Annotated in this window: 44 protein-coding genes (1 of these 44 running past the window's edge); 27 read left to right on the forward strand and 17 right to left on the reverse strand. The window is 40.3% G+C overall.

Annotation, left to right across the window (positions count from 1 at the left end; genetic code table 11):
• The first annotated feature begins 172 nt into the window (after nucleotides 1-172).
• Nucleotides 173-580 (forward strand): MauE/DoxX family redox-associated membrane protein, encoded by a 408-nt coding sequence (locus AACZ73_RS19910; protein WP_339880591.1) that lies wholly within the window; start codon nucleotides 173-175, stop codon nucleotides 578-580.
• 1,247 nt (nucleotides 581-1,827) lie between these two features.
• Entirely contained in the window at nucleotides 1,828-2,082 is a 255-nt protein-coding gene (locus tag AACZ73_RS19915) for a DUF6520 family protein (protein WP_339880592.1), read from the forward strand.
• A gap of 35 nt (nucleotides 2,083-2,117) precedes the next feature.
• Here the strand turns inward: AACZ73_RS19915 and AACZ73_RS19920 are convergent, their stop codons facing one another.
• The 4 genes from AACZ73_RS19920 to AACZ73_RS19935 all read right to left on the reverse strand — a co-directional run bounded on the left by AACZ73_RS19920 (nucleotide 2,118) and on the right by AACZ73_RS19935 (nucleotide 9,308).
• Nucleotides 2,118-3,467 (reverse strand): RagB/SusD family nutrient uptake outer membrane protein, encoded by a 1,350-nt coding sequence (locus AACZ73_RS19920; RefSeq protein WP_339880593.1) that lies wholly within the window; start codon nucleotides 3,465-3,467, stop codon nucleotides 2,118-2,120.
• A gap of 131 nt (nucleotides 3,468-3,598) precedes the next feature.
• Nucleotides 3,599-6,805 (reverse strand): SusC/RagA family TonB-linked outer membrane protein, encoded by a 3,207-nt coding sequence (locus AACZ73_RS19925; protein WP_339880594.1) that lies wholly within the window; start codon nucleotides 6,803-6,805, stop codon nucleotides 3,599-3,601.
• A 24-nt stretch (nucleotides 6,806-6,829) separates the two neighbouring features.
• Nucleotides 6,830-8,452 (reverse strand): thioredoxin family protein, encoded by a 1,623-nt coding sequence (locus AACZ73_RS19930; protein WP_339880595.1) that lies wholly within the window; start codon nucleotides 8,450-8,452, stop codon nucleotides 6,830-6,832.
• A 661-nt stretch (nucleotides 8,453-9,113) separates the two neighbouring features.
• Nucleotides 9,114-9,308 carry a hypothetical protein gene (locus AACZ73_RS19935; protein WP_339880596.1) on the reverse strand — a complete coding sequence of 65 codons (195 nt, stop codon included), beginning with the start codon at nucleotides 9,306-9,308 and terminating at the stop codon, nucleotides 9,114-9,116.
• Nucleotides 9,309-9,421: 113 nt separating this feature from the next.
• On the opposite strand from AACZ73_RS19935, the gene AACZ73_RS19940 reads away from it, so the two are divergent.
• From AACZ73_RS19940 to AACZ73_RS20015, 16 genes are all read left to right on the forward strand, one after another.
• Complete coding sequence (locus tag AACZ73_RS19940) at nucleotides 9,422-9,628, forward strand: helix-turn-helix transcriptional regulator (protein ID WP_339880597.1); 207 nt, start codon at nucleotides 9,422-9,424, stop codon at nucleotides 9,626-9,628.
• A gap of 239 nt (nucleotides 9,629-9,867) precedes the next feature.
• Nucleotides 9,868-11,349, forward strand: coding sequence for an N-6 DNA methylase (locus AACZ73_RS19945; RefSeq protein ID WP_339880598.1), 1,482 nt, complete (start codon nucleotides 9,868-9,870; stop codon nucleotides 11,347-11,349).
• Nucleotides 11,346-12,092: a hypothetical protein gene (locus AACZ73_RS19950; RefSeq protein ID WP_339880599.1), complete on the forward strand. Its 747-nt coding sequence runs from the start codon at nucleotides 11,346-11,348 to the stop codon at nucleotides 12,090-12,092. The genes AACZ73_RS19945 and AACZ73_RS19950 overlap by 4 nt, the downstream gene beginning before the upstream one ends.
• Nucleotides 12,089-13,543: a class I SAM-dependent DNA methyltransferase gene (locus AACZ73_RS19955; RefSeq protein WP_339880600.1), complete on the forward strand. Its 1,455-nt coding sequence runs from the start codon at nucleotides 12,089-12,091 to the stop codon at nucleotides 13,541-13,543. Before AACZ73_RS19950 ends, AACZ73_RS19955 begins: the two co-directional genes overlap by 4 nt.
• On the forward strand, nucleotides 13,540-14,760 hold the full coding sequence (locus AACZ73_RS19960; RefSeq protein WP_339880601.1) for a restriction endonuclease subunit S: 1,221 nt from the start codon (nucleotides 13,540-13,542) through the stop codon (nucleotides 14,758-14,760). The genes AACZ73_RS19955 and AACZ73_RS19960 overlap by 4 nt, the downstream gene beginning before the upstream one ends.
• Nucleotides 14,760-15,476, forward strand: a complete 717-nt coding sequence (locus tag AACZ73_RS19965) for a hypothetical protein (protein ID WP_339880602.1) — start codon at nucleotides 14,760-14,762, stop codon at nucleotides 15,474-15,476. The genes AACZ73_RS19960 and AACZ73_RS19965 overlap by 1 nt, the downstream gene beginning before the upstream one ends.
• Before the next feature lie 28 nt (nucleotides 15,477-15,504).
• A complete protein-coding gene (locus tag AACZ73_RS19970; RefSeq protein ID WP_339880603.1) occupies nucleotides 15,505-15,699 on the forward strand; it encodes a hypothetical protein in 195 nt (64 codons plus the stop codon).
• 6 nt (nucleotides 15,700-15,705) lie between these two features.
• Complete coding sequence (locus AACZ73_RS19975; protein ID WP_339880604.1) at nucleotides 15,706-15,873, forward strand: hypothetical protein; 168 nt, start codon at nucleotides 15,706-15,708, stop codon at nucleotides 15,871-15,873.
• Between the two features lie 129 nt (nucleotides 15,874-16,002).
• Nucleotides 16,003-16,506, forward strand: a complete 504-nt coding sequence (locus AACZ73_RS19980; protein ID WP_339880605.1) for a hypothetical protein — start codon at nucleotides 16,003-16,005, stop codon at nucleotides 16,504-16,506.
• A gap of 52 nt (nucleotides 16,507-16,558) precedes the next feature.
• The gene (locus tag AACZ73_RS19985; protein ID WP_339880606.1) at nucleotides 16,559-19,363 is read left to right on the forward strand and encodes a hypothetical protein; all 2,805 of its coding nucleotides are present in this window, start codon (nucleotides 16,559-16,561) and stop codon (nucleotides 19,361-19,363) included.
• 330 nt (nucleotides 19,364-19,693) lie between these two features.
• Nucleotides 19,694-20,395: an ATP-binding protein gene (locus AACZ73_RS19990; protein WP_339880607.1), complete on the forward strand. Its 702-nt coding sequence runs from the start codon at nucleotides 19,694-19,696 to the stop codon at nucleotides 20,393-20,395.
• 3 nt (nucleotides 20,396-20,398) lie between these two features.
• Nucleotides 20,399-22,921 (forward strand): S8 family peptidase, encoded by a 2,523-nt coding sequence (locus AACZ73_RS19995; protein WP_339880608.1) that lies wholly within the window; start codon nucleotides 20,399-20,401, stop codon nucleotides 22,919-22,921.
• A gap of 45 nt (nucleotides 22,922-22,966) precedes the next feature.
• On the forward strand, nucleotides 22,967-25,951 hold the full coding sequence (locus AACZ73_RS20000; protein ID WP_339880609.1) for an HsdR family type I site-specific deoxyribonuclease: 2,985 nt from the start codon (nucleotides 22,967-22,969) through the stop codon (nucleotides 25,949-25,951).
• Between the two features lie 7 nt (nucleotides 25,952-25,958).
• Nucleotides 25,959-26,510, forward strand: coding sequence for a hypothetical protein (locus tag AACZ73_RS20005; RefSeq protein WP_339880610.1), 552 nt, complete (start codon nucleotides 25,959-25,961; stop codon nucleotides 26,508-26,510).
• Complete coding sequence (locus tag AACZ73_RS20010) at nucleotides 26,510-27,388, forward strand: HNH endonuclease (RefSeq protein ID WP_339880611.1); 879 nt, start codon at nucleotides 26,510-26,512, stop codon at nucleotides 27,386-27,388. The genes AACZ73_RS20005 and AACZ73_RS20010 overlap by 1 nt, the downstream gene beginning before the upstream one ends.
• Before the next feature lie 13 nt (nucleotides 27,389-27,401).
• Nucleotides 27,402-28,082: a hypothetical protein gene (locus AACZ73_RS20015; RefSeq protein ID WP_339880612.1), complete on the forward strand. Its 681-nt coding sequence runs from the start codon at nucleotides 27,402-27,404 to the stop codon at nucleotides 28,080-28,082.
• Between the two features lie 21 nt (nucleotides 28,083-28,103).
• Here the strand turns inward: AACZ73_RS20015 and AACZ73_RS20020 are convergent, their stop codons facing one another.
• Both AACZ73_RS20020 and AACZ73_RS20025 read right to left on the reverse strand, forming a co-directional pair.
• Nucleotides 28,104-29,084 carry an HNH endonuclease signature motif containing protein gene (locus tag AACZ73_RS20020; RefSeq protein WP_339880613.1) on the reverse strand — a complete coding sequence of 327 codons (981 nt, stop codon included), beginning with the start codon at nucleotides 29,082-29,084 and terminating at the stop codon, nucleotides 28,104-28,106.
• 180 nt (nucleotides 29,085-29,264) lie between these two features.
• Nucleotides 29,265-30,215 carry an HNH endonuclease gene (locus AACZ73_RS20025; protein ID WP_339880614.1) on the reverse strand — a complete coding sequence of 317 codons (951 nt, stop codon included), beginning with the start codon at nucleotides 30,213-30,215 and terminating at the stop codon, nucleotides 29,265-29,267.
• A gap of 163 nt (nucleotides 30,216-30,378) precedes the next feature.
• Between AACZ73_RS20025 and AACZ73_RS20030 the strand changes: the two genes are divergently transcribed.
• Complete coding sequence (locus AACZ73_RS20030) at nucleotides 30,379-33,531, forward strand: DUF3427 domain-containing protein (protein ID WP_339880615.1); 3,153 nt, start codon at nucleotides 30,379-30,381, stop codon at nucleotides 33,529-33,531.
• 171 nt (nucleotides 33,532-33,702) lie between these two features.
• Here the strand turns inward: AACZ73_RS20030 and AACZ73_RS20035 are convergent, their stop codons facing one another.
• Entirely contained in the window at nucleotides 33,703-33,957 is a 255-nt protein-coding gene (locus AACZ73_RS20035) for a hypothetical protein (RefSeq protein WP_339880616.1), read from the reverse strand.
• 171 nt (nucleotides 33,958-34,128) lie between these two features.
• Between AACZ73_RS20035 and AACZ73_RS20040 the strand changes: the two genes are divergently transcribed.
• Nucleotides 34,129-34,317 carry a hypothetical protein gene (locus AACZ73_RS20040; RefSeq protein ID WP_339880617.1) on the forward strand — a complete coding sequence of 63 codons (189 nt, stop codon included), beginning with the start codon at nucleotides 34,129-34,131 and terminating at the stop codon, nucleotides 34,315-34,317.
• Between the two features lie 280 nt (nucleotides 34,318-34,597).
• On the forward strand, nucleotides 34,598-35,317 hold the full coding sequence (locus AACZ73_RS20045) for a hypothetical protein (protein ID WP_339880618.1): 720 nt from the start codon (nucleotides 34,598-34,600) through the stop codon (nucleotides 35,315-35,317).
• 227 nt (nucleotides 35,318-35,544) lie between these two features.
• Here AACZ73_RS20045 and AACZ73_RS20050 read toward each other — a convergent pair whose 3' ends face one another.
• A complete protein-coding gene (locus AACZ73_RS20050; protein WP_339880619.1) occupies nucleotides 35,545-36,456 on the reverse strand; it encodes an NAD(P)-dependent oxidoreductase in 912 nt (303 codons plus the stop codon).
• Nucleotides 36,457-36,828: 372 nt separating this feature from the next.
• Between AACZ73_RS20050 and AACZ73_RS20055 the strand changes: the two genes are divergently transcribed.
• From AACZ73_RS20055 to AACZ73_RS20070, 4 genes are all read left to right on the forward strand, one after another.
• A complete protein-coding gene (locus AACZ73_RS20055) occupies nucleotides 36,829-37,881 on the forward strand; it encodes a nucleoside hydrolase (protein WP_339880620.1) in 1,053 nt (350 codons plus the stop codon).
• Between the two features lie 83 nt (nucleotides 37,882-37,964).
• Nucleotides 37,965-38,672 (forward strand): DUF2064 domain-containing protein, encoded by a 708-nt coding sequence (locus AACZ73_RS20060; protein ID WP_339880621.1) that lies wholly within the window; start codon nucleotides 37,965-37,967, stop codon nucleotides 38,670-38,672.
• Nucleotides 38,673-38,784: 112 nt separating this feature from the next.
• A complete protein-coding gene (locus AACZ73_RS20065) occupies nucleotides 38,785-42,006 on the forward strand; it encodes a SusC/RagA family TonB-linked outer membrane protein (protein ID WP_339880622.1) in 3,222 nt (1,073 codons plus the stop codon).
• 2 nt (nucleotides 42,007-42,008) lie between these two features.
• A complete protein-coding gene (locus AACZ73_RS20070; RefSeq protein ID WP_339880623.1) occupies nucleotides 42,009-43,457 on the forward strand; it encodes a SusD/RagB family nutrient-binding outer membrane lipoprotein in 1,449 nt (482 codons plus the stop codon).
• Nucleotides 43,458-43,734: 277 nt separating this feature from the next.
• Here AACZ73_RS20070 and AACZ73_RS20075 read toward each other — a convergent pair whose 3' ends face one another.
• From AACZ73_RS20075 to AACZ73_RS20085, 3 genes are all read right to left on the reverse strand, one after another.
• Nucleotides 43,735-45,495, reverse strand: a complete 1,761-nt coding sequence (locus tag AACZ73_RS20075; RefSeq protein ID WP_339880624.1) for a RagB/SusD family nutrient uptake outer membrane protein — start codon at nucleotides 45,493-45,495, stop codon at nucleotides 43,735-43,737.
• Between the two features lie 10 nt (nucleotides 45,496-45,505).
• Entirely contained in the window at nucleotides 45,506-49,018 is a 3,513-nt protein-coding gene (locus AACZ73_RS20080; RefSeq protein ID WP_339880625.1) for a SusC/RagA family TonB-linked outer membrane protein, read from the reverse strand.
• A 138-nt stretch (nucleotides 49,019-49,156) separates the two neighbouring features.
• Nucleotides 49,157-50,209, reverse strand: a complete 1,053-nt coding sequence (locus tag AACZ73_RS20085; protein WP_339880626.1) for a FecR domain-containing protein — start codon at nucleotides 50,207-50,209, stop codon at nucleotides 49,157-49,159.
• A 214-nt stretch (nucleotides 50,210-50,423) separates the two neighbouring features.
• On the opposite strand from AACZ73_RS20085, the gene AACZ73_RS20090 reads away from it, so the two are divergent.
• Nucleotides 50,424-50,996: an RNA polymerase sigma-70 factor gene (locus AACZ73_RS20090; protein WP_339880627.1), complete on the forward strand. Its 573-nt coding sequence runs from the start codon at nucleotides 50,424-50,426 to the stop codon at nucleotides 50,994-50,996.
• 197 nt (nucleotides 50,997-51,193) lie between these two features.
• Nucleotides 51,194-51,958, forward strand: a complete 765-nt coding sequence (locus tag AACZ73_RS20095) for a ThuA domain-containing protein (RefSeq protein ID WP_339880628.1) — start codon at nucleotides 51,194-51,196, stop codon at nucleotides 51,956-51,958.
• Nucleotides 51,959-52,052: 94 nt separating this feature from the next.
• Here the strand turns inward: AACZ73_RS20095 and AACZ73_RS20100 are convergent, their stop codons facing one another.
• The 6 genes from AACZ73_RS20100 to AACZ73_RS20125 form a co-directional block, all read right to left on the reverse strand.
• Nucleotides 52,053-52,973 (reverse strand): alpha/beta hydrolase, encoded by a 921-nt coding sequence (locus tag AACZ73_RS20100; protein ID WP_339880629.1) that lies wholly within the window; start codon nucleotides 52,971-52,973, stop codon nucleotides 52,053-52,055.
• A 153-nt stretch (nucleotides 52,974-53,126) separates the two neighbouring features.
• A complete protein-coding gene (locus AACZ73_RS20105; protein WP_339880630.1) occupies nucleotides 53,127-53,426 on the reverse strand; it encodes a hypothetical protein in 300 nt (99 codons plus the stop codon).
• Nucleotides 53,426-54,766, reverse strand: coding sequence for an acyclic terpene utilization AtuA family protein (locus AACZ73_RS20110; RefSeq protein WP_339880631.1), 1,341 nt, complete (start codon nucleotides 54,764-54,766; stop codon nucleotides 53,426-53,428). Before AACZ73_RS20110 ends, AACZ73_RS20105 begins: the two co-directional genes overlap by 1 nt.
• Before the next feature lie 17 nt (nucleotides 54,767-54,783).
• On the reverse strand, nucleotides 54,784-56,064 hold the full coding sequence (locus tag AACZ73_RS20115) for a citrate:proton symporter (protein ID WP_339880632.1): 1,281 nt from the start codon (nucleotides 56,062-56,064) through the stop codon (nucleotides 54,784-54,786).
• A 30-nt stretch (nucleotides 56,065-56,094) separates the two neighbouring features.
• Complete coding sequence (locus AACZ73_RS20120) at nucleotides 56,095-57,117, reverse strand: alpha/beta hydrolase-fold protein (protein ID WP_339880633.1); 1,023 nt, start codon at nucleotides 57,115-57,117, stop codon at nucleotides 56,095-56,097.
• Between the two features lie 169 nt (nucleotides 57,118-57,286).
• Nucleotides 57,287-57,671 carry the 3' portion of an alpha/beta hydrolase-fold protein gene (locus AACZ73_RS20125; RefSeq protein ID WP_339880634.1) on the reverse strand. It continues 1,538 nt past the right edge of the window, so 385 of the gene's 1,923 nt are visible here — the last part of the coding sequence; the start codon falls outside the window, past its right edge; it ends in the stop codon at nucleotides 57,287-57,289.

Consider the following 57,671-nt stretch of genomic DNA (forward strand, 5'->3'; position numbering starts at 1 on the left):
ATCATATCAATCAAAAGCAGCTTAATCTATTGTCCAGTTTTTTGTTGCAAATCCAGAAGTCGAACTACTCATTCTATTCTGTATTACCTCAACCGGGCTAAGGAAAAGATTTGTAATGAATAGGATTTACTTTAAGAGGGGTTGGTCAGTGCTAACTAAACCACTATGATTTATGAATAAGGTCTGCTGTACACTTCTGATTCTTCTTTGGACCTATACTGGATCTGATAAAATCCTTCGCTATGAATACAGTAGAAAGGCTTTCCATAATCAAACGTTTCCTGCTGAGCTAGCAGAAATATTGTCCTTTGCTGTGCCAATTTCAGAGTTGCTACTTGCCCTACTCCTACTCTTTTCTGTCACGCGCTGGTGGGGATATCTGGGAAGCTTACTGCTTCTGTCGGTATTTACCACTTATGTGGGATTGATCTGGGTGGGAGCCTTTCCCAGGGTGCCGTGTAACTGTGCAGGGATTTTGGAGTCGTTAGGTTGGGCGGAGCATTTCTTCTTAAACCTAGGGTTTATTGGAGTCGGGATTTGGGGACTTTATAGTGTAAAATGGAGGGAAGATGGAGGTTAGGAGGTTAGGAGGTTGGGGGTGGGAAGTTGGGGAGTTGTTGGTTGTTGGTTGTTGGTTATCTAAAATTTAAAATGAAAGAATTGGGAATTTAAAATGAGCGGAAGTTGGAAGTTTGGAGTTATTGGTTGTTGATTGTTTTTGTGAGGCTGACACTTCGACTTCGCTCAGTGTGACTGGAATTTAAAATGAGGGAATTGGGAATTTAAAATGGAGAGAGATTAGGGATTAGGAGAGCATGCCGTAGGTATGCAAGATGGGTAGCACCGGGTTTTAACCCGGTGTTGAGGAATATAAAAGTTGACCGGCGCTGGCCCACGATCTTCATTCGGAGACGGAATCTTACCGCCAGCAAGATGGAAATGAATCCATTGGGAAGTTGGAAGTTGGGAGTTGTTGGTTGTTGATTGTTTTTGTGAGGCTGACACTTCGACTTCGCTCAGTGTGACTGAAATTTAAAATGGGTGGAAGTTGGGAGGCTTGTTGCATGAAATTTAAAATGAAGGAATTGGGAATTTAAAATGGGGGAAGTTGGAGGTTGGGAAGTGGGAAGCTGGAGGTTAATTAGTTGTTTGTTGTTGGTTGTTTTTGTCAGGCTGACACTTCGACTTCGCTCAGTGTGACTGGAGAAGAAGGTTATTAGGTGGCCTGGAGAGCATGCCGTAGGTATGCAATGTGTGTAGCCCAGGGTTTCAACCCTGGGTATAGGAAAATAATATATCACCGGCGATGGCCCGGGATCGTCTAGCGAAGAGATATAAGAAATAAAAACCTTCGAGGTTTCGCAAACCTCAAAGGTTATAAATAAAGGGGCGGTGGCTGTGACACCGCCCCACAGTCCTAAAACATGCAAGGGACTGCAAAAAATGTCTCGATAAGCGTATCAACCATGATTCGACTGGCTGAGGTAAAAGGCATATAAGACTCTCGTTAAATGAGCCGTTCGTGGAGACACGAACAGCGGAAAAAACAGAGACTTTAAAGGCGGAAAAAACAAAATTCAATGCAATGCGGATTGTGAAATCTTTAGGAATACAACCTTCGAGGTCTAAAACACCTCAAAGGTTAGGTATAATAAAAGAGACTCATTTCTCTTAATAGCCTGGGGTAAGAGACTGGCTAAAACCCAATGAGCCTCCCAAAGGGAGAAGCCGAAAACCCTTTTCAGAGTAGGCATTTCAACCCCGTCTGTCCTGGACAGACACAAACGGTTTTCCTGTTTTTGATTTGTTAAAAAACGGGACATAACGATGAATAAATTAGCTAAACTACTACCTGCATTGGCTATGGTGCTGGGAGCAACTTTCGCATTTGGTTTTTCTCCGGCAACTCCCCAAACTTCCGAGTATGGGCTTTCCGGATCAAATTGGATTAATGTTACCGGATTGACTCCCGGTCCATCTACCTACCAGTGCAATTCAGCCTCCCAGGTTTGTACCAGACAAACTCCCAACTCATCCGGTAACCCGGTCAAATCAGGGATTTTTGTAAACAACATGGATTAATCCATGGGGCGGGAAGTTTTTCTTCCCGCCTTTTTTTATTTTAATTCCGGATTATTGAGTCGCTCACGGGTTGGTATGGGCACTGTATAGCCCTCGCCTCCCGGTAACAATGTTTTTTCCTCTCCCTGCACAGTCCGCGTTATGGTGATGGCAAACTCAGGATCCTGATTCAGCCTACGGAGGTCCATCCATCGTATGCCTCTAAAGAGCAGTTCCTTTCTGCGCTCCTCCAAAATCTTTTCTAGAAGAGCTCTTCCTGTCAATCCCTCCAACACCAATCCTTCTTCATATCTATTGGCAAGCAAATACCTGAGGTCCTCCAAGGCTTGGGACTCATTACCCATCCTGGCAGAAGCCTCTGCCCTATCCAACAGCACCTCGTCTACAGCCAATCCGCCCCAATCAAAATAATCACCTGAATACCTGGACACAAAATTGAACCTACCGGGAATCCTGCTTTCCTGAAAGAATACTCTTTTCCTAATATCAGCTGAATCGTACAGGGCATATAAGGAAGGATCCACCCATTGTTCCCTGTAAAAGGTAAAACCCGTAGAGGCCTGGTTGGCATGGAAGATCACCTCCTGATTGAAGCGCGGAAAGAAATATGCCCCCTGGGAAACGGTGTTTCTGAAATCAACCAATTCATTTCCAAGCAAAAGGGCAGCCGAAGAAGCCTCCATGGCTTTGGAATAGACCTGCATCTGCAAATAAATTCTACTCCGAAGTGCATCCACCGCCCACTTTGATGGTCTGGTCTTCAGCTCGGGTAAATCAGGCAATCCTTCGTAGGCCAAGGCAAGATCTTCCAATATAAACCCATATACCTCCTGCTGATTGGAAAGCCCTGTAGCTACGTTAATATCTGCGGTGCGGCGGATGGGTATGCCCGGCAACGTATTGTTTTCAGGATTATAGGGAGGCGCATACACCTGTAATAACTGGAAATGATGCCAAGCACGGTAAAACCGGGCAGCGGATTCCAGTCTTTTGGCCATACTTCTCTCATTATCATTGGCAGGAGTAAAATTCTCCAGTCCATCCAATACCACATTGGCATAATAGATAGGCTGATATCCAAAGGTCCAGTCCACACCATAATCATCAATGGTGTAAAAATCACTCTCCCATCTATATGCTGAAAGCTCCTCCTGCGTCATGCGAGGGATGGCAGCATCGCCCAGCAGCATTTCATCTGCTGAGATCAATGGTAGCTTCGGGGCATAATTCATTTGTCTAGGCTCAGCATCGAGGATTGACTGATATTCGTTGAGTTCTTCAGGGATCACAAGTGCCAGCTCAGGCTTGGCATCCAGGAAATCCCCACATGCCGATTGCAGAATCACACAGGATACTGCAATCGAGTAATTAACTATCTTTTTCATATTTATATAAGGTTTAATTGGGAGAGGGTGGTAGTAACCAGCTACCGGAAAGCATGCATAGGGTTTATATTCCCTGACCTTATCAAGAAAGCAGTTTAAATAGCATGCTTTCTTTTACCCTCTCCCAACTGTTAAAATTGCATGTTTACACCAAGTGAATAAGTAGTGAGGGATTGGATGGTCCGGTAATCCGGATCTGCTACATCCTTGGCTGCTTTCCATAGGATTCCCAGATTATTTGCGTAGCCATAAATCCTCAGGGACTTAAATGGAAACCCCCGATGGGCTGACTGCCGGAAAGTATAGGCAACCTGGACATCCTGAAACCTTACATGGTCCCCTTTCCTCACCTGGCTGGAATTTACCTGCTCAAAGGTGGTCCTGATTTCATTAACTTCCTGAGGATCTGAAGGAATGGAAGTGTAAAGTTCATCACCGGGATTCTGCCATCTCTGAGCATAATCCGAATGGGTTATATTCCCACGGTTTAAACTGGTATAATTGACCGTTTCCCTTCTGAAATAATAGCCTAGTCTATAAGTGAGATTCAGCGATAATTCGAAATCCTTGTATGCAAACTGGTTTCTCCATGCCCCAAAACTTGTAGGGATTGCAGATCCATGAAATATCAACTGGTCCAGCGTAGTCCCGTTTAGGATGGATCCATAGTCCGTGCTGGGTTCCCCATCGAGTAATCCCCTTGGGCTTCCGTCATTGGGATCCAGACCTGCAAATTGAAAACTGACTATACTATACAATGGAGCTCCTTCCATAGGCTCAGGGAGTGTTCCCGCCCTGCCGGAAGAATAGGAAGCTACATTCAATGGGGTCGGTAGGATACTATAGTGTGTCACCTCTTCTTTGACCAAGGAATGGAACCAGGTGCCGGTCCAGGAAAATTCACCCTCTATAATTTTTCCTGAGATGTCCAGATCAAACCCATGGGTGAGCGTACTGGCATAATTGCGGGTGACCGTATTATTTCCGGAGGAGGGAAAATAAGGTTGCACTCCATATAGGTCCTCCCCTTCTTTTCGGTATGCTTCCAGCGATCCTGTAAGCCTACCTGCGAACAGCTCCCATTCCATTCCCATATTGACTATTTTGATCTTCTCCCAGCGAAGTTGTGGATTGGGAGGATTCAGCAGACTCATCCAGGGTGTCCCCACCCATGGATTGCTGTTGGAGCCATAAAGCATCCCTGTGGTATAGGCTGTGGCCGAAGGGTTGGTATTGCCATTGTATCCATAGCTGGCTTTAAGTTTTAAATAATCCACCCAGGACGCAGACAGCCAACTTTCTCCGGAAATTATCCAACCCATTCCGGCAGACCATAAAGGTACCCGCTTCTGGTTGGTATCCACTCCATACAGATTGGATGCATCCGAACGTGCCGAACCTGTGATCAGAAGTTTACCCTTATAGGTATACCCCAGATTGGCAAACAGGGAAGAATACCTGTTAATGGTACCCGAAGCGGTCTGCCCAAAAGGAACCTGTGCCCCCCATCCGGTATTGAGCTGGGGAAAGAAACCAAGGTAATCCACTGCCTGGGAAATCCCTGTTTCCGGATCATAGCCATAGGATCTGTGTTGGTTTGCCCTATGCTGTAAATCCCTCAGTTCAAATCCTGCTAATCCGCTCCACTCATGATCCTCGCCTGACTTCCTGTTGATAGTAAGCTGGGTTCTCCAGGTATGGCTGAATCCCGTAAATGTGGATAAATCCAGTATTCCTCCTACCGGAATCCCATAGACCGGTGCATCTTCCCCTGAAAACTGGGTGTACAGATTGGTTAAGTTTCTGGCATAATAAGATTCCTTTCCATAGACCTGCCTTTGCTCCCCGTCCTGATGCCAGTACTGGTAGCTACTCTCCAATTTTATCCCCTCCAGTAAATTGACAGCAGCTCTCAAATTCAGCCTTGTCTCGCTATCCTTATTTGTCAGTGGGGACAGTCCAAATTCTGCCACCGGATAGTAATTCCAATCCAATGCGCCTAAAGCCATGGCCTCGGATTTGAAACGTGGATTATAATCCCTGATCACTGGCAAGGCATTACCCTGATCATCCAGCAATTTATCGTAGGGTCGTATGCCCCGTAGTTCCGGTGAACCATCGGATTCCCGGTTTAGAATGGAATAGGTGCCAAGCTCCAGTTCCACTTTGTTATCCAGCAGATTCCACTGTTGCCGGGTATTCAGGGTAAGTCTGTTTCTATTATGTTCTTTATCGGTGTACTCATTCCCATCATAGCCCAGGGATACCAGATATGAATAGTCCTGTATTCCTCCGCTTAAGTTTACCGCATACTGCTGGCTGATACTGGGGCGGTAAAAATAATCCTGAAGCTCATTTCTTACATCGGTAGACCTATAGTGCTGAAGCCTTGCCTGAAGCTCATCTTCTGAGATCTCCCCACTCCTAGCGGCATAGAGGCTTTCCACCACAGGAGATACATCCTGCTGGTCATAGCTATCATAGAGGTATTCGTAATATCCCTGGTCAAACAACCTTTGCTCCACTTCCACGAACTCATCGATCCGCATCTGGGGATTATAAAAAGGGTCAAAAGCCTCCCCTATTGTCACATTGGAATTGACAGATACCTGAAGCGGGCGGGAAAAGCTCCCACTCTTTGTTTTGATTACAATCACGCCATTCCCTGCCCGTGCACCCCAGATGGAAGCAGCCGCGGCATCCCGCAGGACGGTAATACTTTCCACATCATTCGGGTTGAGGCTTTCCACCGGACCGTCGTAAATCATATTGTCCACTACCACCAGGGGGCTCCGGTTGGCCAGCAGGGTGGAATTTCCCCGTATGCTGATGCTTTCACCGTTCGAAAGATCCGTCCTGTCCCGGTTGAAAATCAAGCCGGGGGTTACATCTTCCAGTCTGTCCAGAATATTGGTACTTACCTTTCTGTTGACTAGCTGCTGATCCAGCTGCACAAAGGATCCTGTGGTACGCTCCAGAGGCAGCTCCTGAAAACCGGTGGATACCACCGTCACTTCAGCCAGGCTTTGGAAATCTTCCTGCATATATACTTCCAAGGTTTGTCCAAAGGGAATATCCACAGAGATCTCCCTGGCTTGGTACCCGATAAAGCTGAAGGTAAGTACCTTAGTGCCTTGCTGCAGGTTCAGTTCAAATGCTCCTTCCGTGTCGGAGACTGTACCTACAGAGGTGCCTTTCACCAGCACATTCACCCCCGGCAGGAAGGTGCCGTCTGCAGTATCGATCACTTTCCCCTTCAGGATAAATGTATCGGACTGCCTAGCTGATAGGCTACTTGCGGAGAGCAGGAAAACCAGGATTAGTAATAAGTTTTTCATAGATTTAATAGGTTAGGAAATGGTTTAATTTTGATGATGTAATTCACTGTATAGCAGGGAAAGGATGTTGTCCTTATACTCGCGATAGTCCTTGCCGCCCAATGAAAATGCCAGCGTCCTCCCTGTACTGTCCAACAGCATGGCACGGGGAAAAGCGGTGATGCGGTATAGACTTAGCCAGTCTGCCGCTTTATCGGTAGGCAGATTGAGATTGGTCACCTCCATGCTGGAATACTCCGAAAGCTGTGCCTTCCAAACCTCAGGATCCTGATCCACCGAGACGGCGATCACCTGTAGGCCCAATGATGCAGCGGACTGCTGATAAAAGGGCTGTAGGTAATTGCGGAAATAATTTGCACTGTGGGTACAGCCTGAGTAATAGAAATACAGCAATGTTGGACTTCCCCGGAATTCCAAAAGGTTCACTTCCCTGCCATCCAAGCCGTAAAATGTAGCCGGGGATAAAAAAGAATCGGTCTGGAAGGTGTTTTTCAGTGATTCAAACTCCTGCTCCAGCTGGGTGCCTGTCAGTAATTTGCCATAGGTTTCCCATTGCTCAGGATAAACTTCTCCGATTTCCACATCTTTCATCAGCAGGGACAGGAGAATTTTATCCCTCACCTCGCCCTGATAGGTGTTAGCCACCAGAAGTTCCAGAGGTTCGTTTTTTAGGATTTTCTCTGTGCTGATCCATTCCTTGGCCAGGTCCAGCGTTGCGGGAGCTATGCCCATTTCCAGCAATGGCAGCAGGTCTTTCTTTACTTTAGTAAGAATCTCAGGAAGTAGCTCCCTGGCCCGCTGGGCGGAGGCACTGTCCCCCAATGCCAGAGGCATCCCGAAGTGGTATCTTCTCAGCGTACTTAAATGCTCTGCATAAAAGGCTCCCAACAGCTGGGACTTCAATAAGTCGATTCTGTTTTTGGGGAGCTGATCTTGGAATCGCTGCAAAGCATGCCAGCCCGGGATATCGGCAGGGGAAGTATCCATCAGGATGGACCGCTCTTGATCCAGTCCGTCCCTGCCAAACTCATAGATGGCTATCCTGGCTCCGAACACAGAATCCTGAGCTAGCAGTTGGGCCCGGAAATCCTGCTGATCCAGTAAGGCTTCCCGGTCTATTTCTAGCAGGTTCCTGTCTCCGGCAAACCTGGCAGTTGCCCTTTCCCGCTGTATGGCGTACTGGGCTTCGAACCAAGGTGATTGGGGACCTGAGAATACGATCCTGAACTCCTGCAGATCCATGCCCACTTGGATGCTATCGCCCGGAAAAGCAAAGAAGCTATCGAGTAACTTGCGATCCCCTATGGTAAGATTTAAGCGTATGTATTCCTCCCGTATGGGAACCCGAACCTGAAACTTCTGTACCCTGGGATCCAACACTCCGTCAAAGAATGTCCCATGCTCCAGCTGTATTATCAAGGAGGAATCAAGCAAAGCAGTACCATTTGGCAGGAAATCTTCACTATATGACAAACGAAGCTGACCCAGGGAATCAGGATTGATAATCTCCCCATAGATCAACACCTCCCGAAGGGCGGAAGAACTTGCGCCCTCCTGCCCTATGGGTGAATCAGCAACCTGTGCTGTGAGTGTGCTTCCGAATAGGCATGGCGATGCCAAGAAGCAGATGAGTAGTGTTTTTTTCATGCTTTAAATTTTTAAGCTGGAAGACGGGAGACAGAAGACGGAAGTGAGTCCACAGTCCACAGACCACGGTCAACAGCAGTCAGTGGGCAGAGAGCAGTGAGCAGTCGCAGTATTCAGAAGTGAGAAGATCAATGTGTGTCAGGCTGACACTTCGACGTCGCTCAGTGTGACTGGAGTCGAAGCCTCTTTTCCCTTACCTCCTATCTCAAGCTACTTGGTACTTGGTACTTTGTACTTGATACTTGGTACTTAATACTTAATACTTTGTACTCAAAAACAGACACACCTCTCCCACTCTGCCTTTCTCAGGCAACCAGCACTAATGAATAAGAAATAAACTGAAGTAATGGAGCTGATGACCTGCTGCAGCAGATGATCTCCATCATCGTGTAACGTCCTTCCCTGATCTGTGTGGGTAGTCCCGCAACGGCGGGCAGGCCCGACAAACATACAAAGCCCAATCGGAAGCAATCAGAGAGAAAAAGTGCCCTGATCCTTAGATCGGATTCTTGGGCTTTAGAGGATACAGGCGATCTACCGCGGTGATGCCAGATAATGCTCTAATTAATTCTTTTAAGTTCATGAGCTGTAGACTTGATTCTTCTCTTCCTACAAATAGGATTTTCTTAGATACTGAAGAAAAATGTGCGGTGTTCATGACTTATTCTTTAAATGAAAAATACTCCAACAGCTTGTAGATATTCTTGATATCAGTTTGCTGTACCTTATTGCAATTCTCAAGCTCTAACTTTTCTAAAACCCTTAAAATGGACTCTTTGAAATGGCTCGCCTCATCTTTTGGAATCAGGACTGACTTTTCTAAATCCTGAGTATCCCCTTTGTTTCTCTCAAGCATTTAACATGTATTTCTGTAAATATATCACGTTATTCTTGATATTCAAAAACATTTTATCATGTTTTTCTTGTTATTTTTAAAGAAATATTACTTTTAAGTAAAGAATAAATTTAATGACTAGACTTGGAGAAATTTTCAGTAGGAAATCGATTAATAAATCAGATGTCGCCAGAAAAACAGGATTAACACCTCAAAGGATTGGTGTACTTACGTTAGATCAAAAAGCAAAACTTAGTGCTGCTGAACTCTATATAATAGCTAAAGCTATCGATGAAGATCCTTGTAAGCTTTTGGACTATGTTTGTCAGGATTTGAAGTGAATAACGGAAATTAATTAACTCTCACTTCTTTCAGTATTTTGAACAAATAATACCACGCTGCAATTATAATTTCTGCTGTTCTGAAGTGGTAAGTATTTTTTGTTTGGGCAGCATTTCCACTCTATCTGAATTGCTTTTTTAGTCAAAAAAAATGCATCTTGTTATCAGTTTTTTACTCGAGATGTACAGTCATAGTGATTTTGCCTTGAGAACCAAAGTCTAAGTACTAACAAAATCAAATGATTAAAGAAAAACTAACCCTTTCACAGCTGGAACAATACCTATCTAGAGCTGCATGGATTTTAAAGGGACCTGTTGACGCTTCCGACTTCAAAGTTTACATCTTCCCTCTGCTATTTTTCAAGAGAATATCGGATGTCTACGATGAGGAATTTAGGATTGCGCTTCAAGAATCTGAAGGTGATTCAGAATATGCAAACCTGCCTGAATTCCACCGATTCTTAATTCCAGAAGGTTGTCACTGGAAAGATGTAAGAGAGAAGACAATCAATGTGGGCCTCGCTATCGAAAAAGCCCTTCGTGGAATTGAGCAGGCAAATCAAGAATTCCTGTACGGTATTTTTGGTGATGCCCAGTGGAGTAATAAAAACAAGCTATCTGATCGCTTGCTAATTGATTTAATTGAGCATTTCTCACAATACGATCTATGTAATAGCAATGTAGATTCGGATCTTTTAGGGAATTCATATGAATACCTGATCAAGCACTTTGCAGATCTCACAAATAAGAAAGCAGGAGAATTCTATACGCCTCGATCGGTGGTACATCTACTGGGATTGATACTAGATCCTCATGAAGGTGAAACTATCTATGATCCTGCTTGTGGTACAGGAGGAATGCTTTTAGAATGCGTGGATCATTTGAAACACAATAAGGAGGATTACAGAACACTAAAACTCTTTGGTCAGGAAAAAAACCTAACCTCCAGCTCCATTGCCAGAATGAATATGTTCTTGCATGGCATTGAGGACTTTCAGATTTACCGAGGCGATACCCTTCGCAATCCAGCATTCTTTGAAGCTGATGGTTTAAAAACCTTTGATTGTGTCATTGCAAACCCTCCTTTTTCTTTAAAGGAATGGGGAGCAGAGAATTGGGCAAATGACCCTTACGGGAGAAACATTGCTGGGGTGCCCCCTCAAGGAAACGGCGATATGGCCTGGGTGCAGCATATGATTAAATCCATGAATAGCACAGGTCGAATGACTGTCGTACTTCCACATGGTGCATTGTTTAGAAAGGGTGCTGAAGGTAGAATCCGGGAAGCTTTGCTAAAATTAGATCTACTGGAAGCTGTCATAGGATTGGGTTCGAATATCTTTTATGGAACTCAGCTAGCGGCATGTGTTCTGGTTTTCAAGCAAATCAAATCCGAAGAAAGAAAGGGTAAGGTGCTCTTTATTGATGGATCAGAGCAAGTACGTGTGGGAAGAGCACAGAACTTCTTAGAGCCTCAAAATGTGCAGCAACTTTTTTACTGGTATGGTGAATATTCCGATGTAGAAAACTTCGTCAAAGTGAGCAGCCTGGAGGAAATCGCAGAAAACGATTTCAACATAAATATCCCACTCTATGTGGAGAAAATTATTGAAGACAATCTTCCTTCGATGGAAGAAGCTTTAGCTGATTTGAAAAAAGCTTGGCAGGCAAGTCAACAAGCCGAAGAAAAGTTTAAATCTATTTTGAATAAATTCCTATGATTTTTTTTAGCGACACTACAGTGGTGGAAATGAATGATTCTTATAAGGATTCAAACGCCCTAATAACACTACTTAAGGAAGAAAATGATCATTTAAATAATGTTTGGTATGATAACAACATCATTTCAAGTGTAATTTTCCCAATAATTGTAGCTGTCATCACAGCATACATATTAAATAAGATTAACGCTAAAAAGAATAATGCAGAACTGAAAAAACTAATAACCGAAACAGAACATCTCCAAAAATCTTTTCAACCAATCGTGTTTTCGGCTATCCATTCAATTCAGGAAAAATTATTAGATAACCGCCTGATGGCTCTTAAAGCCATCATTGATATACTTAATAAGATAAATTCATATGACCCAATATATGATCAGGAGGATGGAGAACCATATTACCCAAAAGATCAGGAATTATTGGAAATTATATTCAAGAAATTTTCTAACAAATACTTCGAAGACTTCAATAAATTTCATTCCGAACATTCCTATCTATTTCCAAAATCTTTGCTGGAAAGAAATTCATTAATACTAATACGTTTCAGAAAAATAGTTGATGATAATAATAGATTTTGGGATGTTTTTGATGGAAATCCTAAGGTTACAGTAGGTAAGGAAACAACTGATTATTTATCTGATACAATAGAAATGATTGAACAGTCAATAACTCAAATTAGATTGGAATGCCACTTAGATTCAACATTTGTGTGGGACTTTATTGAGCAAAGCAAAACAAAATGACCCAACAACAACTCGAAAAATATCTCTGGGGAGCAGCCACGCAATTGCGAGGAACCATCGATGCCGGAGATTACAAACAATATATTTTCCCTCTGCTCTTCTTCAAGCGCATCTGTGATGTGTACGATGAGGAGTTTGAAAGTGCCTTGGCTGAAAGTGATGGCGACATGGAATATGCTGCGTTTGCGGAGCATCATCACTTTATCGTTCCGGAAGGAGCGCATTGGAATGATGTGCGAGAAACCACTACCAATGTGGGCATGGCTTTGCAAGATGCCATGCGCCAGATAGAAAAAGCCAATCCAGATACGCTCTATGGGATTTTTGGCGATGCCAGCTGGACGAACAAAGATAGACTCAGTGATGAGACACTAACGAATCTAATCGAGCATTACTCGCAGCATAAACTGAGTCTTAGTAATATTCCTGATGATAAACTGGGGAATGCCTACGAATACCTGATCAAGGAATTTGCTGACGATAGTGGCCATACGGCTGCGGAGTTTTATACCAATCGAACGGTAGTCAAACTCATGACCATGATTATGGATCCACAACCTGGAGAATCGGTTTACGATCCTACCTGTGGTTCCGGAGGCTTACTGCTCAACTGTGCTTTGCACCTGAAAGAAGAAGGTAAAGAGTATCGAACGCTGAAACTCTATGGACAGGAGATTAATCTGATCACTTCGGCCATCGCACGGATGAACATGTTTATGCATGGCATTGAGGAGTTCAGTATCGTGCGGGGAGATACGCTTGCCAATCCTGCATTTCTACATCATGATGAACTGAAGAAGTTCAATGTGATCCTTGCCAATCCACCCTACTCTATCAAAACTTGGGATCAAAAGGGATTTGCCAATGATCCTTACGGAAGAAATCTCTGGGGCGTACCACCTCAAGGCTGTGCCGACTATGCTTTTCAGCAGCATATACAAAAAAGCTTAGACTCAACTAATGGTCGCTCTTGTGTTCTTTGGCCTTATGGAGTTTTGTTTCGAGACTCTGAACGTGAAATGCGTAAGAAAATGATTGAGGAAGATTTGGTAGAATGTGTAATTGCCCTTGGTAAAAACTTGTTTTACAACTCCATCATGGAATCATGTCTTTTGATTACTAACAATAATAAACCTGAAGATCGAAAAGATAAAGTTCTGTTTATTGATGCAAGAGAAGAGCTGAAGAAAGAAAAGACAATCAGTTATTTAATGCCAGAGCACATTGCAAAAATTCATAGCATGTACTTGAATTTCGAAACAAAAGAAGGATTCTCTTATGTAGCAGGCAGAAAAGAAATAAGCGAAAAAGAAGGTAGCTTAAATGTCCCTCTATATGTCGAATTAGCTGATGATGACTCGATTTTAGAACCTTCAGTTGCGTACAATCAATGGATTAGCTCAAGTAATGAATTAAAAAAATCTATGACTCAGTTATTTGATATCCTATGAGTGGAATAAAAGAAATTAATATAACTGAAGCCTTAGAAAATAAGATTGACAGATCTAATTGGGTGAAATGGAAATTCTCAGATCTTGTTGAAAATATCGTAGAAAAGGTGACCCCAAAAGATTCCGGTCTTGATCATTACATAGGATTGGAACATTTAGATTCAGGTTCGCTAAAAATCAGAAGATTTGGAGAGACGGCTTCTTTGATTGGTGATAAATTAAAAATTTACAAAGGGGATCTAATTTTTGCCAAGAGAAATTCATATTTGAAAAGAGTAGCAATCGCGGATTTTGATGCTGTTGCTTCAGCTCACTCAATGGTTTTAAGACCAAAACCTGAAAATGTAAATCCGGATTTCTTACCATTTTTTATGATGTCCGAAGTGTTTTGGAAACGTGCGATTGAAATTTCAGTAGGTTCTTTATCTCCAACTATTAATTGGAAAGTAATTGCAAAGCAAGAATTCTTCCTTCCCCCAAAAGACCAGCAAGCGGAACTGGCTGAATTGCTTTGGGCTTTGGATGAGGTGATTGAGAATACAGATTCAATAAAACACAGACTAAATCTAACCAAAAGAGGGATTCTTAAGGATCTATTTAATTTGAATTGGTCTTCAAAAACCCCTTTCCTTAATTCGCTTTCATATAATAAATTTGAATTAAAGAAATTTTCGGAAATATGCTCGGAAAGCATGTTTGGTCCTCGGTTTAGTTCGAAGCAATATGATGAAAACGGAAGTATTGCCTGTTTGCGGACTACAGATATGGACTTAGAAGGAAATATAAACCTTGAAACTATGCCTCGAGCTACTTTACCGAAAGGGAAATTCAGAGAGCATTATTTAAAAGTAAATGACATCCTTATTTCAAGAAGTGGCACATGCGGATTAACTGGAGTTTTTAAGGGGTTTGAAATACCTGTTCTTCCAGCAGCTTTCATTATTCGATTCCGAATGAAAGAAGACATAAACTCTGATTACATTAGAATATTTTTCAACTCTGAATATGGAAAAACTATTACAAGTGGTCTTGCTAGTGGGGCAGTTCAAAAAAATTTAACAAGCAAAGCACTCTTAAATGTAAGAATACCTATTCCTGAAAAGTCTATCCAGGATAGTATTATAGATATGCTTAATAATCTTGGTTTAGAGAATTGTAAAAGTAAAATAGACAGTTCCAAATCCCTACAAAAAAGTTTAATCAATCAGATTTTTTAATGGAAGCGGGAAAATACAGTGAGTACCTAAAAATAGATGATCGTTGGGCTATTTTTTCGACTAATTCTATGGAGGAACATATTCAAAAGAATGTGATACAAGGTGTGTTTGATAAGGCTGTTCCAAAAGATATTATTGGGGATTTCAAGATTATAGAATACCAGCAAGTATATGCCTATTATCATTGGCCATTGATGGATGAAGCCTTGAGTAAGGGACTTCGGCTTTTAGAAATGGCCATTAAACTGAAAGCAAAAGAACTGAGTATTTCTTTAAAAACACAAGACTCGAGACCGCGAGACAAAAACTTCAACCAGCTCATCAATGAAGTTTGCAAAGGTGAACCTCTGATACAGTTAAAAGAAACTATTCACTTCTTGAGAGGCCTACGAAACATAACCACACATAAAGAATCTGATAGTTACTTGGGAGGAACTGGAGGTATGGTAAAGCGGCAGTTGATGCGTTTGGTCAACCTTATAAATGATCTCTTTTTAAATCCAGATGAATTGAAAGTTAAACTCGTTTCAAAAAAAGCCGAAAGAGAATTATTTGTGAAGAATTATTTAGAGAGCCTTATCATTTCTCCACCTGCTACCAAAGATCTTTTCGCTAATGAAGCAGAATGGGGATATGAGGAAAATAAGTATATGAATAAACTTTGGCTAAGCATGACGCAAGGACTGCCAATTATCTCATTGAAAATTGATAAATAATGGAGGTGAATGTTAGAAAAAATGCCCTATGAAAAAGCAACAGCTTATTGATCGTATAAATACTCAGTTTAATGGGAATTTGAATTCCCTCAATACGAGCTATGCAAGTTTCAATAAGGCCAAAGCCGTGTGGTGGTTTAATATTGCAGTTTCCAAGTTTGAGCAGGAAGTACATCTTATATTGGACGCATCGGACCATGCCATTTGGATAGTATTGCCATAAGGCTTTGTGAGCAATCTCGATAGCACTTTTAGAATCCGAGAAGATAAAAATGCCGTTGATTTGGAGATTTCGACAGATAGAAATGGCCTGTATCTGAAAGATGTAAAATCCGGTGGAAACGGTTTTGATTTCAATCCCTTGATGAAAGAGAAAGTAACTTATGACATAAAGTAATTTGGAGGATTACTCTTCCAAATCAGGTAGATGCTATTTACAATGGACTTTCAGACTAGGAACGATAATGAATAACAAATAGAGATAAGAAAAAGGAAAATGAGTGATTTTTGGGTTAGCCGATATGCAATGTCTATTGTTAAGGATGAAGGGCAATACGATATAATTAAAACGCTTGACCTAGAACCGTTCCTAAAAGAAGAAGATCGATACCTGATTAACATTTCAAGTTCGAAAGAAGAAAACCATAGTTCAGGTCTAGAGTCAGGACAGCCTAAGATTTTTGTAATTAAATCAGAAAAAGAATTTTCATATGTGGGCTATGCTTCTGAGTCAATGTTTCCTCGTATTACAAAAGGTTTAGCAGCTTCACTTGCAAAAGCATACATGAAGGATAGAGAATTAGAAACAAAGGAACTGGATCTGTATATTTTTGAATTTATGCTTTTCGCTGATTTTTCTAAAACAGAAACACGACAATATTATCAAAGTATCCAGTCCGAATTGATTTATCTGATCAAGGCAGAAACTGGAACTTGGCCTATCCTACAGAAACAGATCAACCTATGGAATGAAAATCAGGAGGAGGCTAAAGAAATAGCATATGAGATGATTTTAATTTTAAAATCTTAAAACCAAAGTCTTTTAATTGATAAATATTTTTTCAGAAAATTATAAAAGTAAAATGGAAATCAAACTAGAAAAAGTCAAAGAAATATTTGAAGCCTTGAAGTTAACACAAGAGGATACAAGAGTGCATGGTCAACTAGCAAATTATGCCCAAGATAAAATTTTTAAAAGTTTTGAAAATGCTACTTCTCAAGATCATTATAATAGAAGATGGCTTTATGAATTACTTCAAAATGCAGTAGACTGTACCGAGGATACCGGATTAACAATCGATATTTCTTTGTTTGAAGAGGAAGGACAATCGTATTTAAAGTTTGAACATAATGGCGGATACTTTAATCCTCCTAAAGACTGGAACAAAGATCATGATTTCAAAAACTTCATATTAGCACAAACTGGCAAAACTCCTACTGATGAAAGTACAGGGAAATTTGGAACTGGATTTTTAGCTACTCATTGTTTAGCTAACAAAATTAAAGTTGAAGGAATATGTAAGGATGAAGGAGAAGGTCTCTCATACAGAACCGTAGTATTAGATAGAGAAGAGTTTAAGTATGAGGATGACGAATCAATTCAAATAAGAACATTAAAGATAATAAAAGCATTAAAAGATTATGACAACTTAAAGGAAAACAATATAGAAGGAAAGCCTTCAGCTAGATTTACCTATTATTTGACAAGTGATGGATTAGATAAGGTAAAAGAAGGGTTTAAAGAATTTAAACATACTGTTCAATTTGTTTTTTCCTGCAACCCGAAATTAAGTAAAATAACTATAAGTGAAGAAGCTACTAAATTTACCTATTTGAATAGTAATTATTCAAAGTATGGATCAATGATTGTTCATAAAACTTTGGTTAATGAAGTAATTGAATTACATACTTTAACCAAAGAGGAAGAATTTCAATTAGGTGATATTAAGGTCTCGGTGAGTCTATTAAAACCTTTGAAGGAAACTGCTGAAGGATTTGAAATTATTAATCAAAATTTGCTATATCAAAATGAATTTGGTAAATCCATGCCAAGCCTATTTTGTTCCTACCCTTTAATCGGTAGTGAGGACTTTCAATTTCCTGTAATTATCAACTCGAAGCAGTTTAAACCAAATACAGAACGAAATGGTATAAAGAATAACAAAAGCTCGGAAATAAATGATCTTATAATTGTCAAAGCTGTTGAGCTTTACAGTCAAATGCTAACCGAAACTTTAGAATTGTATACTGGGCAAATAAACCATTTAGTATTAACACCAAACAAATTTGATTTTGGGGAAAGTTCTTGGATAAATAAGGATTGGTATAAGGACACAATTACTAGTATACGAAGCTATATTCTTAAAGCACCTTTAATCAAGACTTATAGCTCTCCTTTAAAACGAATAAGCATTATAGATGAAAGTAATACAACTCAAATTTATTTTTTCTCAAACAGGTTATTGGAGAAATTAGAAAAAAAAGAAGGTTTTATTTACGATGTTTCCAAATTATTAAAAGGTAAAATCCCAGTAATCGAGGAACTTTCTGATTGGCAGTCGATCCTATGGGAGGATAGTTCCATTGTGACACTTGATTTAAAGGCCATTATTGAGAAAGTTTCAAACCATAGAAAACTTAAAGATTTTGCTCTTTCGCTACGTTCTGAAACTACTCCTGAGCCAGAAGAAAATTTAATTAATCAAGCATTAGTTTTGATTAATAATCTATGTGACTATGTGAGAATTACAGATCCGGACAATAGAGGTTCTTATTATTCTCATTCAAAAAATGGACTTTTATTTCCATTTATCCCGTCTCGTTCGTATCAATTTAAGGTTTTTAGCGGATTGAAAAAAGACATTGGACAAATATCCAATACAATTAATGATCAGTTATTAGATATCCGTCAAGCTTTTTTCCCTCATTTAGATGATTTACGAGATTCTTTAATTCATAATGAAATTTCGATCAAAATTGAACTAGTTCCTGAGCTTAAGGAAGAATCTGTCATTGATGAAGTCATTAAAGGGGTTGATGAATCTTTAAAACTTCACTCTGAAATTATAAAGGAAATGGAATCTGGAAATCAAATGAGAAAAGTTCTTCGGGACCAAATTGAGACAAAATTGAGCGATTTTTGGGAATGGTCGACTATACATGATCCTGAGGAAAAGTTCGTTAAGGATAGCTATAGGAGAAAAATTCTACAATCTATTATTGATCCTAAAAAGAGCCAATTTCTGACTGCAAACTTAGCTCTAGATAGATCTGGGAAAATGTCTCTGGAGCGTCAACACGAAATTTTGCATGACGAAGAATTGGATGAAAAGCTTGCTGCTGGAGAAAAACTTTTGAGTGCTCAGAAAGATGAAGCCGAGAGGTTTGAGAGAAATAAAAAAATAGGGAAATATTTTGAGGGTTTAATGTACACTTTATTAGTAGAGGAATTTGGAACCGATATGGTAGGCCACGTAGATGGTGATCAAGATTTTGTTGTGGGGAAATACCATCTAGAATTAAAATCTATCAAGGGAGCTAATTCTGTAAAGATGCACCCACGTCAAGCGGAAAAAGCGCAGGAAATAAAATCAAATTACTATTTATGTGTTTTTGAATACCATAAGTCTCATGAAGAGGTTACCATAGAAGAGTTTAAATCTGGACTTAGATTGACTAATGAAATTGGTGATAAGTTGGATCAAGTTGTTATAAATATGGCCTCTTATGAAGTAGGTGATGACAATTTGGAAATTGAATTTCCTTCATTATACAAGTCCTTTGATGGTGTAACTCCTTATAAGTATATCATTAAAAAGCCCATATGGGGAGAAAAAGTTTTTGAAGAAGTAACCTCATTTATTGGCGGATCATTAAGTAGTAATTAAAAGTGGTTTGTTTTTTGAATGGTAATGAGAATTAAGTAAAACGTTTATTTTTGTGATATGGGAGCTTCTGAGCAGGTAAAAAGTTTAATAAAGCATTTTGGAGAGGGGGATGATGAGCGATTCATTTCATCCGCCTTGCAGATTGCTGCGGCTGAAGCTCAAAAAGGTCATACCAATTTGGCTCAAGAATTAAAGTCCTTAATTGACAAAGCAAGGATTAAAAGAAGCCAGTCATTTTTAGATAGAAGTAAAACAATCCCCATACTTCCAAGCCAGCGAGATTTAAAGGAATTATTGGATGTATTCCAGCCTGTCATTAAGCTTAGAGACATGGTCTTGGATAATTCAACAAAATCTTCTCTTGAAAATTTGATCGAAGAGCAAAAGAAATGGCAACTCCTTCGGCAGTATAACCTTCAACCAAAGCGGAAATTACTTCTAAAAGGGCCTCCGGGCTGTGGAAAGACCATGACTGCACAGGCTTTAGCTGGAGAGCTAGGTATTCCTGTATTTATTGTCCGGTTGGATGGTTTGGTTTCCAAATTTATGGGAGAATCCATTGCAAAACTTCGAGTTATATTTGATACTATGGTTAACCATAGAGGTGTTTATCTTTTTGATGAGTTTGACTCAATTGGTAGTCACCGGAACACAGGGCAAGATGTCGGCGAAATCAAACGAGTGCTCAATTCTTTTTTGATAAATATTGAAAAAGATCAAAGTAACAGTATAATAATTTGTGCTACTAATCTACCTGAAATGCTAGATAAAGCACTTTTCAGAAGATTTGATGAAGTAATTGAATTTCCATTACCATCATCAAAGGAAATGATTGCAATGATCAAGAAGCAGCTTCAATCTTTTGAGTTTGAAAGCCCATTAGATCAAAAATATATTTCAAAACAATTTTTAGGACTTAATTTTTCAGACATTGTTCGTGCTTGTGAAGAAACCATTAAAGCCATGATTTTAGGTGGCAAAAACAAACTTAGCCCACAAGTTCTGATCGATGCCCTTTCCAAAAGGAAGTAATCGATGGCTCAAGAACCCAAAAAACATTTAATCGGGATTGAAAGGTATGCCACTGGGCAAGACTACACTTATCCACGAAGAGTTGCACCTCCATTTTCAATTGCCCCACGTAATAGAGCAATTCATGGAAATAGGATACAAAGGCAAATCGAAGCTATTCGAGATCAGTTTGAACTAAATCAAGAGCAGGAAATCCCTGAAGGATTGGTGAGAGAAGATGTCATTTATGTGGAATTTTATACTGCTTGGGGATTTGACCTAAAATTTGAACAACTCCACTCAGATGCTAATGGACAGTATCAAATTCTTAAAGTTTCGAAAGAAACCCAGGAGAATCAAGATCAAGAAGAAAAGCGGTTTAAAGTTTTGGTTATGCTATCAAAGCGCGGAGTTTCACATTTCCTGAAAAGAGTTGAAGATTTCTTAACTAGAAATACTCAATATAGAGGTGTTGATACAGGTAATCCTCAAGCTCAATCTCTAATTGCAAACTTAGAAGAAGTTAGATTGGCCACTTTAGAAGCTTTTTGGACTGATATAGATTCTCATTCATTTCCAGAAGAAAACGAAGATGTTTGGTGGGAAGTATGGTTTAGAAGATCCTCTTTCGATAGAGATAAAGTTAATCAACAATTAGAAGCTGCCAGTCTCAGGTATAGCTCAAAGGAATTACAATTTCCTGAACATGTAATTCGGATGGTCAAGGGAACATCTGAACAGTTATCATCATCGGTTTACCTCTTAAATTCTTTAGCTGAATTAAGAAGACCGCAGGAAATCAATGATTTCATCACATCGGATGATATCTCCTATGAGGACGAACAGAATTGGTTGCAAGATTTAATTTCGAGAACAGAGATAATTAAGTCTAACGAGGCTCGTGAAAATGTATTTGTTTGCTTGTTTGATTCAGGATTGAACCACAGACATCCCTTATTAGAACCCATAATCGATGAAACAAATCTGCATTCTTGGAATTCAGATTGGGGCATAGACGATTCCGGAAACGACGGAGGACATGGAACTGGAATGGCTGCCATGGTCCTATTCGGAGATTTAACAGATGCTTTGGCTAGCCCCGCTCCTATAAGGATACTTCACGGAATAGAATCATTTAAAATTGTTCAACCAAGTGTTGCCACTGACAAAGAATTACATGGAGTAATTTATCTTGATGGAGTTGCCACAGTTTCGATATCAAATGGAGGTGTAAAAAGGGTTTTTTGCCTTTCAGTTACTAATGACGGAGTAATTAAATCAGGTAGACCTAGTTCCGCTTCAAGTACTTTGGATCGCATTGCTTATGGAAATGCTTTTGATGGAGCCGAATCTCAATTAATCCTGGTCAGCGGTGGGAATGTAATTTTAAATCATCACGGTGAATACCCAAGTCAAAATTTCATTGAAAGTATCCATGATCCTGGTCAAGCATACAATGTTTTAACTATTGGAGCATTTACTGCTAAAGACCGACTGTCGGTACCAAGTACATATAGACCAATCGTAGGACTAGGAGAAATGTCTCCAAGGAATTCTACCTCAAGATTGTGGGAAACTCAATGGCCAAATAAGCCAGATTTGGTTTTGGAAGGAGGCAACATGGTAACAGATGGACACTTCCTCTCTTCTCATAACGAATTAGATCCACTATCAATAGATAAAAATTTTTCGACTAGATTATTTAGGCCTTTTGGCGGTACAAGCTCTGCAGTAGCCTTTGCTTCAAAAATGGCGGCGGAGATACAAAGTGCCTATCCAAATTTTTGGTCAGAAACCATAAGAGGATTGATGGTACATTCTGCGGACTGGACCCCACAAATGCTAACTGGGAAAAACATCAATATTGAGGGCGAAAGACGGGCCCTTCTACGGTCAGTCGGGTACGGAGTTCCCAATTTAAATAAAGCAATATACAGTGCTGGGAATGCACTTACCTTGATTTCCCAATCCCAAATTAAGCCATATAAATTAGTTGGTAGTTTCGTAAAGTATAATGAGTTTCATTTATATGAAATTCCTTGGCCAACCGCAGTTTTGCAGGATCAACTTTTTGATCAGGAAGTAACTATTAAAGTAACACTATCTTATTTTATAGAACCAAATCCAGGAGCAAGAGAATATGCTAAAAACTTCTCTTATCATTCACATTCCTTAGATTTCAAACTTATTAAAGCCAATGAGAGTCCTGCAGAATTTCGGAGGAGAGTTTCTGCAGCAGCCGAAATGGAAGATGACTCTGAGACTCCAGACATGAGGGATGAAGATTGGACGATAAAGGAACGAGTAAGAAGTAAAGGATCAATAAAGAAAGACTTTTTGAAAACTGATGGAGCTTCATTGTCTTTAAGAAATATCCTAGCAGTTTACCCAAAATCGGGTTGGTATAGAAGTAGAAAAAGTTTGGAGAAATATGATCAAGACGTTAGATATTCACTAATTGTTAGTATTGAAACACCCCAAACAGAAGTTGATATTTATACACCTGTTGAGAATCTCATTTCTACTCCTATACCAGTGACCTCTTAGAATGCTTAAATATTTTTTGAATATTCTTTTTCTAATTTCATTAATTTGAACGAAAGTTTTTTCATGTCATTCACCGAACTCAATAGCGTAGAGCATTATATTATTCACCAACTCAGTGGGGTAAATCTGAATAGTAATGGAGCCCAGGAGTCCAAAGCTAGTTATGGTGCTACTTGGGTATATAAATCTGCCAAGGATATTCCTAGAGGAGTGAATGAAGTCTTGGTTGAATCAGAACTGAAGGCTGCTTTGATTCGCTTGAATCCTGAGATTTCGGATAATCCTGAATTGGCGGATGAAGTGATTTATAAGCTAAGAGCAGTGCTGATCGCAGTGACGCAAGTTGGTTTGGTCAAGGCAAATGAGGAATTTTTCAAATGGATGTGTGGTGAGAAGACCATGCCTTTTGGAGAAAACAATCGTCACGTTCCGGTTCATTTGATTGATTTTGATAACCTGTCAAATAACACCTATGTAGCCACTAATCAGTATAGAATTCATCATCGGGAGACGAAAATTCCTGATATCGTACTTCTGATTAATGGAATTCCGGTAGTTGTCGGTGAAGCGAAGACCGCTATTCGGCCTTCTGTTAGTTGGCTGGATGGGGCCCATGAGATTCACCAAATCTATGAGAATTCGGTCCCGCAATTATTTGTACCAAATATTCTATCCTTTGCTACTGAAGGCAAAGAATTGTTTTATGGGGCTATCCGATGTCCATTGGAATTTTGGGCTCCTTGGCGCTTAGAAAATGACGAGGATGCACTAGCAAAGAGATTGGGACTTGGAGATGTAGGAAAAGAACTTTCTGATTTACTGAACCCGGTTCGATTACTGGATATTCTACGGAATTTCTCTTTGTTTTCCACAGACAAAAAGAAGCGTAGAATCAAGATTATCCCACGTTTTCAGCAATACGAAGGAGCCAATAAGATTGTCGAGCGAGTAAAGGAAGGTCGAATTAAGAAAGGATTGATTTGGCATTTTCAAGGTTCAGGCAAGTCCTTATTGATGGTTTTTGCAGCGCAAAAATTAAGAAGAACTCCTGAACTCAAAAGCCCAACAGTCATCATTCTTGTTGACCGAACAGATTTGGATACCCAAATCAGCGGAACTTTCAATGCTGCTGATATCGCGAATGTAGAAACCACGGATAACATCCGTGAGTTGCAGACAATGCTCGAACGCGACACCCGCAAGATCATCGTGTCGATGATTCATAAGTTCCGCGATGCCAAACCCAACATGAATACCCGGGAGAATATCATTGTGCTGGTGGATGAAGCGCATAGAACTCAGGAAGGTGATTTGGGTCGGCAGATGCGAGCGGCCTTGCCTAATTCATTTCTATTTGGACTTACCGGAACTCCTGTTAACAAAGCAGATAAAAATACCTTTTGGGCATTTGGTTCCGAAGAAGATACAGGAGGCTACATGTCCCGCTATACCTTTCAGGATTCCATTCGAGATGATGCAACTTTGCCCTTACATTTTGAACCACGATTGGTAGATGTGCACGTTGATAAGGAAACTATTGATAAAGCTTTTAAGGAATTTCAGGATGAAGCTGCATTAACCGATGAAGAGGCTGACGAATTGAATCAAAAGTCAGCAAAGATGGCAGCCTTTCTAAAGTCTCCAGAGCGGGTAGAGAAAATAGTTCAGGACATTGCGCAGCACTTCAAGGAAAAGGTAGCTCCTCATGGATTTAAAGCTATGATTGTGACTCCCGACCGATATGCTTGTGTACAATATAAAAAGGCATTGGATCAATATTTCCCAGAGGAAGCTAGTGCTGTAGTGATGTCAACAACTGCAAATGATAAACCTGAGTTCAAGCAGAAATGGGCGATGGATAAAGGCAAGCAAGAGAAAGTGGTTGATGAATTTAATGATGCACAGTCTGATCTGAAGTTTATCATTGTAACTGCCAAGTTGCTGACTGGCTTCGATGCTCCTATTCTCCAAACCATGTACTTGGACAAATCTCTAAAGGATCATACCTTGCTCCAAGCCATTTGTCGTACGAACAGATTGTATCCCAATAAATCATTTGGAAGAATTGTGGATTATTTTGGGGTATTTGATGATACTGCCAAGGCTTTACAGTTTGATGAAAAAAGTGTGCAAGCAGTGATCTCAAATCTCTCAGAATTGCGAGGAAAATTACCTCAAGCAATGAGAGACACATTGGCTCATTTTGAAGGAGTAGATAGAACTATCGTAGGATTTGAGGGCTTAGAAGCTGCACAGAATGCAATCCGAACAGACGAAAAAAAGGATGCCTTTGCGAAGGATTTCAAATTCCTATCGAAACTATGGGAGTCACTTTCCCCTGACAATATTCTGGATCTTTACAATACGGATTATAAATGGCTATCCCAAGTATTTGAATCTGTACGTCCAGCCTCCGATAATATTGGAAAGCTACTTTGGTTTTCTCTTGGCGCTCAGACTACAAAGCTTATCCATGAAAACATACACGTCGGCGATGTCCACCAGCTGGAGGAGTTTGTACTGGATGCAGATGTGATAGAAGAGATTTTTAACAACCCTGATCCCAAGAATGCCAAGAAATTAGAGAAGATACTGGTCAAGCGATTTAAAAAACATGCTGGCAATCCAAAGTTCAAAAAGCTTAGTGACCGTTTGGAAGAACTTCGAAATAAAGCCGAACAGGGTTTGATATCTTCTATAGAGTTTGTAAAGGAGCTTTGCAAATTAGCCAAGGAAACTGTCCAAGCAGAAAAGGAATTGCAGGATCTCTTACAAGAAAAAACTCCACAGGCTGCCTTGACCGACCTCTTTTTGGAATTGAAAACCGATCAAACTCCTGCAGTTGTGGAGAGAATTGTTACAGACATTGACGCCATTGTTCGGGTAGTTAGATTCCCTGGCTGGCAAGACTCCAATCAAGGTGAAAGAGAAGTTCAGAGTTCGTTAAGAAAGGTCCTTTGGGCAAAATACAAGATCAAAGATCAAGTTCTTTTTGATAGGGCATATGCGTATATAAAGGAGTATTATTAAAATTAATATGGAAAGTATTTTTACTGAAGGCATTTCAATTATAGCACTAGTTTTTTCGGCATTAGCATATTTGAGAGGAAGAAATATTGATCTCCAAAATCAAGTTTATCTTAAAAAGCTGGACGCTTATTCTGATGTAATAGGTGAGTTTTTTAAGCTCTTAAAAGTATTATATGATATTAGGGAAGAAGCAGAAAGATTAATTTTAGAAAACAAGTCTTTCATCAATGAACTCAAAATAAACGAATTGGGAAATAAAGTAGATGATGAAATCGAGCAAATTCACAATGAAATTGGGTTGAAATCTATCTTTTTCAAGGAAGAATTAATCGATGAAATTATCCAATACCTCAATAGTTTATATGGGGAAATTGACACAAGAAACAGTCAAAATCCTATTGAAGATTTAGACTCCTATATTGCATTCCAGACCGTAAAACTTGAGGAGTTAATAATAAAAATGAAGGCTGAATTAGGGATAGATGAACTCAATAAAAAGCTATTAAAGAGAGTTGAAAGAGGGAATTTTAAAAGGATTTTTAGATTTTTGAATACCTAATGTTCATTTCAAACAAGATATATAAAAGATCAGATATACATGACCAATATGGAGGAAGTAGACAGCATGGGATAAGTTCATCTGCTCAACAACCCTATATATTTATTTTTTCTGGTTCTCAAGGAAGTCAGCATGGGTATAAAGACCAGTGGATGAACGATACAGTTTATTCCTATACTGGAGAAGGGCAGGTAGGCGATATGAAATTCACTAAAGGAAATCTTGCCTTAATGGAACATAGAAATCAAGGAAAAAGAGTTTTCTTATTCGAATATGTCAATAGAGGGTATGTTCGATTTGAATCAGAGTTGGAAATCAATGATGCAGACTTTTTTGAAACCTCAGATCGAAATGGGGATTTGAGAATTGGAATCAAATTCTTTTTTAATAGAATTGGTGCAAGACCTTTAATTCGACCAGAACAAATGCAGCTGGATTTTGCAGCTGATACCCCACGAGATAAATATGAAATCATTTTACCAAATTCAACCGAAAGAGAGGGATTGGTTACCTCACGAGTTGGACAGGGTGCCTATAGAAAAGGAATTATTCACAGATGGAATTACCAATGTGCTGTAACTCAATTTAGTGATCCGAAGATTTTGATTGCGTCCCATATTGTCCCGTGGAAAGATGCATCTGACGAGCAAAGGCTTGATGTAGATAATGGAATATTGCTCTCTCCTACTTATGATGCATTGTTTGATCGTCATTTGATCAGTTTTGAGAATTCGGGTAAGATTCTGCTTTCTGACCAGATTACATGGGAAGATTATAAGAAGATTGGGGTGACTGGGAAGGAAGTAATTAATTCTTTAAGTCTGGGGAATAAAAAATACTTGGAAAAGCATAACGAAAATCATTTTAATAAACATTAAAAGTGAGAATACTATGCGCTTATTTAGTTATTGCATCCCAATAGATGATGGAGCTGCTCCAAATCCTTATTTTGAAATTTGCACGTTGGCAATCTGTAAACCAGTTATTAGAAGGGTAGCAAATGTCGGTGATTGGGTGGTTGGAGTTGGATCAAAAAATGTTCAAGGGATTGATTATTCCGGTAAGCTTGTATATGCAATGAAAGTCACTGATAAAATGACTATTAAAGAATATGATGAATTTTGCCGAAAAGAATTAGTGGGTAAGATTCCTAATGTGTACTCCTCAAATTATGTGGAAAAAGTGGGTGATTGTATTTACGACTATGGGTCGAATAATGATGGTAAACTAAGACCAAGTGTCCATAATTTAGGAAATAGAGAAACTGATTTAGGAGGTATTAATGTATTATTGTCCACCCATTTTTACTATTTCGGAAATAACGCCATCGCTATTCCAGCTCATTTAACCGAGATTATAAAACAAGGTCAAGGACATAAATCAGATTCCAACGATTATTTAAGACTAAGTTTTTTAGAATGGATCGAAAATCTAGGATTGACGATAAATCACCTCTATGGAAGTCCACAGATTAGAGTAGAGTTTAAACAGAATGCTGAGGATGGTTCTAATACTTGCTTAATTAGATGTAAGAGTGATATGGAGGATGAAGAAATTGAAGCTAATTGTTAATCAGCTAAGATTAGTCTCACCTTAAGTAAACTCATCAAAAGTTTCTCCGCCGGTCCATTCTAATCCTTGAACTAGTACAAATTGCTTTTGTGAACCTTCATTTTGAAAAAAGCTACCTAAGCTTTCATGTACATATAACTCATTTTCGAAGGTTACCTGCGCCAATGTCCATGGTTTTATTGCATATTCTTCACTACTCCTACATCTAATCCACAAAGTATTTTTGTCATTAGAAATAGCATAATCTTCAATAATTGAATTTGAGTATTGATTAATTGAAAACACTTTGCCAATCTTCAGATTTGCAGCATATGTTTCAATTGAATTTCCAGTATACTCTTTTGGACACAGCGGAAATTTGGATGGTGTTTTCCAATTCTTTTGCATTGCATTTGGCGTTTCAGAATGTACAAGTCCAGTATTAACCTGAATTAAAAGAGATCCTTTATTGACACTAAAAATCTTTTCCCCAAAACCATTCGAAGACGGGGCAAAACTCTCGCTTTCAGCCCACTTACTTAAACGATTCCAGGATGCTCGAGCTTCCTCTGGGGTAACTGTTCTCATCCAATCAAAATTCCTTTCCCTATTTACATATTGTCCTAATATGGAAGGGTTTTCAAGAAAAGCATCAATGCTACCACAATAGAAAACTATCTTTTTTAATGTGATAGGGTTATTCAAAATATTCTCCAATCTGGTTAACCATCTTAGATTTTCAGGACGATTATTTTGACGGTTGGTATCAATATGATCAACTACGTTTTGATTACCAATTGGCTCTCCTAGAAATGAATAAGCTACAATTCTATGAATCGCTTCTGATGATATTACCAAATACCCATAGCTATTTTTCTTCCCAAAGGTCCACAGGTTATCTATTTTACGAATTGGCTTATTCTCACGTGAATGACGCAACACACTGCCATTATCTCTGACAGAATATTTTTCACCTTTATAAAAACTAACAATTTGTTTCTTAAAATCATTTACCTCTATCATAATAATATCCTTCTTTAAAAAGTGAAAAAGTCGATTTGCGAAATAAGAAATCAAATTTCTCCCTTACATAATCACTAATTAAAATTCAAAGGATAATTTAAGGTTTTGAGAAAAATTAATTTCAATTAATAAGTCATCGTTTAATCAATTCAGACAATAGATGACAGGTATTATATTCACTTATCTCAAAAACCTTTCCTGCCTATGCATCTCCAAGTTCTCTTGACTAGGCCAAAGGTGGGTTTCTTCTGGTAGAATAATTCTCTTACCCTTTAGAATTGACAGTCCATAAGGATGTGATTGGTCTTCTATTAAATGCTCTGATACTAGAACCCTATAGTCTTGATCAACAGAAACGAGTCCGTTATCAAATGCTCGATGCAGATTAGGACAAAGGGCAATTCCGTTGCTGACACGATCATCTTGAGTACTACTAAAAGGAACAATATGGCAAGCATCAATCAGAAATCTTCCATTGATAGTACTCACTTTCATTCCTGAAATAGCACAGGTACTTTGATAGATTTTGGGCACCATCTTTTTAAAAGTACAATTTCGCACATAGACCATTTCTTCCTCTGCAACTTGCAGGCGCATTACTTTGGGTACTTCATTGAGGACGTATTGCTGTACTTCTTTCAAGTATTTTCCTTGCTTTCTATTTGCGCTAAAATAATGTTTGGCTGAAGCAGGGAAGTAAGTGTTGACTAGCACTCTTCTAACAGCATCTCTATTTTCCTTATGAGTCAACATCAGAAAAATTACATCAGAAAAGCAGGCATATTCCACTAATTCTGAGAGTGTTTGGATGCTTTTAATATGCTTGGTTATCTGGAATCCAGGAATTGTCTTCAAATACCAAAAAGCAGCACTATCTATTTTATCATTCTGTAGGTGATAGAATGGAAGTGTGAAATCTTCAACAAACCCATCTGACGCAAGTAAATCCCAGTTTTCATGAAAGGTTGAAACTAAGACATCATCGATATAAAACCTGTTTTCATGAGTGTATCCCCTATCCAATAAATCTAAAAGTGTTAACAACAATATGGGCTTATGAGGCGCAAGACCATAGGGAGTTGAGCCTCTTCTGAGTTTGGTCAGTGCACTTAAAAATCTCTCTAGATTCATGAATTAAATTTCTTCGAATACCAAACTAACTAGAATTTACGATTTCACAAGTCAGGTATAGGTGAAAGAAATAGTACGAAAGCAAGCCTACCTTTTGCTTAAATCGAAAGAATTAGTCTATTTCAAGAAACACAACAGACTTCACCCAGCTAACTTTTTCAATATGCAAGAAGGAATTTATGAATCCTTGATATCCAAACTCGTGCAATCAAAGCTTGATGAGTTGGATCAAGAGGTATTTTTTGTAGATCAAAAACCCATCGATAAAGCTGAAGCCAAGGATGTGCTGACGCAGTATTTCTCGGTAGTGCTCAAAAGGGCGCTTTCCTATCTATCGGGTAATGATGCAGTATTGAAGCAGATTGAATTGGTAAACAAACTAATCTTCTTAATTAAAGAAGAACTAGATGAAGAGGATTTTGAGCAAGATCTACTAGCCCTGAATACTAGTTTTCTGACTGCTATCTATTCAAAACTAGACCTTGGAGTTTCAGACTTCCAATTGTTTCTTAAAAGCATCACTCCAGAATCAAGGCTGATCTTCAGTTCACTGATCACCGGAGGCGGTGGCCCCAAGAAACTCCAAATGGACGGGGAATTACAAAAAGAAATCAGTTCCTCGGATCGCATAGATTTTTTGGTGTCTTTTATCAAGTGGGAAGGACTGAGACTTCTGATGCCGCAATTGGAAGAGTTTACTAAAAAAAGTGGAAAGCTTCGATTAATTACCACCACCTATGTGGGTGCCACAGATGCTAAAAGCGTGGAATTTCTAGCTAATCTTCCCAATACAGAAGTCAAGGTTTCCTACAATACCAAAAATGAGCGGGTACACGTCAAGGCGTATCTATTCTATAGAAATACGGGTTTTCATACTGCCTATATAGGATCTTCCAATCTTTCAAAATCTGCGTTGACCAAAGGCTTAGAGTGGAATGTGAAGCTTAGCAATAAGGAAATACCTCAGGTGATAGAAACGGCCCAGCATACCTTTGACACCTACTGGAATAGCAAAGATTTTGAAACATACGATCATACTCGGCACTCTGAAAAATTGAAAGTGGCGCTTAAAGAAGGTCGATTTGGAGGTGGAGAAGGTATTGAAATGAATCTAGGATATTTTGACTTAAAGCCTTATACCTTCCAAGAAGAAATACTTGAAAAGTTGGAAGTGGAACGTTCAGTTCATGGTAGGTTTAGAAATTTGTTAGTAGCTGCTACTGGAACAGGTAAGACGATAATTTCTGCTTTTGATTTCAAACGATTTTATCAGAAAAATCCAGCTGCCAAACTACTATTTGTGGCTCATAGAAAGGAAATTCTACAGCAAGCTATGGGTGCATTTCGAGGTGTTTTAAAGGACAATAATTTCGGTGAACTCTGGGTAGATGGTGAAGAGCCTACACAATATAAACAGGTCTTTGCATCGGTTCAAACTCTGAATAATAGATTAGAGGGTTTAGAATTATCAGCCGGCTATTTTGATTTCATTATTGTAGATGAGGTGCATCACATTGCTGCCAACAGCTACCGCCCTATTCTTCATAAGTTTAAACCTCAGATATTGTTAGGACTTACTGCTACTCCTGAGCGAATGGATGGGGCTGATATTTTGGAAGACTTTTGTGATCATATTGCTGCTGAGATCAGGCTTCCGGAGGCACTTAACCAGAAACTACTTTGCCCATTTAATTATTTCGGGATTTCAGATACTGTTGACCTATCCAATGTTTCCTGGTCAAAAGGTAGGTACATGCCTTCTGAACTCAGTAACCTATACACTAGTAATGATCAGCGAGTTGGGAATATCATTGGATCACTGGATAAGTATGTGACAGATGTACAAGAAGTGAGAGCTTTAGGGTTTTGTGTCACCCAAGAACATGCACAGTTTATGGCTGAAAAATTCCATTTGGCCGGATTAAAAGCAGATTTTCTGGTGAGCAGTAGAACTGAAAACCGGAAGGAAATCAGAAATAGACTTAGGAAAAAGGAGATCAATTATTTGTTTGTAGTGGATATTTTCAATGAAGGGGTTGATATCCCAGAGATTGATACGGTGCTATTTTTAAGACCTACGGAGAGTTTAACAGTATTCTTGCAGCAGCTAGGAAGAGGACTTCGATTAGCTGATGGGAAGGACTGTTTGACTGTGTTGGATTTCGTGGGAAATGCAAGATCGGAATATGACTTTGAAGGGAAGTTTCGGGCGATGATTGGAAAGACAAACACCTCCATCAAAAGTGAATTAGAGCATAATTTCCAACATGTTCCCTTGGGATGTTCAATCATTCTAGAAAAGCAAGCTAGAGAAACAATCTTGAAAAATATCAAGGCTTCAATCAGTCCAAATCGGAATCAGTTGATCCAGAAGATTAGAAACTTCCAACACCAATCTGACCTGCCACTGACGCTCAAAAACTTTATACAGCTTTATCAATATCCTTTGGAGATAATCTATAAACGAGGGGTATGGCAACAGCTAACTTTTGAAGCTGGGGTAGCCTCTACACCTGATTCAACCAATGAAAAACAATGGCAAAGCTGTGTTGGTAAGAAATGGCTTTCTACAGAATCCTATTCCTATTTTAAGTTTATCCTTGGGCTAGCTAAGAAGAACTTTCAAGTTGTGATCGATGATCTGTCAGAAATTGAAAAAAGCATGTGCCTGATGCTTCACTATGATTTTTGGCAGAATGCTGGAGGTTTCAATTCTTTGGAAGCAAGTATTAAGGCAATTGGGAAGAACCAAGGGCTGGTAAAAGAAATGATTGAGGTCTTAGAGATCAGAATGGATCAAATTGGTTTTATGGAGTTGGAAATTAATCTTCCTTATGAACAGCCATTGAAGGTCCATAGCAGATACACGAGAGATCAAATATTGGCGGCATTCGGGTTCGATACTTTTGAATCTAAATCCTCTAATCGAGAAGGAGTAGCTGATAATAGCGAACTCAATACAGAGCTTTTATTTATTGATCTGAATAAATCTGATGAGCACTACTCTCCCACGACCATGTATGAGGACTACGCTTTAAATGAAACCTTATTTCACTGGCAGTCTCAAAATTCAGCCCGTCCAGATTCAGGTAAAGGACTGAGTTATATTCAGCATAAAGCTAGCGGCAAGAGAATCTTACTTTTTGTCCGTGAGGAAAAGCAAAACCAATATAAAAACACAATGGGTTATGTGTTTATAGGAGAAGGAAATCTTCAGGATCATTATGGTTCGAAGCCGATGAGTATTAATTGGGAACTGAACGAACCCATTCCCCCATTTCTTTACCAGGCATCGGCGAAGCTATCGATGGTGTAATCTACAGTTTGGCTAAAGCCAGGTTGGGTTTGTAGTTATCAATTAGGAATTGACTAAAGCCATATTCCTATTTAATGAAAATCAAATAACTAAATACGGCTGGTTTGGCGAAAGTTCATTTGTGAATTGTAACTAAAAGAAAGTAGGAACTATAGCTGAATTAATATTGGTCTACTTATCCTTTATTATTCTCTCACTTTTTTCCTTCCTGACTTTCCCTAATCTTTTTCTAAAAATCAGGTATATGATAAGGATAACAACTGGAATAACTATAAAAATAACCACATCGCTAGTACTGGATAGATCAACTGGACCTGTTGGTTGTGGGGTATTCTCTGGTATCTGGGAATAGGAAATTCCTGGGATTAATAGGAATGCAAAAAGAATACTCAATGCGTTGGGAATGGATTTTAGGTAGTTGCTCATTGTCTTTTTATTAGGTATCTATAGTATTTATCAAAAATTGGTTGAATAATAAAAATGAATATTCGATTCACTTGGAAAAAATAGAATGCGCAAAATTCAATCCGATAAACGTTTTAATCAATTACTCAAGATTAGAGCTTTGTTCCTAAAGGATTTTTAGCATCGTTTTGAGTGCATAGCGGACTATATGAGTACGATTATGCAGTAAAATATGAAGACTGCGCCAAGCCACAATTTTTGCCATTACTTGAAGCACATGTGTTTAAGTTGGAAAGAAAATGCCATGAATGGGAAGAAGTTGCCATTGTTGGTATAATGCTCAAAGTCTCAGAAGAATTTGTTCGGGACCCTATCTGTTGAAAAATATCCTGCCTGTAAATTACTGCTACTTGATGTAACAATTATCGATGGTATATTACTCAATAAGTCTGCACTTAAGCCGCATTTCTGTCGATTTAGCAACTCATTTTTAAAGTGCCCAATTACTCATTATGGGGCAATATTTACTGTTTTAAAAATCCCGTTTTTATTCGATAAAATTTAATTAGCTCTATTTCAACTAGATAATCAGGAATAGATTCATGGCTGATCATTTGTTTCTGGGATTTCATCCATCATAAAGATTCAAATTCACCTAACAATGATTAGCCGTTCAATAAATTCCACTGATTGTCTTAAAAGAAATACTCCTTCCGAAGGTGTCCTATGGCTCCCTCTTCATGATAAAGAAAAGATCATAGAAAAAGTTGCCAGTTTAAAGTCTCAGGAGATCCAGAGAATCAGGGTTGGAATAAATTGCAAGAATTTCCATGATGCTGAGGGAAAACTTTGGTATGACTGGTTGATTCCTTTCCTTGGAAAGCGATTTGATATGATTTTAACCTTTGAAGCGGATTTTGAAACCCAGGGTAAAAAGTCCTCTTGTAACTATAGTTTCTTCGAAATGGTGGAACATTTTACCATAAAAAATGACAGTTATTTCGATACCATAGAGTTACGAAGAAGCGCCCTATATCATACTCCTAAAAATCTTTTTTCTGATCCTTTGGTCTTCAGTGCTATTTGGGCAAAATCCATGGGGATCAAAGTCATTCTAGGAAATATCCAAAACAAGGATTTTGAATGGGTAAACCGAATAATCCGGTTCCGACTGATTGACTACTTTGATTTTATGGAAATAAATAAAGAGGAAGAGGATTCCTGGAGTGCGAATACCAATCATTATGAAAAAACACTGATGCATTTATTGGACAAAAGTGGATGTAGGACTGCGTTAAGGGTAAGCGCAAAACCTATGATTAGTCTTAAATTATATGACTCAGAGTTTGTCACCCAAAAATCTATCAGTGCTATGGGCTAATGCTTTATTCAGAAATTAATTGATCTGATTATCCGCAATGATACCAATGACCTCTTTTGCTTTGCTTATCAGGCTCGAAGACCGATGACGGGTGACCGATGTCCCAGCAGTGCTAGTGTTTACCTTACTTTAAGTCCCTTTTTACCTTTTATTGGTGCAATTGCGGATATACATATTAATTGAATACCAATAGGAATGGGCAAATGCCCCATTCCTATTGATAATTTTTATCCTTTTTGCTCCCAGTCCAAATACCTCTGCCAAGGATGCTGCTCCTTGAAGCCTAGGACCTCACGGATTTTTCGGTTGGAATACAGAGCTTCATGCTCCCCAAGTTCCCGCCTAAGAGGAACGCCCGGAAAGAAGCGACTGGCCAATTCCTTACTGGGAATAATAGCGCCGTTTTGGTCGTTAGCTGCGTTGAATACCTCATAACCCAAGCCGTCTTTTTTCAAGCATAAATCTACAATCTGACCCAGATCCCGTGCATCTATGTAGTTGAAGGCATTTCTGCGACGTACTTCCGGATGCTTGAAATAATGGGGAAACAACTCTGTGTATTCATGGGGCTCAATCACATTACCTATGCGAAGTGCGTATAAATCAATTCCCGATCTGCGTTGAAAGCTTCTGGCAGTCTTCTCATTGACTATTTTGGACATGCCATAGCTGTCCATGGGATTCACATCGTAGTCTTCCTCCAAGGGCAGGAAGTCGGGGTCGGTTTTCCCATCGGAAAAGCAAAAGCCATAGGTGGTTTCTGAAGAAGCGATAATCACCTTTTTGATCCCCAATTTCACCGCAGCCTCAATTACATTGTATGTGCCGATGGTATTCACCCGGAAGGTTTCATTGTCTGGATTGATGAGGATTCTGGGCACTGCAGCAAAGTGTACGACAGCATCAAACTTTGGAACACCATTTCCGGGCTCCAGTTCGCCAAGATTAGCGTAGGAACTCATGGCATTGAACATCTGTCCTGAATCGGTGATATCAGCGATAAGGTTATCTACCCCGGGGTGATCCAAAGGTTTAAGATCCACATTCATCCCTTGATGTCCCTGCTCCAAGAGGTAGGGAATGACGTGTTTTCCTGCTTTTCCTGATCCTCCGGTAAAGAATACTCTTTGCTTGGTCATAATTTGTCTTTGTGATTATTGAACAGATTCAACATTTGAAACTGCAATTTAACCAGGGACATGAGAATATAGGAATTGTCGGTAAAAACCAATGGTAACCACTTTTCTTTCAATTCCTTTTCTTCTATCAGCCACCTTCCCTATACTATCATTAGAGGGGAAGCATAAGGTTTTTAACCTAATTGAAAATTCTGTTTTAAGGACAATTTTAATTCCTAATAAGAATTTCGGAAGGGCCTATCTGGTTTTTTTGTCCTCTAGCAGACAGTTAGTTATTTTCCAGTGAGAGAGATAATCCGTTCGGAATCTAAATCCGTACTTAGAATAAAGCGATATTAGAGTTTCTACTGACCTCACCCTTATTTATTTTCTATGCGTTTACTTCTAAGTTTCTTAACCGTTTTAACTTATTTGACTTTTAATTTTATCAGTTCTCCCTTCACCGAAAACAACTCAGGTGAAAGCGAAAGAAACACTACCTCAGCACCAAATAACATCATTTCAACTGCTAAAACGCCCATTTGGATAGATACAGATCTTGCCGTGGGTATGAAAAGATACACCCGTCCGGGATATTCGGATGTGGACGATGGCTATGCGGTATTGCAATTGATGAAATCAGATAAGGTAGAAATCGTTGGTATCAGCGCAGTATTCGGCAATACCCGCATCGATGATGCTTACCGGATCTCCCAATACATGAATGAAGAATTTGCAAACGGTAAGATTCCGGTGTACAAAGGTGCGGGAGAAGCCATCAACCTAAATGAAGTTAAGACAAATGAGGCTGTAGAAGCACTCGCTTCGGCTCTCAAAACCCAAAAGTTGCGCATTATGGCTGTAGGGCCAGCGACGAATGTAGGTCTTCTACTTTTGCTTTATCCGGAACTCAGTAGCCAGATAGAGGAAGTGGTGTTGGTAGCAGGAAGAAGAAAACACACAGATTACTTCGCCATAGGCACGCAGGGCAGCCGTGCAAAAGATCTGAATTTTGATCTGGACAACAATGCTTTTCGACTTATGTTTGAAAATGACGTGCCGGTGACTTTATGTCCGTTTGAAATTTCCAACCTTGTATGGATGAAAAATGAGGATCTGGATGCCTTGTCCAAAGGGGATAAAGGGTCGAAATGGCTTGCTGAGAATTCCCGTCCATGGCTAGCACAATGGGTGAGTCAAGGCGCGGATGGGTTTAATCCTTTTGATGTATTGGCCAGCCACTATATGATCGCACCTGAGGATATTATATCCGAACAGCTTAATGCAAGACTGGAAATCCATATCGATGATACTATCCCAGGAAATGAGAAAGAAACCTTTAAGCAGTATTTGATTTGTGATGAAGGTGAAGGATATCCTGTGAAGTACTGCTATCAAATCGTGCCGGATTATCACGAGAAATTGATCAACAGTTTTATCAAATAGATAAGGAATTTATGTCCCAGATCTTAACTGCTTACTAAACATATTTAATTCTACGAGGTTTAACAGCCTTGCTCTACTGCTTAATGAAGTCACTATCCAAAACAGCTCTGATGGTCTATGCCATATGCCCGAGAATCCAGGCAGGTCAAAAGGCTGTTTTTGGCTCGGTGCATTTTCAGAAGTCTCTGGAGCTGTTTGAAAAACTTCAGGACAATACGAAAAGAATAGCTGCGGAAAGTGGACTGGAAACATTCTGGATTTTTGATCATAAGCAGCAAGGCAGAAGTTTTGGGGAAAAGTATTCCAACGCTTTCGAGGAATTATTTAAGCAAGGCTACGGACAGATAATATCAATCGGCAACGATATTCCTGGCTTAAGCGCTTCCCACATTTTACAGGCGCAGAGCGAATTGCTTTACTCATCCTCAGTTTTAGGTCCGGCAGAAGACGGGGGAAACTACCTTATTGCCCTCTCGGCTACTACTTTTGACAAGGCTTCATTTGCTAACCTGCCCTGGAACAGTGAAGGGCTTCACCAGGCTCTGAAATCACACTTGCAGTTCCGGCATGGACAAAATGCGCAGGTAGCCCAATTGGAATACCTGATCGATATTGATGACTTTACCTCTTTTTATGACTATATAAAGAAGCTCAAGTCAGGAGATTTTTACCGCTTTATAGTTCGGCTACTCCTATCCATAAACACATTTGCTAAAGAACAAAAGCAATTTTTTGAGGACCTTATAATTTCAAAAGATAATCCTCTAAGAGCTCCTCCTACCCTTTTATAGTACTTTCTTAATTCCACAAAACCAATACTCGATACCCTGATATTGAAGGCTAGCGCATGAATTTATTTAGTCGCCCAGCTATTCAACTGGGGAATATTTTGATCAAACATTCATGAAATACATCTATACCGCATTACTTCTTTTTACCGCCCTGCTCGCGCAAGCTCAGAGCCATGTGTATGAGGGAAGTATCAAAGACCAAAATGGTCTACCCATTCCCGGTGCAACTGTCGCTGAATCTGGAACGGATCATGTAACCATCTCTGATGCAGCAGGAAGGTTCAGTCTGACTTCCGCTTCAAATAACCTTACGCTGAGAGTCAGCTTTATCGGCTTTGAGACCGCAACAGTAGAAATAAAAAACGGCAGCTTCAACAGCACAATTATTCTGGAAGAATCCACGGAAAACCTGGAAGAATTTGTGGTTACCGCGTTGGGAGTTACCCGTGAAAAGCAATCACTCTCTTCGGCTGTGACCAGTATAGGCACTCGGGAACTCAGTGATGTACCGCAGACCAACCTTATCAATTCCCTGTCCGGACAAGTAGCCGGGGTGCAGGTTACCAATGGTTCCTCCGGAGTTGGCTCCTCGGCAAGAATTATTATCCGAGGGGAAAATTCCATTTCCGGAAACAACCAGGCACTTGTGGTGGTGGATGGGGTTCCGATCAGCAATGAGCAGATCACTTCTGATTTGTTCAATGACGGGGCAAATATCCAGGAGGTTGATTTTGGAAATGGTGCTGCAGACATCAATCCGGATGATATAGAATCGCTTACTGTCTTGAAAGGTCCGGGATCCGCGGCGCTTTATGGTGCCAGGGCAGCAAACGGCGTAATCTTAATCACCACAAAAAAAGGCAAGAAAAAGGCTGGAATCGGAGTTACCACCAGCAGTATGGTGACATTTGATGGGTTACTTACACTTCCTGATTATCAGAATGTATATGGCGGAGGTTCCAACGGACAGTATGCCTTTCAGAATGGGATCGGTGCTGGTACCAATGATGGGGGTATTTCCAGCTATGGACCAAAGTTGGATCAGGGTCAATTGATACCACAGTTTGACTCTCCCTCAGTGGACATCAATGGAAATCCTGTTAGAGCAGGTGATGTGATCAGCAGAACAAACCCTGATGGTTCTTTCACCCTTATCACTCCCACTCCCTGGGTTTCCAATCCTGACAATGTCCGAGACTTCTACAGGACAGGAGTTACTTCACAAAATAACTTTTCCATTAATGCCGGCAATGAAAAAGGCGGGGCAAGGGTATCGTACAGCAATTTGAGAAATGAGGGAATTCTTCCCAATACAGATTTGAAGCGGGATGGCATTGCACTTAGTCTCAACCAACAATTGGTCGAAAAATTCCGGATAGATCTTTTTACCAACTACGTCAATTCCAGAAGTGACAACCGCCCCAATCTTGGTTATGGGTATGAAAACGTGCAATACGGATTCAACTGGACAGGCAGGCAGACCAACATTGCTTCCTTAAGGGACTACTGGCAGGCCGGTCAGGAAGGAATACAGCATTATGATTTCAACTACCTCTGGCTTACCAACCCCTACCTAACTTTATTTGAAAACACCAACAGCTTCAATAAAAACAGGCTTTTGGGAAATCTGGCATTGACCTATGATATCACAGACAAGCTAAGCCTGCGGGTGAGATCAGGTCTGGATACCTACAGTGATTTGCGCAAGTTTAAAAGAGCTTTTAGTACCAACAGGAGGATATATGGAGGATACAGGGAAGATCAGGTGAAGTTTACCGAGCAAAATTCCGATGTTTTAGTTACTTACACAGATGCGGTGAATTCCAAGATTACCTATTCCCTATCTGCAGGTGCTAATAGACTGGATCAAAAAATCAATTATTCCTATACCGAAGCTTATCAGCTCGCACTTCCGGGAATTTATACGTTGGAAAACTCCCGGGTTCCTCTGAGAGGGAGCAGCCAGATTTTTGAAAAGCGCATCAACTCTGTTTACGCCTTTGGAAATATCAGTCTTAATTCCGCTTTGTTTCTTGATTTGACTTTAAGAAATGATTGGAGCAGCACTTTGCCCGAAGGGAACAATTCCTTTGCCTATTATTCCGGCGGCTTGAGCTATGCCTTTTCGGAGCACATTACACTTCCGAAAGTCATTTCCAGCTCCCTGATCCGGCTTAATGTTGCCAGCGTGGGAAATGACACTGATCCCTATCAGCTCAATAACAGCTTCCAGTTTAACCAAAATTATGGAGCCTTTACCCGAGTGACTAACGGGACCGTGCTGAACAATCCTGACCTAAGACCGGAGCGTCTAAATGCTTTGGAAGCAGGATTACAGATTGGCTTCTTCGATCAGCGTATAGTGGGAGACCTGACGATCTATCAGAATACCAGTATCAACCAGATTATCGGAAGACCTATTTCCACTTCTTCCGGCTTTAGCAATATCATAGAAAACGGAGGAGAAGTAAGAACCCGAGGTCTGGAGGCAAGTCTGAAAGGGCTGCTGGTGGAGCAGGAAAACTTCAGTTGGAATATGGGGGTGAATTTCACCAAATATATTTCTGAAGTCACCGAATTACCTGAGGGAGTGAATCAATATGTAACCGGTGAAGCGAGCGTATTCGCAGGCTCAGGAGGCTCTAATTCGGTATTCTATATTGCAAGAAAAGGTGGCAGAATTGGTGATATGTATGGATCCGGTTTTCAGGAATTTGAAGGTCAGATCATCTATGGCACCAATGGCCTTCCTATACAGGACGGCACACTCAGGTTATTGGGAAACTATAATCCTGACTTTTTTATGGGATTGACCAACCAGTTTAGGTATAGGGGAATTGAATTAGGTTTTGTATTTGACTGGAGACATGGGGGCACCATTGTCTCCCGAACAAAAGCTTTGGGAAGCACTTCAGGTGTATTGGAGGAAACATTGCAAGGAAGAGAAGATGGGGTGATCGGTGCAGGTGTTATGAATGTGGGCACAGCAGAAAACCCCCAGTATGTAACCAACACCACCTCCGTTCCTGCCAGTACCTTCTATAACAACTTCTATGACCGGGGAAATGAGGCGAGTGCCTTATACGATGCTTCCTATCTAAAATTAAGGCAGTTGAGTATTTATTATGACTTACCTGTATCCTTGATTTCCCAGATTGGATTCCAAAAAGTACGGGCTGGCTTTGTAGGTAGTAACCTCTTACTCTTTACGGAGAATCCGCACTTTGATCCTGAATTAAATGCATTGCAGGGCAGAAATATTATCTATGGGGTGGAAGACATGTCCTACCCTTCCACCAGAAGCTTTGGTTTCAGTATCAAAACAGAATTTTAATCATGAAAAAGCTATACAAATTAACTCCTGCCACGGTAATTTTCACTTTGCTGCTGTCATTTTCCTGTACAGAAGGTTTTGAGGAAATCAATACCAACCCCAATTCCCCGGAAAGTATAGGTCCACAGTTTTTACTTTCCAATGTGATCTCAGTGGCGGCAGATGAGAACACCTTCACCCAGGGTTTTCGCCTCTCCAATTACCTGACACAGTTTGCTGCAAGTGTGGAGTTTGAACGAATAGACCGCTATGAGATGGGAAGCAATGCCCAGTATTGGAATGGCACTTATAGACTACTGAATGATATAGAGTCCATACAGACTAATGATGCAACAAATGAAGCTTACAACGCTGTGGCTGATATTATGAAGGCGTATTTGTTTTCCCAGCTGACAGATATGTGGGGTGATGTGCCTTATTCAGAAGCTTTGGGGGCAAAGTCGGGAGTTTATAATCCCAAGTACGACACGCAGGAAATGATCTATACCGATCCTGAAACAGGGATTTTGGCTTTGTTGAAAAGATCTGCAGCTACTTTGGAAAACACTACCTCGAGTATTCAGGGAGATGTGATGTTTGCCAATAACCTTGATAAATGGAAGAGGTTTGCAAATTCCCTTAGGGTACGATACATCCTGAGGATATCCAAGAGAATAAATGACTTCTCCGAATTGCAGTCCTTGGCGGATGAAAATGAATTGATGCGCAGCAATCTGGATAATGCGGTGGTCCCATACCTTTCCTCAGCACCAAACCAATGGCCTATGTCCCAGTCTGCGCTTGGCTTATATCAGGAGCATCGCATGACGCTCACAGTTGACTCTGTGCTCAAAGCCTGGGATGATCCTAGACAGATGGTTCTTTATAAGCCCTCACAGCAAAGTGTGACTGAAGGCAATCCCAAATTTAAAGGCCTGCAAAATGGGTTGAATAGAGAGACTATCAATGAACGTGGAATCAACCTAAATGATGTTTCACTATTTGGTGCGATTTTCAGAGACGTGCCAGATGGGGTTGATGGGCAATTTATGCAGTACGCAGAGCTTCAGTTTGCATTGGCGGAAGCAGTTAGCAGAGGTTATATCACTGGAAATGCCAAGGATTATTATGAAAAAGGGATAAGTGCTAGTTTCGAATACTTCAATACTCCTATTCCTGCAGATTATTTCCAAAGACCAACGATAGTATTGGATGGCAACAACGATTTGACAAAGATCCTGACCCAAAAATGGCTGTCATTGATCAGCAATGGTCATGAGGCTTGGTTTAACATACGAAGGACTGGAATTCCTGCCTTGACTCCAGGACCTGACAATCTCAATGATGACCAGTATCCGGTGCGATATTTATATCCAGAATCCGAACAGGCAGTGAATAACAGCAACTATCAGGAAGCTGCCAGCAGAATGGGCGGGGATAATATCAACAGTAAAGTCTGGTGGGAAAAATAAGGTGAGTTCCGGGGGATCATGAAAGGATTTTCCGGAACTCTTATTTAGCATTGCAGGGAAAAGAAAGAGTAAGAGCGGTGGAGAAAATTAGCCTGATGTAGGTTTAAAATTTTCTAATGATTATTACCTATTGCGGAAATAGCAACCTTTATGTTAGAGGAAAGAATATGTTGGAAATAAGGAATGGAAATCTGGTCTAAACTGTATTCCCGAAGAAAAACAAAGAGGCTAGTAATATAACTTACTAGCCTCCTATTTGCTGGAAATTTTCCAATAACTATTCTAAAGTCGGGTCAAAAGTCCCTCCCCATCCAACATTCTGCTGCAGCTTATTATTTCTATCCAACACAGCTTTTTGTATAGGGAAAAAATAATAGTTCTCAGGCAAAACGCTGCTTTGAACCCCTGATCGTGGTACCTGCAAAACCTGATACTTGAAGTCCTTTTCCAGAAGAGAATAGCTGGATGCCAACTCCCTACCCACAGCAAGAGAAATCTCACTACCATTTTCATCTACCGCAATAGCTTCCACGCCGTGTTTGGTCTGTCCATCCAATCTGTCTAACATTCTAAGTCTCCTCAGGTCCCAGAATCTAAATCCTTCAAAAGCGAATTCTATATTTCGCTCTGCAAGAATAGCCTCCCTCATAGATTCTCTAGTGGTAGCAGAAAGACCATAGTTGCCATCTGCTCCAGGAAGAATGACTGCCCTATCTCTTATCTGCTTCAGAATATTCATGGCGGTAGTGATATCCCCTGTTTCATTGGAAGTTTCCGCATAGTTTAACATCACTTCAGCAAAACGCATCAGGACATAATCCACATCATATTGCTGTACCTCAGGTTGCGTTAGGTCCAACATACTGTTTTTCAGTATGAAAAATCCTGTGTACCTGTCCAGATTGGTGGAATTGATACCAGCGTTTGGATTGATACCAAAATCATCCAGTTCATGAGCTATACCAAGTGAGGTGTATTGTCTTTTTCCTGCTTTCCCGGAGACCTCATATATTTTCCCATTCCAGACTATGGATTGGTCAAACCTTGGGTCTCTGTTTTTCCAATAGTTCTGAAGAAATTCAGCATCGGTCATGTAATAGTCACCGGTTGGATCATTGTAAAGTTTTCCATCCAGCATCGGAAATTCTTTGATATACTCCCAAGTTGGACATGCTGAGGCTGGTCCCCTACTTTCAGAACCAGGTCTTACACCAAAGTCCCAGTTGGCAGACTTATTAGGATAGCTATTGATAACTGAAAATACAGTCTCGCGATTTCTTTCATCCAGAGCAATATCCCCATATACATCTTCCAAACCGTATCCAAGAGAAGTCAATGATTCATAGGCAGTTTTTGAAGCAGTGTGAGCTTCGGCCCAGTAACTATTGTCCCAAGGATTGGAAGGATTGAATTGAGGGGAAGCTTTATACAGAAGTACTTTAGCCTTAAATGCCAGCGCAAAACTTCCATCTATTTTGCCAAAGTCTCCGGAGGAAGAAGAAATACTTTCTGGCAACAAGGAAATTGCCTGATCCAGATCTTCTATCAATAAGTCAAAGCACTCTGCTGTGGAATTCCTGGCTACAAACAAGTCATCTTCATACCTGTCCTGGGGAACTTTAATATAGGGAATTCCTCCATGGAACATGACCATGTTGAAATAGGTATATGCACGCATGAACAATGCCTGGCCGGTGATATTATCCTTTAGCTCCTGATCCAGTGTTCCGCTATTCACATCTACTATTGCCTGATTGATTAATCTGATTCTGTCGTAATTCCAATCTTTATAATCGTCATTAGAGATAGTGATGCGATCTGCATACCACACTATTCCGGCAATCTGCTGGGAGGTGCGATCAGCACCGGTATCCCAATTGCCAAACATTCCATACAGATTCGCCATGTAGGCATTGGCTAGGTTTTCATCTCCCCACACAAGTTCTGGGCTGTAATGATTGATATCTTCAATTTCCAGAAGATCGTTACACCCAACTGTTAACAAACTGATTCCGAGTATATATAGTAATCTTTTCATTGTAGTTTCTTTAAAATTTAACATCAAGGCCAAGAGTAAAAGATCTCATCAGAGGAAAAGAATCATAGTTTTTCTGCTCTGGGTCCTGAAATTCTTTCACTTCTGAGATGGCAAACAAATTGGTTCCGTTAAAGAAAACCTTGGCACTTGCGATATTGAAATTTGAAAGGACATTACTTGGAATATTGTAGCCAACATTGAGGTTTTTAAGCCTTAAGTAAGCTCCGTTCTTAATCCAGAAAGAAGTAGAACCTGTACCGGACTCATACCAGTTCTGACCTACTGGCCTAGGATATTTGGCGTCAGGATTTTCCGGTGTCCATACATCATCTGCCCAAATAGGATAATAAGGTCTGATGGAGCCTCCATGCTGGCGCATCCCTGCACCTTCCTGATTACTGATAATCCGGTCATACACGCCCACTCCCTGAAAATGTGAAGTGACTGAGAAGTTCTTCCAATCCAGATTAAAACCAAAGCCATAATTCAACCGTGGAGTTGCGTTATTGGAAAGCAATTGGAAGTCATTTCCATCGATTTTCCCATCAGGTCCCGGGGAATAGCCATCTCCGCGTACGTCTTCAAAATATAATCCTCCCAAGTAGGGATCTCTACCAAATTGTTTTAATCCGGCTTCCAAAAGAGTATTTAACTGCTCTTGGGTACGAATTATTCCTAAAGATTTAAGACCAAAAATTCTACCGCTTGGTTGGCCAATCTGTGTTTCAAACTCCCTGTTACCTCCAGGCAAGTAGATAGGATCCTGATCCAACTTATCCCACTGATCCCGTGCATAGCCCAAATTGCCGTACACTGAATAATTCAATTTACCACCAGCAGATTGATCTCTCCATAGCAAGGCGAGCTCTCCACCTTTCCAGGATCTTTCCGCATAATTTTCAGGAGCCAATGACTGTCCGTAATTATCCGGTAGTGTCACCAGTCTGGATCCTAAAATATCTACCTCCTGCTTGTAAAACGCATCTATGGAACCTGATAATCGAGTGTCGATTAATTCAAAGTCCAGCCCAACATTATAAGTAGTGGAAGTAGCCCAAGTCAAATTAGGATTTGGAGTGGATCCTGGTACGATACTCGTATATAATTGATCTCCAAAAATATAGCTCCCTTGATTACTATAAGTATTCACAAAAGAGAATGGGTTGATTCTATTGTTATAAACATCCAAGTCATTTCCGGTAGTACCATAAGACATTCTCAATTTCAAATCATCCAACCAGCTGGTAGTACCTGACATAAATTCCTCACCGGCGATTCTCCATGCTGCAGATATTGATGGGAAAAATCCCCATCGGTTACCTTTGGGAAAAAGCGTATTTCCATCGTATCTAAAGGAAAATTCTGCAATGTATTTTTCATCAAAATTATAGTTAGCTCTACCGATCAGAGATTGTCTAGCCCCTATCTCTTCCCATCCACTACCATATCTTCTTTCGGAATCCTGTGAATACACAAAATCCTGATCGTAGTTCGTCACTGGATCTTCAGCTTTTGAGAAGGCACCGTAAGCTCCATTCTCTGCCTGTTCATAGACAAGCATAGCATTGATTCCATGCTTGTTAAAAGTTTTGACATAGTTTAAAAACCAATCAAACTGATAACTCCAGCCTGTTTCCAATTCGTAGCTGAGGAACTCCTGGTTTTGGCTAAAATTGAAAATATTGATATTGTTAGGGTCTGGAGCAGCCGGAATAAATCTATTCCCGTCGGGATCAGCCTGAGTGAATACATAGTTTTTCTGATAAGTCAGATACTTTTTACGCATGTAATCAGTGGCCAAATAACTTCCTACCACCCTGGTGGATAGTCCATCTATCATGTCACTCAAATCTATGTTAAGTGATAGAATAGAGTTTACCTGACGTTTTCTGGTTTTAATATACCGATCTCCCACAATCTGATCTATTACGCTCCAAGCTTGCCAGCTGCCCATGGGAGTCTGCAAAGGATAGTCTGTCACATGGTCTGAAGGAGTACCATCAGCCTCGGTATAGAAGGGATAGACTTTTGGCCAGTTGAAACTTACGCGGTACAAATCGGATACATCGTAGTCATCGTCACCAGAAAAAGGCCAGTAAAAACGGTCGTGATTCTGTTGGGTGGCAGCTATGTTTAAATCCAGGGTAATGCGGTTTGTAATCTTCGCAGACACATTGCTTCGGAGGTTGAACTTCCCATGATCCACACTTTTGTAAGAACCTTGCTCCCCAAGATAGCTTAGCATGGAATAATACGTGAGTTTTTCATTTCCGCCGGTGACACTTAAAACATAATTCTGACTATTTGGATTTTGCCAGATAAAGTCATTGACGTTATAGCTCCTATTTTCAAAATAAGCGAATTCCTCAGGACCATTTGGAGGAGTAGTTCCCAAAAATTCAGCTACACGGTTTTGGTAGATTAATTCATCTGTGGCTGTGGTCTTGTCCGAAAGTAATTCCTGGGTAGGCCTGAATGTGGAATAAGAAGTCTGAAATCCAATGGTCATTTTCTGCTCCACTCCTTTTTTTGTAGTCACCAATACAACTCCGTTACCAGCTCTGGAACCATATATGGATGCTGAAGCAGCATCTTTAAGGAAACTTAGATTATCTACTTCATTAGAATTAAGTGCGTCAAATGCTGCTTTGTCCCGCACTATACCATCTATCACATACAAAGGGTCACCAAAACTTCCACGTATTCTTATTGAAGAAGAAGCACCTGATAAACCCGAAGTACCTGTTACGTTAACTCCGGGAGCCCTACCAGCCAAAGTATTAGAAAGATTGGTCGCTGGTATTTCATTGATTTCGGCAGTCTTCACAGCCGTAATAGCCCCTGTAAGATTGACTTTCTTCTGCGTACCATATCCTACGACAATGATCTCGTCCAGCGACTTGGTATCTTCTGCCAGCGTGACATCTATGATACTTTGACTCCCTATCTCTATGGTCTGGGTAAGATATCCTATAAAAGAAAAAATAAGGGATGCTCCATCCGGTGCGTCAATAGAATAATTGCCATCTGCGTCTGAAACGGTCCCGGTGGATGTCCCCATTACAGTGATAGTCACCCCTGGCATCGGTAGTTGGTTTTCATCCACTACTCTACCTTTTACCAACACCTTTTTTAGCTGCTCTTCCGCTATGATGGAATTATTCTTTAATCCCACGTGGATAGTGCTTTTTACCTGCTTAAACTTCAGATTGCTATCCTTTGAAATTTCCTGTAGCAAGGCTTCTACGGATACCTCTTCCCCTATCCTTTTATTGTGGAAGACGGCATTTTTCACATCCTGTCTTCTAAAAGAAAACAGAAAGTCAGTGTCCCGTTCGATTTGTTGGAAGACTTCACCAATCGGTATTTGATCCTGGTGAATGGTAACAAAAACCTCTTCCATTTTTGTCTGGCCAGTACTTTCTCCAGCCAACAAAGTGCTTAAAAATAAGCACTGAAGCACCATTCCGAGAAAGGCGTATTTTCCCATGGTTACAATTTTTTTCAGTAACTTTGAATTCATAATAGTTCTGTTTATGGATAATATTCTATATCTGTAATCAATTAGATCATTGATCATCGCTGCACGGCAAAATCCAGCTTTGATTGATGGTCTTCTTGTTTTTTCACTACTTCTATTCAATCATAGGCCTCTTGTTTTTTAGTGGATAATAATTGTGGAATCGTTTATTTCATATTGAAAATCATAGGTGAAGGAAAGGCCAATCAGGATTTCTTCCAGTGTCTGTTCTTCAAATTTTCCTGTGTAATCTTGGTCTTTCTTACTATTCATTTGGTACTGAAATTTTACACCATACCAATTTTCCAGTCTTTTGAGGACTTCGCCGAAGCTCGCATTCCGAAAAACAATCACGTTATCTTTCCAGGCAAATGATTGATCATAGTCGACCTTTGTCTTTTCAAACAATCCTTGGGATCCATCAAAATTTGCAGCATCCATAGGTTCCAGAAAAAGCTCATCTGCCTTGCCTGATTCATCTGATATAGCTTTGGTCACTTTTACTTTCCCCGTCAGTACTGCCACTTGGCTTTTTTTACTTTCCGAATTTTCCTCTATGACGAAAGAAGTACCTAAAACACTGGTAATTAAATTATCTGAGTGCACGATAAAGGGTCTTTCCACATCTCTGTTCACGTCGAAGAAAATCTGTCCCATCATGTATACCTCCCTTCTTTTTCCATCGAAAGTTTTAGGAAATCTCACACTGCTATTTGAGTTTAGTTGTAAAATACTGCCATCACTCAGCTTCAATGTCAACTTCTCTCCTGCAAGAGTCTGTTTTGTAAGGTATTCCACTTGATTCTGAAATCCTGTCGCAGGCTGGTTTTCTTCCCTTCGGACAGTAAACAGCCAGAATACAGAAGCTACAATTGTTAAAAGAAATGAGGCTGCTATACCTACCTTCCATCGATTGATTAACCTACTTTTAGGCTTATCTATTTGCTTTGGTTTTCTGGGATTAACTATAGGAGGCGATTCCAGTTCTTGCTTTTCCGAGGCAATTCTCTTGTGGATGCCTTTTAAAATTGACTTACTATTAATACTTGATTTTAAGTCCTCTGCATCAAATTTCTCAAACTCTTCTTTTAATTGATTTTCCCCTTCTTCCGAATTGATCCAGAGAAGGACCTGATGAACTTCTTCAGGACTGCATTTCCCATCAAAGAATTTTTTAACTAACTCTGGGTTCATTGATCTCATTTATTGTAATACTCGAAAAACTTGGCTTACCCCTAGTCGGATGTAAAAAAAAGATATTTTTTTAACCGTATTATTCAATAAAGGCAATAAAATAGTGTTTGAAGTAAGTATTAAGTAAAATTTTCAACTTACATTACTTATATTTAAGAAATATTCATAATTCTAAAAATTTATATTTTTTGAGATTTAGACTAAGCCAGCTTTAATGAATCAGCACTTAAAAGAGCTAGTATGTAAATTGAAAAGGGGCGATAAAATGGCCTTTGAAGAGATCTATGGACTTTTTCACAAGAAAATCTATCTGTTTTGTATTGGCTATGGATTGCCACAAGTGGATGCTGAAGAAATTACACAGGAAGTTTTTATCAAGCTGTGGCTGAAACGAACTTCCATCGACGAAGACAAAAGTTTAAACTCCTATTTGTATAAAATCGGAAAGAATATCATCATCGATGAATTCAAGAAGAAAATCAAAATCAAGGCTACGCAAGAATATCAGATGAGCTTGATTATTCCCTGCAACAACGTAGAAGAGGACATGGACTACAAAGATTTGCAAAAGCAAATGGAAGAAACGCTGATGTACCTTCCTGAGCGAAGAAGGGAAATTTTTGAACTATCCCGGGTCAAAGGCTTATCCCATAAGGAAATAGCGGAGGAATTGGGGATTTCCACAAAGACCGTTGAAAATCACCTTACACAAGCTTTAAACAACTTTAGGGTAGCTTTACAGAACACTAATTTCTTGTTGTTTGGACTTATTTTATTAATACTATAAATATAAAAGTCGGTGTTGAGTCGTGGGAGAAAAGAAGTATAGAGCGTTTTCCATTAATTATCCGTAATTATCCCAGTTTCCTTAAATTCTTTGTTTGGCAGGAAGGAAAACAGAAGACCGAATACTTTGGCTTAGCTATATTCCATCTTACATATGCCTCATTCCTTATTTACAGATGTTGTTTCCTAATATTCCAAATGAGAAAAATCACTTTACTTATAAGTCTACTGTCAGTTTTTGGCTTCCAGGCTGCAGATGCCCAGGATGTAAAGTTTAATGCATTAATCTTAACTGAAAGAGGCGATCAGCATGAAGGTTTTGTAAAGCCTGCCTTGGAGTGGCTATCAGAATTCTCCAAAGATCAGAAGATGTACTATCTAGTTTTAAACCACGCATCTGAACTAGATTCCTTGACCTTAAGTGACTTTGATGTAATCATTCAACTGAATTATCCGCCTTATACCTGGAGTCCATCCGGTGAAAAAGCCTTTGAACAGTACATCAACGAAGGCCAAGGCGGTTGGGTAGGCTTACATCATGCTACTTTGCTGGGTGAGTTTGATGGGTATCCTATGTGGGAGTGGTTTTCGGACTTTATGGGTGGAATTAGGTTTAAAAACTATATCGCCGAAAAAGCCACGGCAACGGTTTATGTGGAGGATCAATCCCATCCTATTTTCAGAGGAATACCGGCCTCCTTCGAAATTCCAGATGATGAATGGTATGTTTTTGATAAAAACCCCAGACCAAATGTCCATGTGTTAGCCAATGTGGATGAGAACAGTTACAGTCCGCCATCAGACATAAAAATGGGAGATCACCCTGTCATCTGGGAAAACAAATCGAAAAAAGCTCGGAACGTATACTTTCTTATGGGCCATGATGCTAAGTTGATGGAAGTGCAGGTGTTCAAAGATCTATTGTCTAATGCGATTCTATGGGCCGCGGGGGTGGAAAAGTAAAAGCTTAATAACGCCGGTAGGAAGTGATAATAGAGAGAAATAAAGAAAGTCATCATAACTGATGACTTTCTTTATTTCTACTAGGTAACAGCAATTAGTTTGCTTTCAGAAACTCATTCACATCCAGCCAGTGTATGAAAGCATCAAACCAGCGATTACTAGTGCGGCCTGGATTGCCAAGACCAAATCCATGTCCACCATTTTGGTATAAGTGAAACTCCACAGGAATCCCCGCCTTGTACCAGGAATCAACCACTCCAAATTGTCCCCTGAACAGAAAATCGTCTGAAGCAATTACGTTAAACATGGGCGGAGCATTTTCAGGCACTTCTACAGGTCCCATGCCACCGTAAATCGGGCCAATAAAGGCCAATTTCATTGTCTTTGAATTTAACGTGCTATGCATAGTAAGACCTGCACCCGCGGAAAAGCCAATCATCCCTAATCTATCCACGTCCACTCCCCACTCTTCAGCATTTTCAAGAATCATGGCGTAGGCCGCTTCTGCATCTTCCAACTGATCTGATAGATCAAGTGAAGAAGGGGCTGGTCTGGCCGGTGCATTAGCCGAAGGCGCAGGTGGTGGAGATAAGGTTTGGTTCATAGATTCCTTGAATGCATCTAAAGATTCCGGCGTAGGTCTTAAACGATACTTTAAGACGAATGCAGCTATACCCTGCTTTGCGAGAGCTTCTGCCACTTCCCAGCCTTCATTTTTCAGGGAAAGCCATCTGAAGCCACCGCCTGGTGCAACGAGTACGGCTGCTCCTGTGGCTTTGCCAGGTTCAGGTAAAAATGGTGTAAGTGTGGCAGTGGTAATATTCCGTGCCATGGGATCTCCCCATTGCTTGAACCAAGTTTCGGTAGCAGGTTGATTTTCAACACCACCAGTATTTAGCAAAATTGCATTTGGTTCATCTGGCGTTTCCAGTGGATAAATGGTGCCGTCCTGCGCCATAGCAGAGGAAGCGATTAAAAGGCATGACGCCAGAATTGAGGTTTTTAATAGGTTCATTTTATTATTGGGTTTTGTTTGTTATTTATTATTTCTATCTGATATGCTGACAAAAAAATTATTCAGTCAGTTGTCTTCGGAAATCTTTCTATTTGAGCAAAGAATATACTGTTATTTTAATTATAAAGGATACCAATTTTGATTTTTCCTAAATTATATATCCATCATGAGCAAATAAGAGCTCATAGATTTGCCATGCTTGTCCAAAGTAGAAGCACTAGTGACTCCCCCTTCCAATGCATCGTGTAATACAAAATTCAAAGCGCCCAATTGCGGTAATTCGTATCGGACCACCTTACCCTTGACCCGATCCCCAAACCAGGCTTTTACCTTGTCAGCAGTCACCTTTGTTGATATAATATCAAAGTTTGACTTGTCGTAAGCAATCAAGGAGATATTGCTGATATTCCCCTTATCGCCAGTTCTGGAATGTGCTATTTCCCAAAGTTTCATCAGCCTATAGTTTGGTAAATGATGTTAGTTTTCACTTCTGATTTGGGCAGAAGTACTGAAGCTATGGAAATCTGCTCAACCAAATTCTGAGATGCCCCCCCACCTCCAGCAGGCCCGTTGGTGTAAAGTGCTTCCACCTCCAATCCGATTTGTTTGGCTATAGCTGCCGAACTAGATTTTCCGGCTACCCGTACTCTAACCTCGGAAGGATCACCTACCTGATTAGAGGAGCTTATGGGATTAATGGAATTTACTCCTATAAGTTCGAATCTCAAATCGTAAAGTTCCTTTCCTTCCAGTCTTTTTTTGATGATTTCTATGGCCAGTTCGGCCCGCTTCATGCAATTTGCTCCTCCATAACTGATCTCCCCTTCTCCCAAATATCCATTTCTGTATCCCACGCTAACCTTATAAGTAGTGGTAGCTTCATTTCCGCTTCCTCCCTTAAATGCGACTTTATCTTTTTCCAACACCTGAAATTCCACTTTGGAAAAATCCGCCACACAATCGGAAGTAAAGTATCGCTCCGGATCGTGGATTTCATACAACATCTGTTCTGTGCAGGTAGCTGTACTAACCAACCCACCGGAATCCGGAAGTTTGGATACAAAACCATCTCCGGATTCGTCCACCTCTACCAAGGGAAATCCAAGATTCCAAAGATCAGGAACATCCTTAATTCCCGGATCGGCGAAATACCCTCCGCAAACCTGTCCAGCGCACTCCAATAAGTGTCCTATCAAAGTTCCTTTTCCCAGTTTCACAAAATCATCCATACTCCAACCAAACTCAAAAATCATGGGAGCCAGAAACAAAGAAGGATCCGCCACCCTACCAGTCACAATAATATCTGCACCGTTTTGCAAGGCTTCTACTATCGGAAGTGCACCCAAATAAGCATTAGCGGAAACAATGTTTTCTTTGATTGAAGATAAGGGTAGTCCTGTTTCAAGAATCATCAAATTTTCTTGATTCCTGACTTGCGCCAGCACATCATCTCCCATTACCGCGGCGATTTTCATCCCATGAGAGCCGGCTTTTTTAGCCAAGTCAGCAATTATTTCTGCTGCTTTTTCAGGATTAGCCGCTCCCATATTTGTGATCACCTTTATCTTGTTTTTATAAGCTAATGGAATTACCTGCTCCATTCTATATTCCAGTAAACCATTGTACCCTTTGGAAGGATCAACCCTTTTTTGCTCTTGGGCAATGGCTATAGTCCGCTCTGCAAGGCATTCAAACCCAATATAATCGAGATTTCCTTTATGCATCAACTGGATCGCAGGTTCCAATCTGTCCCCTCCATAACCTGCTCCACTTCCGATTCTAATTTTTTTCATTTGAAAATAACTTGATTTTACAAGGAGATGGCTCCGACTACAAGTGAAACAATCAATATTATTATACTTACCAAAAACGCATAAGGAATGGTCTTCCGCTGATGATCGGCCAAGTCAACCCCTGTCAGACCAATCAATAAGAAAGTCGCTCCTGTCAACGGGCTAACAGGAAATCCGGTGGTCATCTGACCTATGATTGCCGCTCTTCCCACTTCTATTTCCGAGCCACCAAACTCCACCGCAGTGGACGCTAATAAAGGCAAAATTCCAAAATAGAAGGAATCTGGATCGAAAAGCAGACTGGCAGGCATGGATAAAACTCCGGTAATCACTGCCAAATGATTGCCTATCCAGCCGGGAGTATAAGCAACTGCTGAATCTGCCATTGCGGATATCATTCCTGATCCTTTCAAAATCCCGGTAAAACATCCTGCAGCAAATAAAATACTTGCCATCAAAATCGCTGCTTTGGCATGGGCATCTATACGTTTGCCCTGCTCCTTTACCTTTGGGTAATTGACTGAAATGGCGATGCAAAAGGCAACCATAAATATCACGTGTGGAGGAGCCAATCCAGAAACAAGGATTCCAACTGCCATGAGAATCAATCCTATATTGAACCAGAACAAGTGTGGCCGCTCCAGCTCGCTATGGGTGACTTCTTCTTCCATTTGAACCGTATTCAGGATACCGTTATTTCTTTCACTTTTGCCAAGATAGAAGGCAATTAAAAGTACAGCAGCTAACCCTACCAAAACCGGAATCAAGAGTGGGTTGAAGAGTTCGGTGACAGGAACTTCCAATGCAGAAGCCGCCCTGACAGTAGGTCCTCCCCAGGGCAAAATATTCATAGTACCTGCGGAAAGGGCAACAATACATGCAAGATTTGCCCGCTTCATATTTAATGCATCATACAAGGGCAAAAAGGCTGGAATTGTCACCAGAAATGTAACAGCCCCAGAGCCGTCCAGATGTACGATCATCGCCAAAACTGATGCAGCAACAGAAATTCGAGCAGGATCATTACCAGCAAAACCTAACAGCTTATTGATGATGGGTTTGAAGGTGCCAGCGTCAGTTAAAATTCCAAAAAACAAAATGGCAAAAATAAACATGACTCCCGTAGGTGCGATGGCTTTGATCCCATCTGTCATATAGTCCACCAACTCAAAGCCAAACCCACCTATCAAGCCCATTACCAATGGTACCATAATCAATGCGACTACCGGAGATGCCTTTTTCGACATCACCAGCACTAGCAAAAAGACTATGGTAAGAAAACCTAAGAGTGAAAGCATATAGATAAATTCTGGCCGATTGCTGAAGTATTAAAATTCTAAATACTCGTCAAAAAATGGCAATACCTGTTGAGGGATTCGTCCATCATTGGTGTAGATTCCACTGGTATGGGTACCTATGTATTCTTCCGCAAAGTGCGCTATCCCAACATTTTCCAGCCTTTGGCTAAACATCTTGCATTGGATAGTAAACCGATCTCCCGCATTTCTACCCCAATCCATCTTGATCGCTTTCAGTTTCTGCAGATTTTCAAGGTTATCATCTATCATATGCACCGGCATATTAGCATACCATTTCTCTAAAACATCCTGGTGAACAATCAATTCATCTCCCTGATATTCAAATGGAAAATCACAATAGAAAGGCGCTTTATTTGGATTGGGTGACCAAGAGCGGCCGAAAGCCATCATCACACTTCCAAAGTATGTTTTGCTAAGCTCATCTAGTGTCTTGATGGTGGAGAGCTCTTTGAACGTATCACTGTTGGGACCGTATTCACGCACGATAGTCAAAGCACCTGGGCTGATTGCATACACTGTATTGAAAATATCAGGATGATGCATAGCCAATTTGATAGCTCCATAGCCTCCCATGCTGTGGCCTGTAATTCCCCTACTTTCCTTGGCCGCGATGGTTCGGTAATTTTTGTCCACATAGGATACAAGATCGATTGCCGTAAAGTCCTCCCAGTTTCCAAAATATTCTGAATTGCTATAGAAACTTCCACCATAGGTGGTCAACTCGTTGGGAATGACCAGAATAAAAGGACGGATTCTTTTTGATTCAATAGCATAATCCAAAATATCCTTCATCCCCCGCATCTCGTGGGTTCCCGTAAATCCATGCAAGAAGTAAATCACAGGGTACTTTTTGGTACTTTCCCCATATCCCGGAGGTAGATAGACGCTGATTTTCCTGGTAGTAGCTTCACCAAAATCATTTTCCAAGAAGGCACTGTACACTGAGTCAACTCTGATTTCACCTTTAATTTGGGCAAAGGTTAGTTCAGAAAATCCGCTGATTAGCAGTAAAATCAAAAATATTTTCTTCATGGAATTTTGGGTTGATTTCGGGTAATTAAAATTTTATGTGTATTTACAATGATGCAGGTTTCCTTATTTAGTCCGAAAACGGAAGTGGACTCAATTCAAAGTTTAAGCATATACTATTGCTTTTGCCTCTTTACTGGCAGCAAAGCGCATATACTTAATTTACCGGGAGTTAATCATTAAACAATAGAGGAGCAAATTTGTAAAGATTATTTCTCCATACCGGCCAGGCATGTCCGCCCGGATATTCTGAGTAAGTATAGTTGATACCCATCTCATCAAACTTCGCCATCATGATTTTGCAGTTTTGAAAGGCAATATCTTCCTCACCTCCCATGGCTATCCAGAATTCCTTTAAGTCAGCGTTGATTTTACCAGCATTGGATTTCATAAACTCATACTGGGCATCCACTAGTTCTGTCTGTCGGGAAGCAATCCAACCAGAACTAAATACTCCCAAATAGGAGAACAAATCTGTGTTGTTTACACCTGCATAGAGCGTTTGAATACCACCCATAGATAAACCGGCCAAAGCCCGATTCTCCGCTCCTGTTTTT

Origin of the sequence: uncultured Algoriphagus sp., assembly GCF_963974835.1 — a bacterium.
Classification (GTDB): Bacteria; Bacteroidota; Bacteroidia; order Cytophagales; family Cyclobacteriaceae; genus Algoriphagus.

Bases quoted from the DNA above. Each gene is read 5' to 3' on its own strand.
- AACZ73_RS20005 (WP_339880610.1), top strand. From the start codon at position 25,959: ATGGAAAGTATTTTTACTGAAGGCATTTCAATTATAGCACTAGTTTTT.
- AACZ73_RS20090 (WP_339880627.1), top strand. From the start codon at position 50,424: ATGAATCAGCACTTAAAAGAGCTAGTATGTAAATTGAAAAGGGGCGAT.
- AACZ73_RS20085 (WP_339880626.1), bottom strand. From the start codon at position 50,209: ATGAACCCAGAGTTAGTTAAAAAATTCTTTGATGGGAAATGCAGTCCT.
- AACZ73_RS20120 (WP_339880633.1), bottom strand. From the start codon at position 57,117: ATGAAGAAAATATTTTTGATTTTACTGCTAATCAGCGGATTTTCTGAA.
- AACZ73_RS20080 (WP_339880625.1), bottom strand. From the start codon at position 49,018: ATGAATTCAAAGTTACTGAAAAAAATTGTAACCATGGGAAAATACGCC.
- AACZ73_RS19995 (WP_339880608.1), top strand. From the start codon at position 20,399: ATGGCTCAAGAACCCAAAAAACATTTAATCGGGATTGAAAGGTATGCC.
- AACZ73_RS19990 (WP_339880607.1), top strand. From the start codon at position 19,694: ATGGTCTTGGATAATTCAACAAAATCTTCTCTTGAAAATTTGATCGAA.
- AACZ73_RS19985 (WP_339880606.1), top strand. From the start codon at position 16,559: ATGGAAATCAAACTAGAAAAAGTCAAAGAAATATTTGAAGCCTTGAAG.
- AACZ73_RS20020 (WP_339880613.1), bottom strand. From the start codon at position 29,084: ATGATAGAGGTAAATGATTTTAAGAAACAAATTGTTAGTTTTTATAAA.
- AACZ73_RS19925 (WP_339880594.1), bottom strand. From the start codon at position 6,805: ATGAAAAACTTATTACTAATCCTGGTTTTCCTGCTCTCCGCAAGTAGC.
- AACZ73_RS19980 (WP_339880605.1), top strand. From the start codon at position 16,003: ATGTCTATTGTTAAGGATGAAGGGCAATACGATATAATTAAAACGCTT.
- AACZ73_RS20035 (WP_339880616.1), bottom strand. From the start codon at position 33,957: ATGAGCAACTACCTAAAATCCATTCCCAACGCATTGAGTATTCTTTTT.
- AACZ73_RS20060 (WP_339880621.1), top strand. From the start codon at position 37,965: ATGAAGTCACTATCCAAAACAGCTCTGATGGTCTATGCCATATGCCCG.
- AACZ73_RS19930 (WP_339880595.1), bottom strand. From the start codon at position 8,452: ATGAAAAAAACACTACTCATCTGCTTCTTGGCATCGCCATGCCTATTC.
- AACZ73_RS19935 (WP_339880596.1), bottom strand. From the start codon at position 9,308: ATGCTTGAGAGAAACAAAGGGGATACTCAGGATTTAGAAAAGTCAGTC.
- AACZ73_RS20105 (WP_339880630.1), bottom strand. From the start codon at position 53,426: ATGAAACTTTGGGAAATAGCACATTCCAGAACTGGCGATAAGGGGAAT.
- AACZ73_RS19950 (WP_339880599.1), top strand. From the start codon at position 11,346: ATGATTTTTTTTAGCGACACTACAGTGGTGGAAATGAATGATTCTTAT.
- AACZ73_RS19955 (WP_339880600.1), top strand. From the start codon at position 12,089: ATGACCCAACAACAACTCGAAAAATATCTCTGGGGAGCAGCCACGCAA.
- AACZ73_RS19910 (WP_339880591.1), top strand. From the start codon at position 173: ATGAATAAGGTCTGCTGTACACTTCTGATTCTTCTTTGGACCTATACT.
- AACZ73_RS20015 (WP_339880612.1), top strand. From the start codon at position 27,402: ATGCGCTTATTTAGTTATTGCATCCCAATAGATGATGGAGCTGCTCCA.
- AACZ73_RS19920 (WP_339880593.1), bottom strand. From the start codon at position 3,467: ATGAAAAAGATAGTTAATTACTCGATTGCAGTATCCTGTGTGATTCTG.
- AACZ73_RS20095 (WP_339880628.1), top strand. From the start codon at position 51,194: ATGAGAAAAATCACTTTACTTATAAGTCTACTGTCAGTTTTTGGCTTC.
- AACZ73_RS19945 (WP_339880598.1), top strand. From the start codon at position 9,868: ATGATTAAAGAAAAACTAACCCTTTCACAGCTGGAACAATACCTATCT.
- AACZ73_RS19965 (WP_339880602.1), top strand. From the start codon at position 14,760: ATGGAAGCGGGAAAATACAGTGAGTACCTAAAAATAGATGATCGTTGG.
- AACZ73_RS20025 (WP_339880614.1), bottom strand. From the start codon at position 30,215: ATGAATCTAGAGAGATTTTTAAGTGCACTGACCAAACTCAGAAGAGGC.
- AACZ73_RS20070 (WP_339880623.1), top strand. From the start codon at position 42,009: ATGAAAAAGCTATACAAATTAACTCCTGCCACGGTAATTTTCACTTTG.
- AACZ73_RS20065 (WP_339880622.1), top strand. From the start codon at position 38,785: ATGAAATACATCTATACCGCATTACTTCTTTTTACCGCCCTGCTCGCG.
- AACZ73_RS20110 (WP_339880631.1), bottom strand. From the start codon at position 54,766: ATGAAAAAAATTAGAATCGGAAGTGGAGCAGGTTATGGAGGGGACAGA.
- AACZ73_RS20075 (WP_339880624.1), bottom strand. From the start codon at position 45,495: ATGAAAAGATTACTATATATACTCGGAATCAGTTTGTTAACAGTTGGG.
- AACZ73_RS20050 (WP_339880619.1), bottom strand. From the start codon at position 36,456: ATGACCAAGCAAAGAGTATTCTTTACCGGAGGATCAGGAAAAGCAGGA.
- AACZ73_RS19940 (WP_339880597.1), top strand. From the start codon at position 9,422: ATGACTAGACTTGGAGAAATTTTCAGTAGGAAATCGATTAATAAATCA.
- AACZ73_RS19915 (WP_339880592.1), top strand. From the start codon at position 1,828: ATGAATAAATTAGCTAAACTACTACCTGCATTGGCTATGGTGCTGGGA.
- AACZ73_RS20045 (WP_339880618.1), top strand. From the start codon at position 34,598: ATGATTAGCCGTTCAATAAATTCCACTGATTGTCTTAAAAGAAATACT.
- AACZ73_RS19960 (WP_339880601.1), top strand. From the start codon at position 13,540: ATGAGTGGAATAAAAGAAATTAATATAACTGAAGCCTTAGAAAATAAG.
- AACZ73_RS20115 (WP_339880632.1), bottom strand. From the start codon at position 56,064: ATGCTTTCACTCTTAGGTTTTCTTACCATAGTCTTTTTGCTAGTGCTG.
- AACZ73_RS20030 (WP_339880615.1), top strand. From the start codon at position 30,379: ATGCAAGAAGGAATTTATGAATCCTTGATATCCAAACTCGTGCAATCA.
- AACZ73_RS20010 (WP_339880611.1), top strand. From the start codon at position 26,510: ATGTTCATTTCAAACAAGATATATAAAAGATCAGATATACATGACCAA.
- AACZ73_RS20055 (WP_339880620.1), top strand. From the start codon at position 36,829: ATGCGTTTACTTCTAAGTTTCTTAACCGTTTTAACTTATTTGACTTTT.
- AACZ73_RS19970 (WP_339880603.1), top strand. From the start codon at position 15,505: ATGAAAAAGCAACAGCTTATTGATCGTATAAATACTCAGTTTAATGGG.
- AACZ73_RS20100 (WP_339880629.1), bottom strand. From the start codon at position 52,973: ATGAACCTATTAAAAACCTCAATTCTGGCGTCATGCCTTTTAATCGCT.